Origin of the sequence: Acinetobacter sp. CIP 101966 (assembly GCF_000369725.1) — a bacterium.
Classification (GTDB): domain Bacteria; phylum Pseudomonadota; class Gammaproteobacteria; order Pseudomonadales; family Moraxellaceae; genus Acinetobacter; species Acinetobacter lwoffii_Q.
Genome location: NZ_KB850160.1, coordinates 1,154,514 through 1,212,184 on the forward strand (window position 1 = coordinate 1,154,514; position 57,671 = coordinate 1,212,184).

Annotated in this window: 51 protein-coding genes and 3 pseudogenes (2 of these 54 cut by a window edge); 13 read left to right on the forward strand and 41 right to left on the reverse strand. The window is 43.2% G+C overall.

Annotation, left to right across the window (positions count from 1 at the left end; all coding sequences use genetic code 11):
- Together F891_RS11680 and F891_RS11685 are read left to right on the forward strand one after the other, a co-directional pair.
- A protein-coding gene (locus F891_RS11680; RefSeq protein ID WP_005263566.1) for an efflux RND transporter permease subunit crosses the window boundary here: on the forward strand, positions 1-891 show its end. It extends 2,217 nt beyond the left edge of the window; 891 of the gene's 3,108 nt are visible here — the last part of the coding sequence; its start codon lies beyond the left edge, outside the window; its stop codon occupies positions 889-891.
- A 96-nt stretch (positions 892-987) separates the two neighbouring features.
- Positions 988-2,706: a proline--tRNA ligase gene (locus F891_RS11685; RefSeq protein WP_005263567.1), complete on the forward strand. Its 1,719-nt coding sequence runs from the start codon at positions 988-990 to the stop codon at positions 2,704-2,706.
- 53 nt (positions 2,707-2,759) lie between these two features.
- Here the strand turns inward: F891_RS11685 and F891_RS11690 are convergent, their stop codons facing one another.
- The 8 genes from F891_RS11690 to F891_RS11725 all read right to left on the reverse strand — a co-directional run bounded on the left by F891_RS11690 (position 2,760) and on the right by F891_RS11725 (position 13,243).
- Positions 2,760-4,043 carry a hypothetical protein gene (locus F891_RS11690; protein ID WP_005106243.1) on the reverse strand — a complete coding sequence of 428 codons (1,284 nt, stop codon included), beginning with the start codon at positions 4,041-4,043 and terminating at the stop codon, positions 2,760-2,762.
- 17 nt (positions 4,044-4,060) lie between these two features.
- Positions 4,061-6,346 carry a hypothetical protein gene (locus tag F891_RS11695; protein ID WP_005263568.1) on the reverse strand — a complete coding sequence of 762 codons (2,286 nt, stop codon included), beginning with the start codon at positions 6,344-6,346 and terminating at the stop codon, positions 4,061-4,063.
- Positions 6,347-6,379: 33 nt separating this feature from the next.
- Positions 6,380-7,102 carry a hypothetical protein gene (locus F891_RS11700; protein ID WP_004280723.1) on the reverse strand — a complete coding sequence of 241 codons (723 nt, stop codon included), beginning with the start codon at positions 7,100-7,102 and terminating at the stop codon, positions 6,380-6,382.
- Positions 7,103-7,114: 12 nt separating this feature from the next.
- Entirely contained in the window at positions 7,115-9,133 is a 2,019-nt protein-coding gene (locus tag F891_RS11705; RefSeq protein ID WP_005263570.1) for a hypothetical protein, read from the reverse strand.
- A 234-nt stretch (positions 9,134-9,367) separates the two neighbouring features.
- Positions 9,368-9,937 (reverse strand): dCTP deaminase, encoded by a 570-nt coding sequence (gene dcd / locus F891_RS11710; RefSeq protein WP_004280726.1) that lies wholly within the window; start codon positions 9,935-9,937, stop codon positions 9,368-9,370.
- A 123-nt stretch (positions 9,938-10,060) separates the two neighbouring features.
- Entirely contained in the window at positions 10,061-10,654 is a 594-nt protein-coding gene (locus F891_RS11715) for a LysE family translocator (protein ID WP_004732019.1), read from the reverse strand.
- A 257-nt stretch (positions 10,655-10,911) separates the two neighbouring features.
- Positions 10,912-12,171: an iron-sulfur cluster carrier protein ApbC gene (apbC, locus tag F891_RS11720; RefSeq protein WP_004645854.1), complete on the reverse strand. Its 1,260-nt coding sequence runs from the start codon at positions 12,169-12,171 to the stop codon at positions 10,912-10,914.
- Positions 12,172-12,445: 274 nt separating this feature from the next.
- Positions 12,446-13,243: a putative sodium/potassium/calcium exchanger gene (locus F891_RS11725; protein WP_005263571.1), complete on the reverse strand. Its 798-nt coding sequence runs from the start codon at positions 13,241-13,243 to the stop codon at positions 12,446-12,448.
- Between the two features lie 313 nt (positions 13,244-13,556).
- Between F891_RS11725 and metG the strand changes: the two genes are divergently transcribed.
- Positions 13,557-15,617: a methionine--tRNA ligase gene (metG, locus tag F891_RS11730; protein WP_005263572.1), complete on the forward strand. Its 2,061-nt coding sequence runs from the start codon at positions 13,557-13,559 to the stop codon at positions 15,615-15,617.
- A 46-nt stretch (positions 15,618-15,663) separates the two neighbouring features.
- Here metG and F891_RS11735 read toward each other — a convergent pair whose 3' ends face one another.
- Entirely contained in the window at positions 15,664-16,629 is a 966-nt protein-coding gene (locus tag F891_RS11735) for a type 2 periplasmic-binding domain-containing protein (RefSeq protein ID WP_004645859.1), read from the reverse strand.
- A 332-nt stretch (positions 16,630-16,961) separates the two neighbouring features.
- Positions 16,962-17,078, reverse strand: coding sequence for a hypothetical protein (locus F891_RS17860; RefSeq protein ID WP_086044934.1), 117 nt, complete (start codon positions 17,076-17,078; stop codon positions 16,962-16,964).
- A 268-nt stretch (positions 17,079-17,346) separates the two neighbouring features.
- Between F891_RS17860 and F891_RS11740 the strand changes: the two genes are divergently transcribed.
- Complete coding sequence (locus tag F891_RS11740) at positions 17,347-18,327, forward strand: MBL fold metallo-hydrolase (RefSeq protein WP_005263573.1); 981 nt, start codon at positions 17,347-17,349, stop codon at positions 18,325-18,327.
- A gap of 90 nt (positions 18,328-18,417) precedes the next feature.
- Here the strand turns inward: F891_RS11740 and F891_RS11745 are convergent, their stop codons facing one another.
- Positions 18,418-19,119, reverse strand: coding sequence for an IS1 family transposase (locus F891_RS11745; RefSeq protein ID WP_004282341.1), 702 nt, complete (start codon positions 19,117-19,119; stop codon positions 18,418-18,420).
- 452 nt (positions 19,120-19,571) lie between these two features.
- Between F891_RS11745 and F891_RS11750 the strand changes: the two genes are divergently transcribed.
- A complete protein-coding gene (locus F891_RS11750) occupies positions 19,572-20,759 on the forward strand; it encodes an ammonium transporter (protein WP_005263574.1) in 1,188 nt (395 codons plus the stop codon).
- Positions 20,760-20,829: 70 nt separating this feature from the next.
- Here F891_RS11750 and F891_RS11755 read toward each other — a convergent pair whose 3' ends face one another.
- Both F891_RS11755 and F891_RS11760 read right to left on the reverse strand, forming a co-directional pair.
- Positions 20,830-21,453: a LysE family translocator gene (locus F891_RS11755; protein ID WP_004280739.1), complete on the reverse strand. Its 624-nt coding sequence runs from the start codon at positions 21,451-21,453 to the stop codon at positions 20,830-20,832.
- Positions 21,454-21,556: 103 nt separating this feature from the next.
- Positions 21,557-21,739, reverse strand: coding sequence for an NF038215 family lipoprotein (locus F891_RS11760; protein ID WP_005104073.1), 183 nt, complete (start codon positions 21,737-21,739; stop codon positions 21,557-21,559).
- A 180-nt stretch (positions 21,740-21,919) separates the two neighbouring features.
- Here F891_RS11760 and F891_RS11765 point away from each other — a divergent pair, with 180 nt between their 5' ends.
- Positions 21,920-22,801, forward strand: coding sequence for a 1-aminocyclopropane-1-carboxylate deaminase/D-cysteine desulfhydrase (locus F891_RS11765; protein ID WP_005263576.1), 882 nt, complete (start codon positions 21,920-21,922; stop codon positions 22,799-22,801).
- Here the strand turns inward: F891_RS11765 and F891_RS11770 are convergent.
- A complete protein-coding gene (locus tag F891_RS11770; RefSeq protein WP_005263577.1) occupies positions 22,798-23,121 on the reverse strand; it encodes a DUF4870 family protein in 324 nt (107 codons plus the stop codon). The two genes, F891_RS11765 and F891_RS11770, sit on opposite strands and share 4 nt — an antisense overlap.
- A 187-nt stretch (positions 23,122-23,308) precedes the next feature.
- On the opposite strand from F891_RS11770, the gene F891_RS11775 reads away from it, so the two are divergent.
- Positions 23,309-24,508 carry a BaiN/RdsA family NAD(P)/FAD-dependent oxidoreductase gene (locus tag F891_RS11775; RefSeq protein WP_005263579.1) on the forward strand — a complete coding sequence of 400 codons (1,200 nt, stop codon included), beginning with the start codon at positions 23,309-23,311 and terminating at the stop codon, positions 24,506-24,508.
- 29 nt (positions 24,509-24,537) lie between these two features.
- Here the strand turns inward: F891_RS11775 and F891_RS18110 are convergent, their stop codons facing one another.
- From F891_RS18110 to eat, 7 genes and pseudogenes are all read right to left on the reverse strand, one after another.
- Positions 24,538-24,687: a hypothetical protein gene (locus F891_RS18110; RefSeq protein ID WP_005263580.1), complete on the reverse strand. Its 150-nt coding sequence runs from the start codon at positions 24,685-24,687 to the stop codon at positions 24,538-24,540.
- 128 nt (positions 24,688-24,815) lie between these two features.
- On the reverse strand, positions 24,816-24,983 hold the full coding sequence (locus tag F891_RS18115; protein ID WP_005263588.1) for a hypothetical protein: 168 nt from the start codon (positions 24,981-24,983) through the stop codon (positions 24,816-24,818).
- 68 nt (positions 24,984-25,051) lie between these two features.
- Positions 25,052-26,998, reverse strand: a complete 1,947-nt coding sequence (locus F891_RS11780) for a mechanosensitive ion channel (protein ID WP_005263589.1) — start codon at positions 26,996-26,998, stop codon at positions 25,052-25,054.
- Between the two features lie 201 nt (positions 26,999-27,199).
- Positions 27,200-27,532, reverse strand: coding sequence for a hypothetical protein (locus F891_RS11785; RefSeq protein ID WP_005263590.1), 333 nt, complete (start codon positions 27,530-27,532; stop codon positions 27,200-27,202).
- A gap of 138 nt (positions 27,533-27,670) precedes the next feature.
- On the reverse strand, positions 27,671-28,486 hold the full coding sequence (eutC, locus tag F891_RS11790) for an ethanolamine ammonia-lyase subunit EutC (RefSeq protein WP_005263591.1): 816 nt from the start codon (positions 28,484-28,486) through the stop codon (positions 27,671-27,673).
- Between the two features lie 9 nt (positions 28,487-28,495).
- Positions 28,496-29,881: pseudogene (locus tag F891_RS11795) on the reverse strand (ethanolamine ammonia-lyase subunit EutB).
- 25 nt (positions 29,882-29,906) lie between these two features.
- A pseudogene (eat, locus tag F891_RS11800) lies at positions 29,907-31,349 on the reverse strand (ethanolamine permease).
- Positions 31,350-31,498: 149 nt separating this feature from the next.
- Between eat and F891_RS11805 the strand changes: the two are divergent.
- Both F891_RS11805 and F891_RS11810 read left to right on the forward strand, forming a co-directional pair.
- Positions 31,499-31,921 carry a hypothetical protein gene (locus F891_RS11805; protein ID WP_004280758.1) on the forward strand — a complete coding sequence of 141 codons (423 nt, stop codon included), beginning with the start codon at positions 31,499-31,501 and terminating at the stop codon, positions 31,919-31,921.
- A 109-nt stretch (positions 31,922-32,030) separates the two neighbouring features.
- Positions 32,031-32,393, forward strand: a pseudogene (locus F891_RS11810) (transposase domain-containing protein); the annotation flags it as partial.
- Between the two features lie 174 nt (positions 32,394-32,567).
- Here the strand turns inward: F891_RS11810 and F891_RS11815 are convergent.
- A complete protein-coding gene (locus tag F891_RS11815; RefSeq protein ID WP_004280760.1) occupies positions 32,568-33,329 on the reverse strand; it encodes a ferredoxin--NADP reductase in 762 nt (253 codons plus the stop codon).
- A gap of 85 nt (positions 33,330-33,414) precedes the next feature.
- On the opposite strand from F891_RS11815, the gene gigC reads away from it, so the two are divergent.
- Positions 33,415-34,293, forward strand: coding sequence for a LysR family transcriptional regulator GigC (gene gigC / locus F891_RS11820; RefSeq protein WP_004280761.1), 879 nt, complete (start codon positions 33,415-33,417; stop codon positions 34,291-34,293).
- A 39-nt stretch (positions 34,294-34,332) separates the two neighbouring features.
- Here the strand turns inward: gigC and F891_RS11825 are convergent, their stop codons facing one another.
- From F891_RS11825 to F891_RS11835, 3 genes are all read right to left on the reverse strand, one after another.
- A complete protein-coding gene (locus F891_RS11825) occupies positions 34,333-35,055 on the reverse strand; it encodes a cold shock domain-containing protein (RefSeq protein ID WP_004280762.1) in 723 nt (240 codons plus the stop codon).
- A gap of 159 nt (positions 35,056-35,214) precedes the next feature.
- Entirely contained in the window at positions 35,215-35,574 is a 360-nt protein-coding gene (locus F891_RS11830) for a hypothetical protein (RefSeq protein WP_005263597.1), read from the reverse strand.
- 192 nt (positions 35,575-35,766) lie between these two features.
- A complete protein-coding gene (locus tag F891_RS11835; RefSeq protein ID WP_004280764.1) occupies positions 35,767-36,060 on the reverse strand; it encodes a cold shock domain-containing protein in 294 nt (97 codons plus the stop codon).
- A gap of 156 nt (positions 36,061-36,216) precedes the next feature.
- Here F891_RS11835 and F891_RS11840 point away from each other — a divergent pair, with 156 nt between their 5' ends.
- The gene (locus F891_RS11840; RefSeq protein WP_005261588.1) at positions 36,217-37,368 is read left to right on the forward strand and encodes an IS4-like element ISAbe18 family transposase; all 1,152 of its coding nucleotides are present in this window, start codon (positions 36,217-36,219) and stop codon (positions 37,366-37,368) included.
- A gap of 55 nt (positions 37,369-37,423) precedes the next feature.
- On the opposite strand, the gene upp is transcribed toward F891_RS11840, so the two are convergent.
- From upp to ndhC, 14 genes are all read right to left on the reverse strand, one after another.
- On the reverse strand, positions 37,424-38,059 hold the full coding sequence (upp, locus tag F891_RS11845; protein ID WP_004280765.1) for a uracil phosphoribosyltransferase: 636 nt from the start codon (positions 38,057-38,059) through the stop codon (positions 37,424-37,426).
- Between the two features lie 123 nt (positions 38,060-38,182).
- Positions 38,183-39,727, reverse strand: a complete 1,545-nt coding sequence (gene nuoN, locus F891_RS11850) for an NADH-quinone oxidoreductase subunit NuoN (protein ID WP_004645875.1) — start codon at positions 39,725-39,727, stop codon at positions 38,183-38,185.
- A gap of 3 nt (positions 39,728-39,730) precedes the next feature.
- Complete coding sequence (gene nuoM, locus F891_RS11855; RefSeq protein ID WP_004280767.1) at positions 39,731-41,344, reverse strand: NADH-quinone oxidoreductase subunit M; 1,614 nt, start codon at positions 41,342-41,344, stop codon at positions 39,731-39,733.
- Position 41,345: 1 nt separating this feature from the next.
- Entirely contained in the window at positions 41,346-43,241 is a 1,896-nt protein-coding gene (gene nuoL, locus F891_RS11860; protein ID WP_004280768.1) for an NADH-quinone oxidoreductase subunit L, read from the reverse strand.
- Positions 43,238-43,546: an NADH-quinone oxidoreductase subunit NuoK gene (nuoK, locus tag F891_RS11865; protein ID WP_004280769.1), complete on the reverse strand. Its 309-nt coding sequence runs from the start codon at positions 43,544-43,546 to the stop codon at positions 43,238-43,240. Before nuoK ends, nuoL begins: the two co-directional genes overlap by 4 nt.
- Complete coding sequence (nuoJ, locus tag F891_RS11870; RefSeq protein WP_171054322.1) at positions 43,546-44,064, reverse strand: NADH-quinone oxidoreductase subunit J; 519 nt, start codon at positions 44,062-44,064, stop codon at positions 43,546-43,548. Before nuoJ ends, nuoK begins: the two co-directional genes overlap by 1 nt.
- Complete coding sequence (gene nuoI, locus F891_RS11875) at positions 44,064-44,606, reverse strand: NADH-quinone oxidoreductase subunit NuoI (protein WP_004280771.1); 543 nt, start codon at positions 44,604-44,606, stop codon at positions 44,064-44,066. The genes nuoJ and nuoI overlap by 1 nt, the downstream gene beginning before the upstream one ends.
- Before the next feature lie 18 nt (positions 44,607-44,624).
- Positions 44,625-45,641: an NADH-quinone oxidoreductase subunit NuoH gene (nuoH, locus tag F891_RS11880; RefSeq protein WP_004280772.1), complete on the reverse strand. Its 1,017-nt coding sequence runs from the start codon at positions 45,639-45,641 to the stop codon at positions 44,625-44,627.
- Between the two features lie 3 nt (positions 45,642-45,644).
- Complete coding sequence (gene nuoG, locus F891_RS11885) at positions 45,645-48,323, reverse strand: NADH-quinone oxidoreductase subunit NuoG (RefSeq protein WP_004280773.1); 2,679 nt, start codon at positions 48,321-48,323, stop codon at positions 45,645-45,647.
- Between the two features lie 11 nt (positions 48,324-48,334).
- Entirely contained in the window at positions 48,335-49,666 is a 1,332-nt protein-coding gene (gene nuoF / locus F891_RS11890; RefSeq protein ID WP_004280774.1) for an NADH-quinone oxidoreductase subunit NuoF, read from the reverse strand.
- Entirely contained in the window at positions 49,663-50,172 is a 510-nt protein-coding gene (nuoE, locus tag F891_RS11895; protein ID WP_004280775.1) for an NADH-quinone oxidoreductase subunit NuoE, read from the reverse strand. The genes nuoF and nuoE overlap by 4 nt, the downstream gene beginning before the upstream one ends.
- Before the next feature lie 14 nt (positions 50,173-50,186).
- Positions 50,187-51,974: an NADH-quinone oxidoreductase subunit C/D gene (gene nuoC, locus F891_RS11900; RefSeq protein WP_004280776.1), complete on the reverse strand. Its 1,788-nt coding sequence runs from the start codon at positions 51,972-51,974 to the stop codon at positions 50,187-50,189.
- A 91-nt stretch (positions 51,975-52,065) separates the two neighbouring features.
- Positions 52,066-52,746, reverse strand: coding sequence for a NuoB/complex I 20 kDa subunit family protein (locus F891_RS11905; protein ID WP_004280778.1), 681 nt, complete (start codon positions 52,744-52,746; stop codon positions 52,066-52,068).
- A gap of 6 nt (positions 52,747-52,752) precedes the next feature.
- Complete coding sequence (gene ndhC, locus F891_RS11910; RefSeq protein ID WP_004280779.1) at positions 52,753-53,298, reverse strand: NADH-quinone oxidoreductase subunit A; 546 nt, start codon at positions 53,296-53,298, stop codon at positions 52,753-52,755.
- Positions 53,299-53,870: 572 nt separating this feature from the next.
- Between ndhC and F891_RS11915 the strand changes: the two genes are divergently transcribed.
- Positions 53,871-54,227, forward strand: a complete 357-nt coding sequence (locus F891_RS11915) for a hypothetical protein (protein WP_004280780.1) — start codon at positions 53,871-53,873, stop codon at positions 54,225-54,227.
- 66 nt (positions 54,228-54,293) lie between these two features.
- Here the strand turns inward: F891_RS11915 and bfmS are convergent, their stop codons facing one another.
- Both bfmS and bfmR read right to left on the reverse strand, forming a co-directional pair.
- Positions 54,294-55,964: a sensor histidine kinase BfmS gene (gene bfmS / locus F891_RS11920; RefSeq protein ID WP_004280781.1), complete on the reverse strand. Its 1,671-nt coding sequence runs from the start codon at positions 55,962-55,964 to the stop codon at positions 54,294-54,296.
- Positions 55,965-56,006: 42 nt separating this feature from the next.
- The gene (gene bfmR, locus F891_RS11925; RefSeq protein ID WP_004280782.1) at positions 56,007-56,723 is read right to left on the reverse strand and encodes a response regulator transcription factor BfmR; all 717 of its coding nucleotides are present in this window, start codon (positions 56,721-56,723) and stop codon (positions 56,007-56,009) included.
- Positions 56,724-57,290: 567 nt separating this feature from the next.
- On the opposite strand from bfmR, the gene F891_RS11930 reads away from it, so the two are divergent.
- Positions 57,291-57,671 carry the beginning of a ribonucleoside-diphosphate reductase subunit alpha gene (locus F891_RS11930; RefSeq protein ID WP_004280783.1) on the forward strand. 2,457 nt of this gene lie beyond the right edge of the window, so only the first 381 of its 2,838 coding nucleotides appear in the window; the start codon lies at positions 57,291-57,293; its stop codon lies beyond the right edge, outside the window.

Here is a 57,671-nt window from a genome sequence, read left to right on the forward strand (position 1 = left end):
GATGATGTCACGACCTGGCAGGATGAAAAAGGTGAAACCTATGATGTGAATCTGCGCCTGACCGAAGACCAGCGCAGCTTGCCTAGCGATTTACAGAATATGTATATCACCTCAAATAAAACCGATGCCAATAATCAACCAATTCTGGTTCCGCTTTCGAGCGTGGCCAAATTTGAAGAAAAACTCGGTGCCTCGCAGATTAATCGACGTGATCTGGCACGTGAAGTGCTAGTCGAGGCCAATACCTCAGGACGTCCTGCAGGCGACATTGGTACGGATATCAGCCGCTTGCAAGAAAATTTTGATATGCCACCGGGTTATAGTTTCGATACTCAAGGCTCCAATGCCGACATGGCAGAATCCGCAGGTTATGCCCTGACTGCGATTATCCTGTCGATTGTCTTTATCTATATTGTGCTCGGTTCGCAGTTCAACAGTTTTATCCATCCTGCGGCAATTATGGCCTCACTACCATTGTCGCTGATTGGCGTATTTCTAGCCTTGTTCCTGTTTAACTCAACCATGAACCTGTTCTCGATTATCGGCATTATCATGCTGATGGGACTGGTGACCAAGAATGCGATTCTGCTGATCGACTTCATCAAGAAGGCCATGGACCGCGGCGAAGACCGTTATGATGCGATTATTGCCGCTGGTAAAACCCGTTTGCGTCCTATTCTGATGACTACCAGCGCGATGGTCATGGGCATGGTGCCACTTTCCCTAGGGCTAGGTGAAGGTGGTGAACAAAGTGCACCGATGGCGCATGCGGTGATTGGTGGGGTAATTACCTCTACACTGCTGACCCTGGTGGTGGTGCCGGTGATCTTTACTTACCTGGATGACTTTAAGAATTTTATGCTGCGTCAGGCACGTAAAATCATGGCATAATTTAATGCAACACAATGAGGTGACATTCCCAAAAGCTCACCTCATTTTTTATTGTATAATCCCTGCTTTAACGCTTAATTTTTTAGGACAGTTTCCATGCGCGCGAGTCGCTTTTTATTTGCAACGTTAAGAGAAACCCCGAACGATGCTGAGGTTATTTCACATCAGCTCATGCTTCGTGCCGGTATGATTCGTAAGTTGGCTTCAGGTCTATACACCTGGTTGCCGATGGGCGTTCGCGTATTAAATAAAGTTGAAGCGATCGTTCGCGAAGAAATGGACAAAGTCGGTTCACTTCAAGTCTATATGCCGGTGACACAACCTGCGTCTTTGTGGGAAGAATCAGGTCGTTATGTACAATACGGTCCTGAGCTTTTACGCTTCAACGACCGCCATGGCAACCCATTTGTTCTCGGTCCGACGCATGAAGAAGTGATCACTGACCTTGCACGTAACGAATTAAAAAGCTACAAGCAATTGCCTGCAAACTTTTACCAAGTACAAACCAAATTCCGTGACGAAATTCGGCCACGTTTTGGCGTAATGCGTTCACGTGAATTCATTATGAAAGATGCCTACTCTTTCCATGCCAACCAAGAATCACTGCAACAAACCTACGACGACATGTATGCAGCCTACTGCAAAATCTTCACCCGTCTTGGTTTAGATTTCCGTCCGGTTCAAGCAGATACTGGTTCAATTGGTGGTTCAGGTTCTCATGAATTCCACGTTTTGGCTTCAAGCGGTGAAGATGATATCGCTTTCTCGACTGAATCTGACTATGCAGCCAATATTGAAATGGCAGAAGCAGTACTTGTCGGTGAGCGTGCGGCACCGACACAAGAACTCAAACGGGTAGATACGCCAAATCAGAAAACTATTGCTGATGTATCTGCTTTCTTAGATACAGATCCTGCTCATTCAGTGAAAGCGTTATTGGTTCAAGGGGTTGTAGCGAAAGAAGGTCAAGAGGCACCAGTCGTTGCATTATTCCTTCGTGGCGATCACGAACTGAATGAAATTAAAGCTGAAAAACATCCTTTAATTGCTGCACCTTTAACATTTGCTACTGAAGAACAACTTCAAGCCCTTGGCTTAACTGCTGGCTTTGTTGGTCCTCAAGGTCTGGTCGAAAAAGGTATCACCGTTATTGTTGATCGTGCAGCATCCGTATTGTCTGATTTTGTTGCGGGTGCAAATGCAGCAGATCAACACGCAACAGGTGTAAACTGGGAACGTGATGCGCAGTTCACTGAAGTTTATGACCTACGTAACGTGGTTGAAGGCGATCCATCTCCAGATGGTAAAGGTACGCTTCAAATCAAACGTGGTATCGAAGTGGGGCATATCTTCCAGTTGGGTCAAAAATACTCTGAAGCTTTAGGTTGTAAAGTCTTGGGTGAAGATGGCAAACCATTCACTGTAACAATGGGGTGTTATGGTATTGGTGTAACGCGTGTAGTAGCTTCTGCAATCGAGCAGAACTTTGATGAGAAAGGCATTATCTGGCCAACTGCCATTGCACCGTTTGAAGTTGCCATTGTGCCGATGAATGCACACAAATCTCCACGAACTATGGAAGCTGCGGAAGCACTCTATGCTGAATTACAAGCTGCAGGTTTTGACGTATTACTTGATGACCGTAACGAACGTCCGGGCGTGAAATTCTCTGATCTTGAGCTGACAGGTATTCCACACCGTATTGTAATTGGCGAAAAAGGCTTAGATGCAGGTACGTTTGAATATAAAGGCCGTCGTGATGCTGAATCTGTAAATATCTCGAAAGAAGAATTATTGGCAAAAATTGCTAAATAATTTTGCTTTCTTATAAAAAATCCCGCGTAATGCGGGATTTTTTATAACTAAACTTAGCAGAATTTGTGTCCACCAAAGCAGTTCGGTTTAAAGTTCTGGCCTTGTAAAGTTAAATTAGTAAGAGGGAAATCAAGTAGCGCAGGATTTTTAATTTCCTTTACATCAAGTGCACTTCCTAGCACACAACCAAAAACCAGACTTCCACAATCTCGCACATTAGTGGTTAAATCATGGTTAATTCCTGCAATAGTTTGCTTTAAAACAGCATCTGAAATTGGCACACTATATGAAGGTGAAATACTTCCTAAATCCACTTCATCTTCCATTGCCAGCCACCACCCTTGTTTTGCCGCGACTGCTGCACCAGGCCATAAAATGCTTTGGGATTGCAAGGAGAGTGAAGCTGGATTATTTAAATATAAAGCATGAATAAGTCCGAGATTTTGTTTAACGGTAATGTCTGTCTGTAGCCCGGTTAAGTAGCCTGTAATATCTTTATCTAATTTTAATGCTCCATCCAATAATTCTGCTTTTAATGGTCCTTTAAAATCAATACGACCTACTGTCCCTGTCCCTTTTAGTACAACTTCTTTCATTCTTGTTCCTGACACTATCGTAGCAGGAATAGTAAAAGGTGCTGTTGTAGAATTTAACTGGAAAGCATAATTGCTAGATGTGTAATGTAAATCCAGAGGTAATGGTTGACCTAATATAGTGCCTTTTACCGTGCCCTCAATATTCATTCCAGTTGCAGCATAATCCATGACACGAGGAGCCGTTGTTGCAACTCCTGATGAGGATTTTGTTTTCATATAACCACTGAAACTGTTAATACCATTTGGTGTAGCACTATTTTCTGTCCCCATTGTCAATAGACCCGAAATCTTTTCCGCACTTAAACGAAAACCTAAAACTTCACGTGTAGACGCCTGATTTGGATTTTTTATGGCAAATTGTACAAATGGATTAGTAATCAGAGCTGAGGTCGCGGCACGATCCGCACCATTTGTAGGATTACCACTTAAGGCTATATGATCAATATCAATATCACAGCCGGTTGCACCATTAACACCGCCACACCCGAGCTGTAGCTTTTTTATATTGGCATTAATTTCCATCTCGGCTTCCAAGCCTAATTTATAAAATGAGATATTACTCTGGTCATAAGTAGCTCCTAGATTATCCATCTGGTTAAATCCAGACTGAACCTCCATTGACAATAAAGCCTGCCCATTGACTTCTGAGAGCTCTTGGTCTTCCAATGAGGTTAATGCAGATACCTGGCCACTTAGGCCCATCATAGCTACCACTAGACTTTTTAATATTATTTTTTTCATTTTTCTCATCCTGATTTTTAGCGTGGTGTGATTCCCATCGTGCTACGAATGGTTCCACCAGTCAGTGCAATACTTGCCATGTTTTGCATATTGCCATTGGTCGCCATGGCAAAATTGGTTTTAAATGGTGTTGCAATATTATTTTCATAATTGAGTTTGACCTGATTATCCAAAGTCACTGTATCTGCACTGACACGAACTTTTGCTTTGACACCCAAATGACCTTCCATCCGGTTAAAGTTAATTGACGAAGTTTTTAATACCCCGGCTGAATCAATATCTTCATTGGCAATACTAAAATAGCTGCCCAGATTATCTTTATTTGCAGTTTCTTCTGCGGTAAGGGGTCTAAACTTAAAATTTGCATCAAATGACAGGAAGTTGGTATCTGGTGAATCGCTGGTCGGATCCACTCCTGGAATGATGAGGAGCTCGCCGTTTCCATCAAGTTTAAAAGCAATATTAGTCAGGACATCATCACGTTTAGAAAAATTATCATGAGGCACATAGCTCCCGCATTTAGCGATCGATGCATTGGTACAATTATATTTAGATCCTGGTAATTGACCAATCGCAAGCTCAGCTTTGGCTCCAATCAGCAGCTTATCAGCGCGAATATAAATACCTTCATCTTTATAACTAATAATCCCTTCTGACTTGATCAAAGCATCGATATTCCTAAAACCAGCATAATAGTTAACTGCCTCACCATGATCGCCATTCTTGCCATCAATCAATATAATCGAGGTTGTGCTTGGTAAACCGGTTTTCTTGTCAATTCCATAGCCTTCTGTAGATGCCATAATGTTATACGCAATTGCTTGCTTATTGTTTGTTCCATAAGTCGTTCCAGACAAGGCAACATTGGCATTTAAATTATAAATAGGAATACCGATTCCCCATGAACCACCATCGCCACCAATTTCCGCTAAAGAGTTATCGGATATGAAACGTGCTTTAGCAGCAATGGACTGAAAATCCATTCCACGTACGGCGATATAGGCAAAATCCTCTCCATTCGTGGTGGTACTGAGTGTCTGTTTAAGTACAGTGCTACTACTACCTAAAGTCTTTTGCATATTTTCATTGATTATGAAATCGAGACTTTTTGCAGTAATGGTATTTATATATATATTTCCAAAGTCGATATAAGCATTTTTACCGTGTAAAGCACCGGCAGCATTACGTGTAGTCAAGGGTCTGAGCTTGGAGAATTGCACAGCATGGCTTCCCTTACCGGTATGACCAATCTCAAGTGTTGTAGGTGCCATAGTTGCTGGATGCCCGGTACTATTAGTACCTGTAAAATCTGCAGACAAGCCTAGATTCAACCCACCTTCTCCGACCAGGCCACTGTAACCTGTTGCAGCTTTGTCCTGACGTTCTAGTACACCATTCACCTTGTTACTAACATCAAAAGTACCTATCTGGGTTTGATCGGCACTCATCGATAATCTTGCGTTAGTGACTGCACCCGAAGCCCCTAAACGCATAATATTTTTACGTTCATTATTTGGCGTGTTATAACGCAAGTCAATATTAACCCCTGGATTGGTCGGATTAACCCGGTCAGCCGTGATATCAGTAATATCTTCAGCACGCTTTAGATCCACATAATGATCTTGACTGCCATTTCGTGTGGTCAGTACCACGCCTTCATCCGGGTCAATGTACATATATCCTTGACCCGCGAAGTTAAAGTTAAAGTCATTCAAAATCAGACTATTTTCACCTAATTTATGACTAATCGTGGCATTTTTAAGTTGAAAATCGATACTAGCAATTGAATCTTTATTAAATAGACCTGCACTGGTTTGTAATAGCACACTAAGCGGTGTAGAGGTACTAATCCCTAATGCCCCCAAAGTTTGATTAGATTGAGTACCCGTAGTCCGAATACTATTCGCAGATTGACTACATGGATTGGTCGTACAGGCGATCTTTACCAATTTTAAATCTGCAGTGGCTTGAAACGGTGAAACACTTGCAGCTAGCCGAAGTCCTGCCCCTTGTGAAGTGGCACCTACATCTATTTCAAGTTGACTAATGATTGGTTTATTATCTTTTCCAATAATCTCAACATTATGTAGACCTAAACCCATTTTAGTGTTGGCAGTTGGATTTGGATCATACCAATTGGCTTGAGCAATACTGGCTTTAGAAATTTCATGAGTAATCACCATACCATCTTGTCCAGTGACTTCACTCAATTCCTGCTCTTCAATAGTTTCAAGTGCATAACCTTGTTGTATAAGACACATGCATACCGTTAGCAATTTCAACTTTATTGTTGTTTTTTTCATTTTTATATCCTTATGCTGTACTTGACGTTGTTACTAACAACGACTTTGTGCTCCACCTGTACAGTTATAACCAAATATTTTCAAATTGCCTGACGTATGCAGATTTCCATGAACGTTCAACCCCATAAATCCTTTTTCAGCACCTTTATCAAATGAAGGAACATCTTGGGGCGCGGTTGTATAAGTTCCATCGGCATTATAGGTACGCCCTGTATACGTACTATAAACACCTGTATTGGCATAACCTTCCAAGGCGCCAGCACCTGTACCCGTTTCAATGGAAACTGTATTAAAGCCTAAATTACGGATCTTTAAAGGCTGGTGATCATAAAAGGTAATTTGCATCGCCGTTTGTGGTTCATTACGATGATTAATGATGGTTGTTCCATCGATCGAAAACTTATCAATCTGAATCGTGCCTTGAATGCCTTTAAAGACTAACCACTTTTTATTTCCATTGGCATCGACATGGTTATTCGGCGCTATTGCCAGACGGCAAAATTGTTTTGTTGCTCCACAAGCGGTGGGATCTAGAACATAAAATACTTCTAGCGGGTTGCCACTTCCATCAAGCCGAGAAATTTTATCTTTACTTAAATCTGTCGCATAAACATGGTTTAAAGATAAAGTCCAGTTAAGATCAGCTCCACCCTGCCCCACTGTATTGGTTAGTGCTTGCTGATCAAGGGCTTCCAATCCGGCAAGACTGGCCATAGAAGTACATAATAATGCACAGAGTGTTACTAATTTGGACATTCTTATACTCCCTTAAAGACCAGTTGTTCTAATTTTCAGATGCTGAATCAGGACACCATCAATGACAGCAGATCCAAAATTCTTACTTACACCCTCAGTATTTTTAAATACGATTCCTGTTGAATTCACACCATCCTTGGCACGCAGCATATTTGTTCCTGAGATACGCTCTGTAGTCCCTATTGAGATACTACTGTGAGTCGCATTACGCCCTTGATAAAGTGCGGTGGTATCTGACACATTATTTTTAATCGGTGTACCACAACTATAGACATTACAGGTCGAACCCTTTAAATCTGTTGTACCCAATCCGCCCCCATAATTTTGATAAATTTGATTATAAATAGCAGGAATATTGGGAATACGTGTCACTTCTAAAATAATATTATTGCCTTCTGAACCGACAACGAAAGGCTGGTACATATTACCAAGCACCAAGTTAATATTTGGACTATAGAGATATAAGCCCTCAGAATCATGAAATATAGGAGCATCACTTCCATTCAAGGCCGGGGTCGGGACATTACCATCAAGTGCATCTGTTTTTGCTGCGGTACTTAGACGTATACCCTTACTGTTAAGATTGTTATCGCTACTGCTTAGAGTTTCTGGTCGATCATTGGTATTCAGACGAACAATACTCGCCATACCCAATGTTTGGCTGTAATTCTTATTGTCAGATTCTAAGGTTTGGAATAACCGAACTTGCGAGCCATTAAAACTCAGACCATTGGCAATAAATTGAGTTCTTAATCGATAATTTGTGTCAAGGCCTGAAGTTGGTCCACCTGTTATAGAATTTACAGCATTCGAGGAGTTAAGCTCACGTGCAAAGATATCACTCCAGAAGCCTAGCTTGATATTATTATCACTTTCGACCCCTGCAATTGGACTTAATGGGGCTTCCAAAGCGATATAGCCTACATCTTTAGCAGCGCCCTTAAACTGTGTGACGTTTTCAGTTCCTGCCCGGAATAACCAAGGATTATCTGCTGACCCCCAGCTAAAACCCTGATTACTGTATCGTGTGCTTAAAGAACCATCGCTTTTCGATAATGCCAGACCATAAATAAATACATCGGCTTTAGTTCTTAAAGTGCTCACAGAGCTTTTAGCAGCTTCAGTTTTAGCAGCCTGATCTGCTCTAGCAATGATTTCAGCCATAGCAGCACTATCTGCATCTTTCATCATTCCGGCTAGAGCAGCTTCCAATTTTTTGTTGTATTCTGCTTTAACTAGTTCAATAATTCTTGCATCTACAATTGCTCCAATAATATTCTGCCTATCAACCGCCGTACTCCATTCAGTATTTGGAATCTGCTGATTAGCATTTTGCCCATATAGAAATTGAATCATTTCAAGGGTATTTAAATTTGCATATTCATCAGACTTATTTGGTCGCAGTGGCGTTAATTCATATTCTGTTGTGCCATCATGCTTGATATCATAATCAATACCTGGTGAGGTATTACCTGCACCATTATAATAATCATCACGACGTTGGTCATAATAGGCTTTCATAAAGTCTGTATTATAATAATAATCAACTAATTCTTGCTTAAATGCGTCCCGGTTAGCTTGTGTGTCATAAGTATTCTTAATCGTATTATAGTTATCATTATAAAAATCAGTTTTTAAGGTATCAAAGGCTTGCTGATACTCAGTTGCATAATTCTGCGTTCTTTCAACATGAAAAGCATTATCATATGTAGATTTATAAACTTTGTCGTATACACGCTGCCCAAGTTGGTTGTAATTCTCACCCGTCGGGATAATACGAATAAAGCCTGTATCTGCTTGTCCGGGGTTTTCAATGCCTCTGGCATAACTAGAACTAGCAGAAAGATCTTTAGGACCTTGAAACACCATTTTAAAATCATCAAGTACCAGCGCAACACCCTCACCGGTGGTGTCAGAAAGAGAAGAATCTGATAATTCCTGCATCGCATGTGCAGAAGGCAACAGGCTGAAACCGATTGTCATCGCCAAATAACTTTTGCGAAATTTAAATATATCTTTTATCTGAGCCATCTCACTCTTTCCTTTTTATTCGATGCTCCGCACCTTATGCTTCGGCTTCCCAGCCGCCAATCTTTGATTTTTTATAATGCATCGCATCTTTTTTATGGTTATGCGGAATCCATTATGCTGATTTTTGATACAGATGCCAAAGCCAATTAGGCGAAAAATAGCAGTTTCCGATAAATGAAAATCTCAAAAAAATAAACGGGACATAAAGTCCCGTCATTCAATATTTTAAAACAATTAGGTCTTCGGCAAAGTAACGCCTGTCTGACCTTGATATTTACCACCACGATCTTTATATGAGGTTTCACAGACTTCATCAGATTCAAAAAACAGCATCTGCGCTACACCTTCACCTGCATAAATACGCGCAGGAAGATTGGTAGTATTTGAAAACTCTAAAGTGACGTGTCCTTCCCACTCTGGCTCAAGCGGAGTCACGTTAACAATGATGCCACAACGCGCATAAGTAGACTTGCCCAAGCACACGGTCAAGACATTACGTGGAATGCGGAAATATTCGATGGTACGCGCCAAAGCAAACGAGTTAGGCGGAATGATACAGACATCCGACTCGATATCAATAAAGCTGCGTTCATCAAAGTTCTTCGGATCGACAATTGCAGAATGCACATTGGTGAATACTTTAAATTCACGTGCACAACGCACGTCATAACCATAGCTGGATACGCCATACGAAATCAGCTTTTGACCATTTTCATCCAAACGTACCTGGTTTTCTGCATACGGTTCAATCATGCCGTGTTTTTCGCTCATTTCGCGAATCCAACGATCAGACTTAATTGCCATTGATATAATCCAAAAATCTTAAAAACAAGTTATTGCGACGTACTTTAACTGAAATTGACACTAATGAAAATAAGTGAAAGGCTTAGAGCTCAAGTTACCAAAAAACTGCTGATCGAGATCAGCTTATAAACTTAAAAGTGCAGAATAGCTTAAAGGAATGGAAAAGCTCATTAATACCAGCGAAGCCGTTTTCTGCAGGTTTTTCTGATTGAGCCAGCGACTGTTTTTTCTGGCCAGGATTGAACCCAGAAAAGTCCAGAAGAATGCAATCGGGATCAACAGAAGCAAGAAAACCAGCATATGAGTCACATAATGTTGGCCGCTTTTCCAGACAATGACAGGAAAGATCGCTGAGGCAAATAAAAGTGCTTTAGGATTAAGCAAGGTTGCCAAAAATAATTCTCGTGCGCGAATCGAGACATTTTCAAGATTTTCGCTTATTTCTGCAGTCCGCCATAATTTCACAGCGAGAAATAGAATATAGCCAGCACTAAAAAGTTTGAGAATGGTCGGTAAAAGCGGAAGATGAACGGAAATTTTTCCGATCAGAATGCCCCATAAGCTAATGGCAATCAGATAACCAAAGGCTTCCGCAGGAATTAAACGAAATGTTTTTTTAAATCCGACCTGAATGCCTGAAGATGCCAATAAGGTATTGGTTGGGCCTGGTGTTAAAAGAATGGTTGCCACTAAACCAATAAAAAACCATGAAATCATAGTTTGACCTCGCTCTAATCCGAGTAGCATAGAAGAATTCGGTCAGTGCTGCAAAAAAATAATTGTAAGAGAACATATGATCTAAAATTTAAATTTATTTATTTTAATTAATTCAAATGTTTATATAAGCTTTCAGGATAAACACCCGATAGTCATTTCAGTCAATTTCGATCATTTAAATCGAGCTAATTTTAAAAATAAGAAATAAGAAGCCCTAGCTTTTAGCTAAGGCTTAAATATCTGAATTGTCTGTAGAATTAAAAAATTCGACTATGGTCTTTCTCTGCTTTAGGTAACTGCGCTGCAATTTTCTCTGCAATCAGCATATAGCTTTCTGCAGCAGCATCTCCCGCGATCACTGACGGCGTTCCAGCATCGGCATTTTCACGAATTTTAGCATCCAAAGGTAAACGACCCAATAATGGGACTTGATATTGCTCAGACAGTTTATCGCCACCGCCTGTACCAAAAATCTGTTCCTCAAAACCACAATTTGAGCAGATATGGGTCGACATGTTTTCAATCACGCCCATGATCGGAATCTGCACGCGGTTAAACAATTCGATGCCTTTGGTCGCATCCAGCAATGCCACGTTTTGTGGTGTCGTCACAATCACTGCACCCGTCACCGGAATACGCTGCGCGAGAGTTAACTGGATATCACCTGTGCCAGGTGGCATATCAATCATCAGCACATCAAGGTCTGGCCATAGGGTCTGATTGAATAACTGCATTAATGCACCCGTGGCTTTTGGACCACGCCAGGCGACTGGAGTATTGTGATCTCCAGTTAAATGGCCAATTGATAATACCGCCATCCCATAGGCTTCGATAGGGACAAACTGCTCTGCTTCGATCATTGGCGTTTTGCCGGCATTGCCGAGCATAGTCGGAATACTTGGGCCGTAAATATCGGCATCTAGTACGCCTACGCGCAGGCCTAATTTCTGTAGAGCCAAAGCCAGATTTACAGTCGTGGTCGATTTACCTACGCCACCTTTACCAGATGACACCAGAATCACATTTTGAATCCTTGGGTGTTTTGGAACATCACGCTGTTGCGGCGCAGCTTTTTGAATAGGTGGATTATTTGGATCAGCTTCTTCTGTTTTTGCAGGCTGTGCCGACGCATCAACCACAGGGGGAAGATTGGGTTTTGCTTCCGCTTTAGGCTCGCTTGAACAGTTTTCACCTTCAGCATGGTTATGCCCGCAACCCCCTTCTTTCTTATGTCCAGTTTTCTGCTGAATCACATGCATATTCAGTTCTTGAATACCACATTTTTGCAAAGCTTCCGCCAGTTCATCATGAATCTGTTGCAGCTGCGCTTTTTCTTCTGGATAGGTATTCAAAGTGATTTGCAGAATCTCACCCTGTACATTGACCTGCGTAATACGATCTTTCAAGGCATTGCTGGAATTTGGCAAGATATAGTTTTGCAGTACGTTTTGCACAGCTTCTTCGTTCACCTCCTTGGAAGGCGAAAAAACCGATTTAAGCGAAGAAAGCCAAGACATAGGTTACTCCAAAAATGTAGATCGACATCTGAATCGCTTAGTTTAACGGGGTTTTAGGCGAAGGTTAAGCACTGTATTGGAGAAGATGAAAGAGATATCTTCAATTTCCAACCATTTTACTCGGTTTTGTGAAATATTTTATGGAATCTTGGTGAATAGAAATAATGAAAGAAAAGAGAGATGGACTATTTTGATGTAATAAATTTTTTTATTTATCTCGAGCGTGTTAAGCCACTTTAACCTTCTGTGATTAAAGTGGCTTAACGATCACAGACTATTTATGATTTTTATTGTTTTCAGATTTGTCCTGTTGATCCTTGGTATTTTTATCCTGATCTTGTTTCGATTCATCCTTTTTAGACTGAGAGTTGCTTTCTGAATCTGTATCTTTGGCATCTTGCTGCTGATCAGCATCACCTTCCTTTGATTGATTATCCTTCATTTTGTGCATCGTATCAGTTGCCATCTGTTTCAGTTCAGCGAACTTAACCGAGGCTTCACTGAATAAGTCTGTGATTTTCTGTCTGGTATCTTCAAACTTATGCATGGCTTCATCTTTTAAATTTGCCATACCTGCCTGCTGATCGGTCTGACCATCTTTAGCATTTTGTTTATCTGACTTGTTAGATGACTTATCTTGAGAGGTATGATCCGCTTTGGCTTTTTTCGCATCATCCGAACCTTGCTCAGCATTTTGCTGGTTGTCAGATTTGCCATGTTTCAGCTCATTCAGAAGCTTTTCACCTTTTTGCAATAGCTCTTCACCAATCGCTATCGCTTTGGCTTTTAAGTCATCCATCTTAAAGCTTTCAGTTTTTTTATCAGACTGGTTCTCTTGAGAACTGTCTTTTTGCGCTGATTGCTCAGCATTTTCATCTTTGCCGTTGTGCTGGGTATCAGACTTCTGATCAGCATGAATCTGGGCACTTTGCCCGTTCTTATGTTCCTGATTATGCTGTTTATCCAGCTCGTTTTGCTTTTGCTCTTTTGCAAGCTGATCATTCAATTCGCGTGCATGTTGTTCTTTATCTTGATTTTGCTTCGACGTATTGTTTTGGTTCTGCTGAGTCATGAGGTACCCTCCTTAGGCATATCATATAAACAATCAGCCATTTTTTTAGCACAAAGCATCACGCGAATCGGGCGAAGTAAGCAAACTGCAACAAAGCCTGTACAAGTTGTTGCTATTGTTTGCAGGATATAGCATGAGCTGAGTCAAATCTGTATTGAAAAGCTATATGCTAAAGATGATGCAGGCTTTTGTATTCGGGCTGTCCAAGTCCATCTATTCGCAGGGTTTCAGCAAAGCATTTCTTTGTAATCCCCTCGGCATCATGTAAAATTATGGCCCATTGCATAATGAATACGAATGAGAGAGTGAATCCGTGCGTAAAATTTTAGTCACCAATGCCCTTCCTTACGCCAATGGCCCGATTCATATGGGTCACTTACTTGGCTATATCCAAGCAGATATTTGGGTACGTGCCATGCGTGCGATGGGTCATGATGTGACTTATGTCTGTGCGGATGATGCTCACGGAACCGCGATCATGCTACGTGCCGAAGCGAATGGCATTTCACCTGAAGCGCAAATTGCCAATGTGCAAAAAGAACACATTCGTGACTTTGACGGTTTCGGTGTGCATTTCGATCATTATGATTCTACACATAGCGATACCAACCGTGCCCGTGCGTCAGAAATCTATGTGAAAAACCGTGATGCGGGCAATATTGCAGTTCGTCCGGTGACCCAGCTTTTTGATCCTGAAAAAGGCATGTTCCTGTCAGACCGTTTCATTAAAGGCACCTGTCCTAAATGTAAGGCGGAAGATCAGTACGGCGACTCATGTGAAGTCTGCGGTGCAACTTATAATGCGACAGAGTTGTTGAATCCGCATTCCACTTTAAGTGGCGCAACTCCAGTCGAAAAATCATCTGATCATTACTTCTTTAAATTGCCAAATTTTGGTGAATACCTGCAAAAATGGACTCGTGATGAAGGTCGCTTGCCGGTATCGATTGCCAACAAGCTGGACGAATGGTTTGAAAATGGCTTGAATGACTGGGACATCTCACGTGATGCGCCATACTTCGGTTTTGAAATTCCAGATGCGCCAAACAAATATTTCTATGTTTGGGTGGATGCGCCGATTGGTTATATGTCGAGCTTTGAAAACTACATCAAAACCAAACGTCCTGAATTGAATTTTGATGACTACTGGAAAAAAGATTCTGAAAATGAGGTGTATCACTTCATTGGTAAAGACATCGTGTATTTCCATGCCCTGTTCTGGCCGGCAATGCTTGAAGGTGCAAACTACCGCACGCCATCAGGCTTATTCGTGAATGGTTTCTTGACTGTCAATGGCCAAAAGATGTCAAAATCTCGCGGCACATTTATTAAAGCGGAAACCTATTTAGAGCATTTAAATCCTGAATATCTACGCTATTACTTCGCGTCGAAACTTTCTGACAAAGTTGAAGATTCTGACCTGAACCTTGATGATTTCGTTCAGAAAGTAAATTCAGATTTGGTCGGTAAAGTCGTGAATATTGCCAGCCGTTGTGCAAAATTCATTAACACCAAATTTGATAACAAGTTAAGCACGACATGTGCTGAACCTGAATTGGTACAAAGCTTTATTGATGCCGGTAGTTCAATTGCTCAAGCTTATGAAGCACGTGAATTCTCTGCGGCGATTCGTGAAATCATGGCACTGGCAGACAAAGCCAACCAGTACATCGATGAGAAAAAGCCTTGGGCACTGGCGAAGCAGGAAGGTCAGGAACAACAGGTTCATGATGTATGTTCTGTGGGAATCAACCTGTTCCGTCAATTGGCAGTGTATTTAGCGCCTGTATTGCCAACTTTGGCTCAACAGGTTCAAGATTTCTTGCAACTTGAAAGCTTCGATTTCGCTTCTCGCGAAACCATTCTAGTGGGTCATGAAATTGCATTGTTCCAACCATTGATGCAACGTGTAGATCCAAAAGCGGTTGCTGCCATGGTCGATGCATCTAAAGATTCTTTAGCTGCTCCTGCTGTTGAACCAGCTAAAGCTGAAAAGGAAAAAGAGAAGAAGGTCGAGAAGAAAGCTGAACCTAAAGTCGGTGAAGCTGAAATTATTGGCATCGAAGACTTTATGAAAGTTGACCTACGTGTTGCGGAAGTTCTTGAAGCAGCTACAGTTGAAGGTTCTGACAAACTGCTTCAACTCACTTTAAACGTTGGTGAAGCTGAGCCACGTAATGTATTTAGCGGTATTCGTGAGTTTTACCAACCTGAAGACTTAACAGGCAAATTGGTGGTGATGGTGGCGAACCTTGCGCCACGTAAGATGCGTTTTGGTATTTCGAACGGTATGGTGTTAGCTGCTGGTAATGGCGACGGCGTTTGGGTGATTTCACCTGAATCTGGTGCTAAACCGGGTGATAAAGTGTCTTAAGATTTAAGTCATAAATAAAAAATTCCCTCTTTAAAGAGGGAATTTTTTATTCTTCCATTATTTTTTCCCATTGATACTGACAGTATCCACATAAACCTTCACTCCATGTAACCTCCTCAGGGCTTAGAGCTGTTTCACACCGTGAACATACATGATGGGCTTTTTCTTCACAGTGTAAACAGAAACCTTCTTCCATTGAATAAGTAGCTTCGCAACACTCTGGGCAAACTGTATAAGGGTCTTCTCCACCATCTTTATAATGATGATATCCATAATTTCTATTTTGATCTTCAGACACAGCTGAATTGATAACTGTTGTATAAGACATAATATTTTGACAGGATAAACAAATGTAATCTGTCTCTTTAATATCTACGCCGGTCTCAACTGGTTTTATTAAATCAGATCCACAATTCAAACAAACTGAGTTATTAAGCAGCTCTTCTTGCTTAGCACTCATATATATATTTCTCCCTAACTGGACTGCACAATCTTGTTTTTCAGCAGTATAAACTTCCCGTACATCCAATAGTTTGTTCCAATATTCTGTTCCAAATAAATCAGATGGCTCTTTTTCTAAATAATTACGGGTAAACGCGTTAATAATATTAAAACTATGAGCAAGAATAGACTCAATAGTTTTAGGGTTTTCATTACTAAAATAATGTTCAATGTTATTTCTATATGCCTGAATTTTATCTAGTTGTTTCCAATCAACAATTATATCCAGACTTTTAAAACGATCCTGAATGCCTTGTACATCCACTGTTTTTTTCCCGTCCCCTACAAAAGTAATTTCTCCATTTATAAATTTTGGGGTAATTTTTTGCTTTATCAGGACTTCATCACTATCTTCATCACTTAACTCTGCCAGATGATATTTAAATAGAAGTAAAATGCCAGAAAATAAGTTTCTAGTACAAGAGGTTAATCTCTTAGGATTCTTAGCAATCAACTCATAGTCTTCAATCCCTAATTGAATAGAATCAATTGCATTTTTTAAAATACTCATTTTGCTTGTCCTACTTATCTCATTATGCATTACTAAATTCAGTCTAAGCATCTAATTTAGTGGAATTATTTGGTTAAGATAACACCAAATATTTTAATAGTGAAAAAATCATAAAGGCATGCTAAAAAGATTTATCCTTTTAAAACTTATAAGAAACCTATGAAAAATTTAAAACCACTTTTCCTAGCCCTAGCTCTAAGCACCACAGCCATCACAACTTAAGCAGCTGAACCCACCACCATCACCTAAAAACAAGTCGCTGGCTAATCCCCTCATAAAATCCAAATATAAAAAAGCCTCTATTTCTAGAGGCTTTTTTATTGCTGGGTCACTTAGCCTTGCAACACAAATTCCCAAATCACATAGCCCAGTCCAAAACCAAGTAGTGAATATAAGGTAATAATGAAAAATACAAAGCTGGCATTGTTTTTTCTTTTCCAAAAACTCATCGCGACACCCAAAGCTTGTTCGTAATACCCCATGTTAACGAGCTTTTCATAAAAAGTGAAATGTATCTAAGCATTTTATTTATAATAATATTTTCATTAAAAATAAATTCTTTACTTTCAAAAAATCAATATACAGATTCAGACTGATTTTTTAGTACAGATGCCAAATCAGCACTTCCATTTTAAAAAATGGTAAATATATTCATATTCTTTTTTGCTGGCATCCGTGCTAATACATAGAATTGACTTTAATTACATAAGAATAGCTATGAAATACTTCACTTCTTCTCTCGTCGTGTCATTGCTTGCTTTAGGTTCAATGGCGGGTATCTCTCAAACACATGCACAATCCGTTTCTAGCACCCAACAACAAAAACAGGTTCCCGGTTATTATCAACATAACTTCGGGGATTACCAAATTACTGCCCTGCTAGATGGCACCAATTATCTGTCCAAAGCCTTATTTAAAGATATTCCAGCAGCTCAAGCCGACCAGATATTGAAAAAATACTACGTCGATCAAGCTAAAGGCATCCAAACCTCCGTGAATGCCTTTCTGGTCAATACAGCCAAGGAAATGGTTCTGGTCGATAGTGGGACTTCAAGCTGTAATGGTCCACACCTAGGTTCAGTGTATTCCAATTTAAAGGCTTCAGGGCATAAACCTGAACAGGTCAATGCCATCCTGCTCACGCATTTACATCCAGACCATGTATGCGGTATAAGTAATAATAGTGTTGCCAATTTTCCCAATGCCAACATTTATGTGTCTCAAGCTGAACTGGATTTCTGGATAAATCCCACAACGGTAGAAAAATTACCAAAAGCCAAGCAGGCAGGTTTTTTGGGCACAGTCGATAAAATCAAGAAAGCCATTGCACCCTATCAGGCCAAGAATCAGCTCAAAACCTTTAAAACTGGCGATAAAATCCATGCTTTCGATGTTATCAGTTCGGCTGGACATACACCGGGGCATTTTGGTTTTAGCTTAAAATCTAAAGGTCAGCAGATGGTGTTTATTGGAGATATTGTGCACTCACATACGCTGCAGTTTGATCGCCCACAGACCGGCGTTGACTTTGATGTCGATCCGAAAAAGGCGATCGAAACCCGCTTAAAATATTTTGCTGAATATGCGAAAAATGGTCAGACGGTAGCAGCACCACATTTGCCATTTCCGGGGATTGGACATATTTATTCTAAAGACAATAAAAGCTATCAATGGATTCCGGTACATTTTAAAGATTAATTGAATACTTCAATAATTTTATCTAAGCATGAAACCCTAATTTTTTAGGGTTTCATTTATTTTGGTGGTGTTTCAAAAAGTATGCTGGCATTAAACGAATCCATTATTGATATAAAAGAACACTAAATCAAAGGCTTTGAAATGATTTTCAAGCTTTTTGGAGAAGTTGCAGCTTCTCCTAAAGCCTCGCCTGATTCGATGCCGTAATCGACAATTATTGCCTTCTATACCCACAGTGAAAAATTTACCAATCAACTGTTTGCATTCTTTAAAGGTCGTAACAAAGCTATCCCAATGGTCACTTGATATACATGTATAGCTTACACCTAACTGCTTCAATTTTAATTTAAGTCGTTTTGCAGTGGCTAAATCTCGGTTACCCCATACATAAGCAACAATTTCACCTGTTTCTCGATGATAGGCATAAATTAGCCATTGTTTATTTTGCTTATGACCAACAAAAGTCCAAAACTCATCTACTTCAAGGGTTTCATAATGACTTTGCTGTGCTCGAAGTTGATATTTTGATTGGCTAAGTGTCCGTAGAACTTTACCGATACTTACTCTTTCAATTTCTGCTATATCCCTGACACCACTGCCTCGCACCATGAGGTGTAATATTTTGGTTTTGATACCTGAGTGACAGCCTTGATAACTGAGAGCATGATCACCAATAAATTGACGTCTGCATATTTTACATTGGTAATTTTGCTTACCATCTACTTTTGTGCCATTTTTCTTTATACTGTCACTTAGGCAGGCTGGACACTTGATTTCTAGAGTTATTCGCATTTCTCTATTTTATCAAAATCCAACCTGCTTTTTTTCAGCATACTTTTTGAAACACCACCTTTATTTTAAATATCCTTCAGCCAGATTCCCTATGACTTGGTAAATTTAAAACTTGAATGACGCTTTGAAATTTAAAAGCAATAGTTTCGTTTATTTTTAAATTTTTTCTTAAAAATCTTTTACTTTTTACGTGCACCTTTAGCATGCTTTTTTAGCACCGTTTTTCTTACGATAAATATAAACACCTAAAAATATAATATAAATCTGAATTTTATGAACTCTCGCCATGTCTTAGTTTGGTGCAAAAAAATAGTAACGTGCTTTATATCGAGTCTTATCAATTTCAAGAAATTCTTCATCAAAATTTCCCTTGCTTAGCCCTCTTCTACAATCAATTTGCCTCTATATACTGATTTTCTTTTGTGATCCCGCGCACTAAATTGGAACGCACCATGCAAAATATAGACTTATTATTTCTTCTTCTCGGTGCAGTTCTAGTGCTTGCCATGCATGCTGGATTTGCTTTTTTAGAGCTTGGAACAGTTCGACATAAAAACCAGGTCAATGCCCTAAGTAAAATTCTAACCGACTTTGCCATCTCCGCCATCGCCTATTTTTTAGTGGGCTACTATATTGCCTACGGTCAGCACTTTTTCCATGATGCTGCAACCTTGTCTGCCGATCATGGCTACAATCTGATGCGCTGTTTTTTCCTGTTGACTTTTGCTGCAGCAATTCCAGCGATTATCTCTGGAGGGATTGCAGAGCGTGCCAAAATGCGTTCACAGGCTTTAGCGACATTATTTCTGGTTGCGCTGATCTATCCGTTTTTTGAGGGTATGATCTGGAATGGCAACCTTGGTTTTCAGGATTGGCTGACCCATGCATTTGGTGCAAGTTTTCATGATTTTGCCGGCTCAGTTGTCGTTCATGCTATGGGCGGCTGGATCGCACTGGCCGCAATAATCCTACTTGGTGCGCGTCATGGCCGTTACAAAAATGATGGCCGGATCACCGCGCATCCTCCTTCATCAATTCCTTTTTTGGCTTTGGGTTCATGGATTCTGATTGTGGGATGGTTCGGCTTCAATGTCATGAGCGCGCAGCGGCTGGATGCCATTTCTGGACTGGTCGCTATTAACTCTTTGATGGCCATGGTCGGTGGAACAATAGCAGCCAAAGTTGCGGGGAAAGATGACCCGGGCTTCCTGCATAATGGTCCCTTAGCAGGTCTGGTGGCGATTTGTGCAGGATCAGACGTCGTTCATCCCTTGGGTGCTTTTTTTATCGGGATCAGCGCCGGCATTATTTTTGTGAAACTCTTTACCTATACCCAAAATAAACTCAAAGTGGATGATGTATTGGGGGTTTGGCCTTTGCATGGCGTTTGTGGTGCTTTTGGCGGATTAGCTGTGGGTATCTTCGGTCAGCAATGGCTTGGAGGAATGGGAGGAGTGTCTTTAATTTCACAACTCATAGGTACAGTGCTGGCGATTGTCATTGCTTTGGCGGGTGGTTTTTTGGTGTATGGCCTGCTTAAGGTTTTGATGGGTATTCGCCTGACTGAGGAAGAAGAGTTCAATGGTGCAGACTTGTCGATTCATCGTATTTCTGCTAATTCAGAAGAAAATACTTTTTAATAGACATAAAAAAAGCCTCTACGACTAGGGGCTTTTTTTTATTTATAAGCAGAGCATCTAGATGAAGTAATTACTTCATACCAAAAATTAATTTTAAGCCAAGTACCGTCATAACTGCGCCTGCTGCGCGGTCAAACAAAGCCTTAAACTTCAAATAAACACGACGTGGCTTTTCCGCAGATAATGCAACTGCGACTAGTGAACACCAGCCTGCATCAATAAAGAAACATAAGACAGGCAAAACAAAATAAAAATACGTTGGAATTTCTTTGGGCAATAACGCGGTAAAAATACTGGCCAGCACAATCGCAATTTTGGGATTGGACAACTGTGTGATTAAACCAGTGGTAAAAGCACGGCGTAAAGACATCTGTTTGCTAATGGTTGTATCCGCTTCGATCGGATCTTTGGCATGTTTAATGATTTTAAACGCCAGCCAAAGTAAATATAAACCACCACAAATTTTTAAGGCCAGGTACGCTGAGGGTACAGCCAGTAAAAATGCCTGCAAACCGAGAACCGCCAGCAGACCAAAAATCGCTGCACCGAGACCAGTACCCAATGCAGTAAATAAACCATGTTTACGTGAAATGGCAATTGAATTTTTTGCCACATAAATAGAAGTTGGCCCGGGACTCATTGCGCCTAACATCAGGGCAAAAGCAATCGAACCTAAAATCCAGAATGATTCCACGAGATAACCTGACTTAAAAATTGAAGGGCTATTTTAAGCAAAAACCTGACAATTTGCTGTAAAAATTTCTGGATTTGTCATGAATTTCAACTATAGCAATTACTTAAGGTTTCAACTGATCCTGAGCACTCAAATGCTTGTCTAGCAGTTGATAATCCTGCTCATATACAGGTACGCCACCAATAATCATGGTACGGGTTTCTGTTTTAGGTTTATTCAACGCATCATCACAGCCCGACAGACTGAGCAGCATGCCGACCCACACAGCACAGGATAATATTTTCATTATTCTACCCTCCTCAGGGTTTCCTCTGTTTAGATTAGCATTGTTGTTTAAATAATCAGCGGAATATTTGTGACAATCTACAACCAATTCCATAGCTTTCAGCGAATAATGGCTTATTGAAAAACTTTGATTTTTAGCACTTCCGCTATAATGCCTCTATCATGAACTTTGCGAACTTTTATGTTTGAAACCATTGCCCAAAATATTCCAGATCAACAGATTAATTTTCACGATATTACTTTAATAATACGTCGTCTGGATCTGGTGCATCCACAAATCTCGGGCAACAAGTTTTTTAAACTGAAATATAATTTTCTTGAAGCCAAAAGACAGGGTTATCAGCATATTCTGAGTTTTGGAGGTGCTTATTCCAATCATATTGCTGCTACTGCATTTGCCGCACAGCAGTTTGGTTTTCAGAGTGTTGGAGTGATTCGGGGTGAAGAACTGGCTGATCGACCATTGAATCCAACATTAGCCACCGCCCAAGAATTCGGGATGCAGTTGCATTTCGTCAGTCGTGATGAATATCGGTGCAAGCAACAGCCTGAGTATTTGGCAAAACTCGCTCGACAATTTCCTGAACATTATGTGATTCCTGAAGGTGGAACCAATGCTTTGGCGATTCAAGGGTGTCAGGAAATATTAAAAGATAGCGATGCGCAATTTGATGTCATTTGTTGTGCAGTAGGCACTGGCGGCACCATCAGCGGATTGATCGAAGCCAGTCACGCGCATCAACAGATCTTAGGATTTTCTGCACTGAAAGGTTCATTTTTAAAGGATGAAGTCGCCCAACTGACGAAAAAAACCAACTGGAACATTCTCGATGATTATTGTTGTGGTGGTTATGCCAAAACCAGTGCAGCCTTAGTGCAGTTTATCCGGGATTTTGAGGCCGAATTTTCAATTCTACTAGAGCAGGTCTATACCGCCAAAATGCTGATGGGAATTTTTGATCTAATCGAGAAAAATTATTTTCCGGCTGGATCAAAACTGCTGGTCATTCATAGTGGTGGTCTGCAAGGCCGTCATATTCCCTTTGATTTTATAGCAAATTAAGCTTCAATCGGTTGATTGTTATTTAAGGCAATTGACCCTTTGACCAAGCGGTAGATATGCCAGATAAAGACCAGAAATACGATCAGGAAGCCAATCAAGATCACGGTTAATAAGCCACCGACGATATAGCCCAGCAAACTGATCCAGAAGGTTTTAATTTGCCAGTCGACATGACTTTCTAGCCAGGTACCGCGCATTTCATCACGCTTGATATAATTCATCACAATCGCAATAAATGGGGTCAGACCAAGAAAAAATCCTAAAATATAAAGAATATAAGTAATCAGATTATATTGTTTTAAATCTTCCGCGCTTGCCATTCGCTTTTCCTTGTTATTATGTTTTTAGTTTGTATAAAAACTATGCATGAGTTTTAGACAGCTTTCAAATATTTTATGTTTAAAATCCACTGCGAATCTGCAATCACGGAACTGATTTTTCTGGAATAGAGAAAGCTGAAATAAAATTGTCTATAATGCTTCCCTTTTCTTCTCCCTTGAGTGTGTGATGTCTTCCAAGCAATACGATGTTCTAGTCATAGGTGCCGGTGCCTCAGGTTTAATGACGGCGTATATGGCTGCGCAACGTGGGCGTAAAGTCGTGGTGGTGGAAAAAGCCAATAAGGTTGGCAAAAAAATCCTGATGTCTGGCGGTGGTAAATGTAATTTCACCAATCTGGAAGTCGAACCGAGCAATTACATTTCACACAATCCACATTTTGTGATTTCAGCTTTAACGCGTTATACCAACTGGGACTTTATCGGCTTGGTATGTGAATATGGCATTGCCTATGAAGAGCGCAAACATGGGCAGCTATTTACCTTAAATGGTGCAAAAGATATCTTGTCGATGCTGCTGGCAGAATGTGACAAAACTGGGCTGGTTGATATTAAAACCAGCTGTGAAGTGAAAGCAGTCAATCCAGTCGATAATCAAGGCTTTCAGGTGGCAACCTCACTGGGATATTTTGAAGTTGAATCTGTAGTCGTGGCATCCGGTGGTTTATCGATTCCTACGCTTGGCGGTTCAGGCATTGGCTATGAGATTGCAAAACAGTTTGGACATCACGTCTATCCAACCCGTGCCGGACTGGTTCCATTTACCTTCTCTGACGGATTTAAAGAAGTCACCACGCGCTTAAGCGGAAATGCCGTAGAAGCAACACTCTCGAATGAGCTTACCAGCTTTACCGAAGCCCTCTTATTTACCCATCGCGGTTTAAGTGGGCCGAGCTCCTTACAACTTTCCAACTACTGGAATGTCGGTCAAAGCTTTAAGGTCGATTTCTTACCGAGCGTAGACTTACTGGATTTCTTTAAAGCAAAAAAACAAAGCCAGCCCAAAGTCTTATTACGTACACTACTCAATGAATATTTACCGAAAAGTGTGGTGGCTGAATTACAAAGTCTGATTTGGACTGAAAGCGCTGAAACTGCCATTGGTAATATCAGCGATGATAAGCTGGAACAGATTGCGGCACGTCTGCATGGCTTTGAAGTGAAACCTTCAGGAACTGAAGGCTACCGTACAGCGGAGGTGACTTTGGGTGGTGTAGACACCACGGAAGTATCCTCAAAAACCATGGAAAGTAAAAAGCAGAAAGGCTTGTATTTTATTGGTGAAGTACTGGATGTTACCGGACATTTGGGCGGCTATAATTTCCAATGGGCATGGTCATCGGCACATGCCGCATCGGAATATATTTAATCAATAGATAATCTGGATTGCTACTTAACTCATTCCAGATAATCTGTTTTAAACAGGTTAAGATTGGCCGTATTTGTTAGACGGTCAATCGCCAGCTGCATTTTTTTAGCTTCTCGCAGACATAGCGGTAAGTCATCTGCTGAAGATGCCATGAATTTATGTTGCAGTGCTTTCCACATCGTGTTGATCTCCTTTTCTTTATATTTTTAATGCAAGAAAAATACCAAAATCATTTTAGTATTCATTTGAATATTCTATATTTTTTAAAAAGAAAATTCTATTTTTCGTACTCAGAAAAATTTTATTCTCAGTTAAATTCGTCTGTCTCTGGTATTTTCTTATCCAGCTCTCGCTCAGACTGCTCTTCCTGTGTGCTCTTCACAAAAATAAATCGATAGGCAGCGGTAAAAAAGCCAATCGTAATTCCTGCAATGACTAAAGGAGCCAGAACTTTGTTAGGTTTCTTGGTATTCATTCATTTTTCCTTATGACTGAACAAAATCGACCACATGAGCGTGGTCGATTTTGCTTAAAAATAAAAGGTTATTTCAGGTCATCTTTTTTCTGAGTTGAACGGTCAATATCGACATCTGGCTCTTTTTCTCCGGTTGAACCAAATGGATTATTGGCTGGTGGATGAGTCGGATCGACTTTTACTGAATCTGGTACGGCCTGATCCGCATCCGGATTGACAGGATCAATACCTAATGACTCATCATCCTGTGGTGCAGTGGTAAGGATTGCCGGGGTAGTATGGGATAAATCCGTACTCATAGGCGTGCTCTTGTCTGAATCCTGATTTGGCATGATGCCTGCTCCTGGAGTTGAGATTGAGGAATCACTAGTACCTGTAGCCGTTTGCGAACCGCTAAAGGACTGGCTCATTGAGCTATCGGTAGAACTCATACCCATCGCCGCACCTGTAGTGCCTGACATATCAGCTGCACTTGTACCTGTGGTCTTGCCACCTAATCCAGAAAATATGCTGTTCTCAGCTTGTTCTTTGACTGGATTGGGGTCTTTGGCCTCACGTTTGGCTTTATCAATCAAATCTGTGAGTACACGCTCCGCAGGTTGACGACCACCCAAACCAAATGCCAAGGCAAATGCCACTGCTACAGCACCCAAAGTTAGACCAAATGCCAAGTTAACGATCGAATCGGCAATACCCATGGCACGCAGACCCATTGCGACAACCAGACCCATGATCAAGACACGAACCAGATTGGCTAACCAGCGTGAGCTGTTATATTCACCACGTTGTACGATATTCGCAACAATATTCGCCAGCCAGAAACCGATTACCAGAATCACCGCACCGAGCAAAATGTTGGCACCGAAGTAGATGAACATTGCAATCAGTCCACTGATCTGTTCAAAGCCCAGACGATTCGCTGCTTCAGATACCGCAAATAACATGGTAAATAAAACGATCAGGAAACCGACTACACTGGAAAGTTTAGTCGTGCCTAAAAAGCGCTGGATATCCAGTTTGGCAGGAATTTCATCAACACCTGTACCGGCAACTACTTCAACCACCAGACGTGCCACCAGTTTAGACACCACATACGCCAGAATCAGAATCAATGCAGCAGCAATGATATTCGGAATGGCATTCATGATTTCATATAGCATGGCTGTAGCAGGCTGAGAAATTGCCTCAATACCCAATGCTTCAAATGCAATGATCAGTGCCGTAATGATCACCACGGCGAAGATGAATGAACCAATTACCTGAGAAACATTCGAGTTTTTAAAGATGCCTACTTTTTCAGCATGTTGCTGTACGTTCAGACTGTTTAATAGCCCTTCAACAATACCGCGCACAATTTTCGCCAGGATATAACCGACAAAAATGATGACTGCAGCAATGAAGATGTTTGGCAAGTAACTTACGACATCAGTCAGCATATTTTGAACTGGTAACAACAGACCGTTGAGACCCAGAATAGACAGCACGATTGGCAAGAACAGTAATAAAATTAACCAGTAAGCAATTTCACTGATGTTTTTACTAATCGGACTGACACCGACTTCAGCACTGAGTTTTTCATCCAGTTGCGTTCGGTCCAGCAGCTTTTGTAGCCCTATCTTCACCAGATTAGCCACAATCCAACCTATGAATCCGACTGCAATTGCACCTAGTAACTGCGGGATAAATAACAGGAATTGCTGGATCATATTACTGAATGGACCGCTGACACTGGTAAGATTAAGTACGTTCAGCGCACCAATCACGGCAATAATCAGAATAATCCAGAACACGACGCGGGCGATAATGCTCTCCACATTGGAGTGATGACCTGTCGCCGTATTTAAATGTGTATTGGTGCCCAGTTTTTGCAAGAGCTTTTTAACGCCTGCCGAAACCAGTAATGCAATGATCCAGCCAATTACTAATATGGCAATTGCACTAAGAATGGGATGGAACTGATCCCAATAGTACATGGCATCGAAGCCACCACGCGGGCTTCTCATATAATCATTCATGTTGTTCTACCCTCTTTGTTATTAAGCTATTTATCTGAAATCGGGGGCGTTTCCCTGAAACAATCAGCCCCCTCTTCTTCCGGATTCATATTAGATTTGATGTTTTCAGACTCAAGCCAGGTAGATGGCACTACCTTAAAACATCACCATCCATTGCAAAAAAGCCCCAGTGGTTCACTAGAGCTTTTCAGGTATTTTCAGTTATTGAGTCGCCTGTCCATCAGTCGCGGTTGCTGTTGCTTCTGTGCCATCACCCACGGTTGCTGTAGCTTCCGTTCCGTCATTCATGGTGGCGGTGCCTTGTGTAGGCTCACCGACTGGAGTTGAATTATTTGGGGTAGCAGGCTGTACATTCGGATTTGGATGTCCTGCAGGAGCATCATTCGCATCTGGATTCATGTCAGCAAACATATAGAACAGTAGTGCGAGTAAAAAAATACCGACCAAAATCAAGATATAAACAGGGATACGCTTTTTCTGCGTCACGTCTGTCTGATGATTTAAATGTGGTTTTTTATTGAAATCATCGACCATAACCATCCTCACTCTTTGTTATTCATAAGTAGATTTTTAGAATAACAAGCTGTGAATAGGGCTTCTGTGACAAAACATGGTGAGATGGTGACGGGATGTAAGTCACTAATCCATCAGAATTCTCTGCTGGATGCTGCTTTAAAATAGCCGTTTGGCCGGGCTATGCTGCATGTCGACTGGGGTTTGGTGTTCATCTTTCAACTGCACCCCTGAGAGCTGTAACTCACAGGATTTACGCATCAATGCCACCAGTCGCTGGATGGCAATTGGATAGGCCAAGCCCGCAGGACGGACATTGGAAATACAGTTACGCAAGGCATCATGACAGCCCTTAAAAGCATTATAAGTGTAGTAAATTCCCATACTGTCCGGTGAGCTCAAACCTGGCCGTTCGCCAATCAGCATGACCAGCATTTTTGCCTGTAAAATTTCTGCCACTTCATCGCCTAGTGCCACACGACTGCCACGGGCAATCATTAAGGGGGCAATCTGCCAACCTTGTTCTTTGTATGCCTCCAGCAACGCTGGAATAAAATGCAAGCTGTTTTCCTCAATGGCACGTGCCGACAGCCCATCTCCTACAATGATGACCACATCCCAATGTTGCTGATGTTCGGCCCGGTATTGCCGCAACATCATTTTGGATTGTTCTGAAAGCACACGCCCAAGATCGGGACGTTTAAGATAAAGGTCCTTTTCCACAGCCTGACTTTCAATATCCAGAATGGGTAGTCCTGTTTTACTCAAACCAGCTTTTAAAGATTCAACATCAAGTGGCTTCAGTACCGCATCTTTGGCTTGCGCATGTGCCAACTGAAATTCCAGACTTGGTCGAGTCGGCAAGCTGCCCCCAGTTCGGCCCAGGGCAATCCGCGCATCGGTAAAAGCTTTTAACTTCTGCCAAGGATTATCCTGTAATTGGGACTCAAATTTCACATCGGCAATCAGTTTCATAGTACTTCCTCAAGACAGGATTAGACGTGAAAATTGCTTCGGTAGCTCGGTCGGCCAATGCAGCTGATTGGACTGTTGTGCCAAAATGCCTTGCTGTTGTAGCCAGTGGTCAAATTCAGGAGCTGATTTTAATCCCAGTAATTGCCGGATGTAGAGCGCATCATGAAAGGAGGTCGTCTGATAGTTCAACATCACGTCATCTGAACCGGGAATACCCATAATAAAATTCAGTCCGGCATTGGCAAGCAAGGTCAGCAGTACATCCATATCATCTTGATCGGCATCGGCATGATTGGTGTAGCAAATATCACAGCCCATTGGTACACCGAGCAGCTTGCCACAGAAATGATCTTCCAGCCCGGCCCGGATAATCTGCTTGCCGTTATACAGATATTCCGGTCCGATAAAGCCGACCACGGTATTGACCAGCAAGGGATTAAACTTACGCGCCACGGCGTAAGCACGCGCTTCCAAAGTTTGCTGGTCTACGCCATGATGGCCATTGCTAGACAAGGCACTGCCCTGTCCGGTTTCAAAATACATGACATTTTGGCCCACGGTGCCGCGTTGCAGGCTTAAGGCAGATTCATAGCCTTCCTGCAGCAGCGCCAGATTGATACCGAAACCAGTATTGGCTGTTTAGGTTCCCGCAATGGACTGGAACATCAGATCAATCGGAACATTTTTATTTGCCAGCTGAATGCCAGAAGTAATATGGGTCAAAACACAAGATTGAGTCGGAATCTCATATTCCTGAATGACATGATCGAGCAGTTTGAGCAGCTCAGTCAAATTCTGCAGATTATCTGTGGCCGGATTAATCCCGATCACGGCATCACCATTGCCATACATTAGTCCATCCAGAATCGAAGCTGAAATGCCTATCAGATCATCAGTCGGGTGGTTCGGCTGCAAGCGGGTAGAAAGATGCCCTGCCAGCCCGATGGTATTTCTGAACCGAGTCACTACTCGGCATTTTTTTGCCACCAGAATCAGATCCTGATTGCGCATGATTTTACTAACCGCTGCGACCATTTCTGGAATCAGGCCCATTTTTAAGGCCGTAATCTTTTCTATGGTGGCATCTGCACTGAGCAGCCAGTTACGAAAATCCCCCACAGTAAAATGCGAGATCGGATAAAAGACATCAGCATCATGTTCATCCATAATCAGGCGGGTGATTTCATCCTCTTCATAAGGAACCACAGCTTCTTGCAAAAACTGCTGTAATGGTACTTCTGCCAGACACATTTGTGCAGCAACACGCTCGGTTGCATCAGTGGCCACAATCCCTGCCAGCTGATCGCCAGAACGTTCAGGCGTAGCCTTAGCCAACAGGGTTTTTAAATCCTCAAAGACATAATGCTGACTGGCCACATTAATCTGATACAACATAAGCAAGTTCTCCCTGCTAGATAATTTATTTCAATTCCTTTTCTGCTGCCTCGATACGGGCAAATTCTTCTTCCGGTGTCCCGGCCACCAGATGATGGCGGCTATACAGCAGAAAATAGAGAATCAGTGCAACGTAAATGGCAGCTGCCATTAACCAGACTTTTGGATCGACCAGAAAGCCTGCCACCACGGCAATCGCAGCAAGTACCAGCGCAATGGACGCAGTCACAATACCGCCCGGTGCCTGATAAGGACGTACCAGATTCGGCCGGGACAATTTCAGTTTGATATAAGACATCATCATCAAAACATAGGAAATGGTGGCACCAAAGACCGCCATCAGAATCAGCAGATCACCTTCACCTGAAAGGGACAGCAGGAAGCCAATAATCCCCGGAATAATGATGGCCAAATAAGGTGCATGATTGCTGTTGGTTAAGGACAATTTTTTCGGTAAATAACCGGCACGTGAGAGCGCAAAAATTTGACGGGAATAGGCATAGATAATCGAGAAGAAACTGGCAATCAGACCAGCGAGACCGACAAAATTCACGAAACTTGCCATCCAGGTATTGGCACCATAGACCGCCACCAAGGCATCCACCAGCGGTGCACCGGAATTTTTCAGCGTATCTGCACCTGCTGCGCCAGGACCGAGTAACAAAATACTTAGCGCAAAGAATGCCAGAATCAGCATGGAACCAATCAGGCCACGCGGCAAGGATTTAGCTGGCTCTTTGGCCTCCTCTGCTGCCAGCGGGACACCTTCAACTGCCAGAAAAAACCAGATCGCATAAGGCACTGCTGCCTAGATGCCCAGATAGCCCAATGGCAGGAAACTGCTTGCACCCGCCGCTTCCGTACTGACCGCAATATCAAACAGGTTTGCACTATTAAAATGAGGCAACATGCCAAAGATAAACACCATCAAGGCAACCGCAGCAATTGCGGTAATCACAAACATGATCTTGAGTGCTTCACCTGCACCTTTCAGATGCAAGCCCATAAAAACCAGATAGCTCACCAGATAAATGATCCAGCCGCCAATACCAAACAAGGCTTCGCAATAGGCACCAATGAAACAGGCAATTGCTGCCGGAGCAATGGCATATTCAATCAGGATGGCACTCCCGGTCAGATAGCCGCCAAAGGGACCAAAAGCAGTACGAGCAAAACTGTAACCCCCACCTGCAGTCGGCAGCATGGTCGACATTTCGGACATGGCCAGACACATACACAGATACATGAATGCCACCACAATGGTCGCAATAAACATGCCTCCCCACCCCCCCTGTGCCAAACCAAAATTCCAGCCAGCGAAGTCACCGGAAATCACATACGCGACCCCCAGACCGACGAGAAGCAGCCAACCTACGGCGCCTTTCTTGAGCTGGCGCAAGGCAAAATAATCTTCTTGTACTGCTGTTTCAGTCACACTGGTATCAATCACACTTTTTGACTCTGACATAGCAACCTCGTTGTTTTTATCGTTGTTCCCTGAAGATATGCATAAGCCATACCGGTTCCGCAGGCTTTAGTGAAGACAGTTGAGACGCTGCCTTTCAGCGATGAAATGCGTTATAATTATCCACCTTCTCATTTATACACCCGAGTTATATGGCGTATCGTCAACAAAGTGTATCGCTTGATCTTGATACTGACGTCACACATCAATGTACGCTGCACTACAGCCGTGATCAGCATCTGATTGGAATTATTGAATTTAGCAAGCCAAGCTTCCTGCTTCGCTGGCAGGATCTGGAATATTTCCGTCGTCGTACCGAAGAATTTTCCGTGATGCCTTTTCCGGACTGTGTGAATGCGATGATTATCGATATTCGAGATGTGACAGCATGGCTGGATAATGAAGTGCCGATTATTCCATGGCGTTTACTGGAAGAAGACTGTCCAGTGCGCCTGGTGGTGCCTGCAGACCGTATTGAGCACTATGCCGGATTTTTTGAACCGACCTGGCTCAGTCCCGATGTCGAAACCGCCATTCAGGAAATCCGTGAATCAATGGATATGTTTGTGCATTAAGCTTGAATCGAAAAAACCTCCGCAATGGGCAATGCTGTTTACTTAAGCATTTGAATCATTTTGGAATTCATTAGAGAATCCGATGTCAGGTTTGGCATCGGATTTTTTTATGGTATTTCAGCAGGATATTTTAGATCTTAACAATCTGTTTAAGCTCTCGAATCTGAGTACTTTTATTCACAATATCCCCGTTGAGTGGGTCAAGTCCACACTCAGGTTGAGCAGTCCCGCGACTATTCGCAGGCGGTGCTTGCCTGCGGATCAGGTACTTTGGCTGGTTCTTGGAATGGCGATTTTCCGTGATGTCCTCATCCATGAAGCAGCAAGAAGACTCAATATTTGCACTCAGTGGTTAGCCTCTTATGACTTGCTGACGCGCATTAGTCTAACCAATACACGTAAACATCTTGGTGCAGATTCTGTGGAGTGGCTATTTCACCAGACCGATCAGCACTGGGGACAAGAGCATTATCCGGCTGGGCTGTCGGAACTTAGACAGGGATAGGTAGTTTGTTTTAGAGAGGCCTACAAGGCTTCGGAGAGTCAAAATGTTAAAAAACCGTTATCCCTTAGATCACAATGCCGCTCCTGTTAAAGGAACCGCATTGCCTTCAAGCAGGGGGTTTTGCTCATAAATCCTTCAACCTTACCAGTAATTCTCGACCGCAATATTTCCTTCACCACGACGGTTCATGGTCAGGCCACGAGCTTTTAAGGCTTCTTTGGTATCATCGACCATATCCGGGTTACCACAAAGCATGACATGCGTCGTTTCCGGATTAAACGCGATACCTGCTGCCTTTTCCAGCTCACCATTGGCAATCAAAATCGGTAAACGGTCGTGTAAAGGTGCATCGGGTTCACGGGTAATAATCGGGATAAATTTAAAACCAGTATGTCCTTCGCCAAAGGTTTCAGCGATTTCCTGAATCCGGTCTACATAAGCGAGTTCTGCCCGGGTGCGTACACTATAAACCAGATTAATTTTTTCGTATTTGCTCCAGGTTTCAAAGTCTTGCAACATGCAAATAAACGGTGCCAGCCCCGTACCGGTACCCAGTAACCATAGATCTTTAGGCAAAGGCAATTGATAACGTGCCAGAGTCAGATAACCATAAGGAATTTTTTCCAGATGCAGCTCATCCCCGACTTTGAGGTGCTGTAAATTGGAGGTAAATTTACCTTCTGGAACGACAATCGAGAAAAACTCCAGAGTTTCATCAAAAGGAGAGGACACTACCGAATAGGCACGAACCACCAGTTCATCCCCCACTTGCAAACCAATACGCGCAAACTGCCCTGCGGTAAACTTAAAATGTGCCGGGCGTGTCATCGTAAAACTAAATAATGTATTGGTCCAACGGTGTACAGATAAAACTTTTTCTCGGGTAAATTTTTCAATTGACATGATTTCAACGTGGCATGAAAGACTGTGCTCATGGTAGCATGGCAACATAATTTATTAATATTTTTTAAATGTTAAGGCTCTACTCATGCGCATGACTTTACGCCAATTGGCTGTTTTTGTAGCAGTGGCACAAGAGGGTACCGTAACGAAGGCTAGCGATGCCGTCAAGCTTACACAAAGTGCGGCTAGTATGGCTTTAGCAGATCTGGAAGATGGTCTGGGTGCTCCACTATTTGACCGTCTAGGCAAACGTTTACAGCTGAATGACCTGGGGCGCTTTCTTCTCCCTCAAGCCCTGGAAATTTTAGGTCGTTGTGAATCTTTTGAACAAGTCGCTAAAGGTGAGCTTCAAAGTATCGATTTACGTTTAGGTGCAACCCTGACGATTTCAGATTACCTGATTCCTGACCTAATGGCCGATTTCTTGAAAATCAAGCCGCAAGCACATTTACAGCTTCAAGTCGGTAATACCCGTCAAATGATTGAAGCGGTGAATCAGTTCCAGCTGGATCTTGCCTTAATTGAAGGTTCATGTCATTTGCCACAGCTCCAATGTATCCATTGGCGTGATGATGAGCTGGCCGTGTGCTGTGCGCCAGACCATCCCCTTGCGCAATTGAACCGTGAACTAACCGCTGAAGATTTCAAATCTGTTGAATGGATTCTGCGTGAAGAAGGTTCAGGTACCCGTGAGGTGTTTGACAATGCCATCTTGAAAGATGTGCCAGATGCCAATATCCGTCTGACACTCGGTCATAATGAAGCAATTTTGAAAATTGTAGCGGGCGGAATCGGCATGTCCTGTATTTCCAAACTTGCGATTGAGCCTTTACGTGAAAAAGGTCAATTGGTAATTCTGGATACACCATTCTGGTCGCTGACTCGTCCTCTGTTCATGCTGGTACATCGCCAGAAATATCAGGGTCCAGGTCTGAGAGCCTTTATGAATTTTTGTGAAAGCTAAAATATTAAAAGCACCGTAAGGTGCTTTTTTTATGATTCATCAAAACTGACTTTCACAGGGTATCCCATCTCCGTCACCATCCATTTTAGTATTGGGACAGTTACGAATAAAAAATAATGCTTCCTCATAAGAACCCATCTGACTACAGTGTTCTCGACCATCGCATTTAAATTGAGACATAGATGGCGAAACCGTTTCTGAAGTTTTCGAATTAATGGGGTTATTTTGGCTTCTTAACTCAGTGCCGCGATTTTCGAGGTTCTTCCTACCTTGCTCAGATAATCCTTGCATAGCTAGATCACCTTGCGCTGCTCGCTGCTCAGCGACAATTCTTTGCTGCTCTACTATCAGTCCTTCAAGCTTTTGCTGTTTTTGAACTTGGTAGCTTTGGTATTTGTTATAAATAAGAACAGCAAGAATCACAATAATCACCAGTCCTGATATTGTGATTATTTTTGATGTAGTTGATAATTTTTTCTTTTCATAACGTGGAGAGGCTTTGGTTTCAATATCTTCATGTAGATCATTATTTTGTGCAACAGGCACTTCTTGCTTAATATCCAAGCGAACAATATGGTCCGCCTTAAACTTTCCATTATCTTCCACAATTAAAAACTTTAATTTTTCCCCAATTCTTGGCGGAACATTTTTATTGGGAAAGTCTTTGACATGAAAAAATAAATCTTTAGATTGCCCTTCGATCTGAATAAAACCAAAACCACGATCTTCGTTATAGGTTTTGATTTTCCCCTCTTGAAACATAATTCGCTCTTATCTCTAATATTTTTTATGATTGTAATCAAAAAGAGACTGAAAAGCTTTTGTCAAATTCTCTAAAGCAGAAACAAAAAACTAGAAGTTTTTTTATGACAGAAGAATAGATCCCAAGTTAAAATTAAAAAATTAAAATTTCCTTTTTATTTATACTTCGCCAAAAATCATAAAGCCAACAGCTGATACCAATGCTAGCCAAAGGGTCGGACTAAAGAAAAGTGAATTACGTACCGGAACAGGCACTGTAGGTGTCAAGGATTGCAAGGCGACGACTTCTGGCACAAATTCATCCTGCACTTTAATATCCAGACGTACTATGTTGTCTAATGCCATGCTGCCTTGTTGGGGAATGATTCTAAATTTAAGCCGCTCTCCAATTTGTGGCTCAATTTCAGGCGAAGGTAAATCCTGTAACTTGAAACTTAACTCTTGAGCTTCCCCTACCAACTCCAAAGTACCCATACCACGTTCGGAATCGTAAGTTTTAATTTTTCCATCCGTAAACATGACATTTCTCTCTATAGAATTCATTTAATTTGTATTCTAAGCCAAAGGAAATGTTCAGCAGTGTTGCTGTTTGGTGGATTTTTTATGTGTTGTCTGTCTCTTTGAATATATAAGCGGTGATGCTATAAAAAAAGAGGCTTGAAAGCCTCTTTTAGAATGTAACCAAACACGATTAAGTATGAAGATTATCTATTAACCACGGAAGTTGTTTAACAATGCCGATGTAATTGATTTATTGTGTGTTGCCACTTTGGTTTTTTTAGCTTTCTTTGAGTTGTCTTCGACACGTTCAATCTTAATCGCTTTGTACTTATCGCCATTTTCAACAACATTAAATTTCACACGTTCATTGCGTTTTGGCTCGCCTTCTGCCACAGGGAAGTCTGAAATATGGAAGAATACATCTCCCTCAGCACAGCCAATAAAACCGAAACCTTTGGCAGGGTCATACTGTTTGATTTTGCCCTGATACAATTCATCTTTCATGCTATTGTCCTATCCTGAAAATGCCCTGTCTACATTATATAAAAAAGAGGCTGTAGTAGCACTGCTGTCCCATAGTTTGCTTTAAATAAAAAAACCTGAGTCCTAACAGTTAAAATATGAGTGCAAACAAACACTTTAACGACTAGGATTCAGGTTTTGTCACATCAGAATACCGTATTTCATGAGCTAATTAAACCTGTTGTGCGACAGGATTTTGAACAACTTGCTAAAGTACACCATGTTGGACAGAAATTTAGAGCGGCTTCCCGGTGGGATCAGTTTATTGCCATATTGATGTCTCAATTCTCTTGTAGGCAAAGTCTGAGAGATATTCAATCCAATTTGGAGTGCCAACAGGAAAAGCTAAGTCATCTCGGAGCAAAGTCTATTCCCCGAAGCACGCTGGCACGAATCAATGAGCAGCAGCCTGCTGCCTTGTATCAACAGCTATTTTACAAGTTGCTTAAATACTATGAACACTCAAAAGTAGCTCATAAATTTCGCTTTAAGAATCCCTTGTATTCCTTGGATGCCAGTCATATTGACCTGTCGCTTTCCTTATGTGAATGGGCCAAAGTTCACAACTCAAAAGCCAGCATGAAACTCAGCATAGGATTGAATCACAGCAATGATATTCCTGAGTTTGTTGCAGTTGAAAATGGCAAAGAAAATGACATGGTACAAGGCCGTAAATTCCAGTTTCCTGCTGGCAGCATTGTAGTTTTTGATAAAGGCTATGTCGATTACCAATGGTATGCAAATCTGACTGCTCAAAACATTGGATTTGTCACACGTTTTAGGCCTAAATCTGTGTATCAGGTGATCCAGCAACATCCAGTGCTTGAATCCAAAGGTATTCTAAAAGATGAAACCATTCAGCTGAATAGCGCACATGCCCTAAAAAGAAAAGCCCCAGTGTTAAGAAGAATTGAATATAGAGATCAGCAAAGTGGCAAGCACTTTAGCTTTCTCAGCAATAACTTTCATTTAGCCGCCTCCACCATTGCGGCGATTTATAAAGATCGTTGGAAAGTTGAGCTGTTCTTTAAGGCGATTAAGCAGAATCTCAAATTAAAAGCGTTTCTAGGCCGCAGCAGGAACGCAATTCAGACACAAATCTGGATTGCGATGATCGCCTATTTATTGGTGAGTTTCGCTCAACATTTAGGAAAAACAGGTTGGACAGTTCAACGTTTACTCAGAATAATTCAAGTGAATTTGTTTGAAAGAAGAACTTTAAAAGCTTTATTTTCACCCGATAAAATACCCATAAAACAAGAGGAAGCTCAAATGAGCTTCCTCTTGTGAAAAATTGTGGGACAGCAATGGCTGTAGTAGCCCCTTTTTTCATCATATTCAAAAATTAGTCTTTTTGAACTGAACCAAAGATTTTATCGCCAGCATCGCCAAGACCTGGAACGATATAACCATTTTCATTTAAGCCATTATCGATAGAAGCAGTAAAAATCACAACATCCGGATGCGTAGCTTCTACACGCTTAATGCCTTCTGGAGCAGCAACCAGAACCATCACACGAATGTCTTTACAGCCGCTGGCTTTCAGTACATCAATTGCAGCCACTAAAGAAGAACCTGTGGCCAACATTGGATCAATGATCATCGCGATACGGTTTTGTACGTCTGGAACCAGTTTTTTATAATAGGTACGTGCTTCCAGAGTTTCTTCATCACGCTCTAAACCGAGTACCGATACTTTTGCACTTGGAATCAGGTTCAGGAAACCGTCGAGCATGCCAATACCGGCACGTAGAATTGGCACAACCGTGATTTTTTTACCCGCAATACGGTCAACTGTAACAGCACCATTCCAGCCATCAATATCATGTTCAACCATTGGCAGGTCTTTAGTTGCTTCATAAGTTAGAAGCATGGTCACTTCTTGAGCTAACTCACGGAAATTCTTGGTACTGATATCTGCACGACGGAGTAAACCAAGCTTATGTCGAATGAGTGGATGACGGATTTCATGGATTGCCACGGGAGAACACCTAAAAGGTTAAAGATAAATTTCCGCTATTATAAAGGCTTTTATTGATTTGTATAAATAAAAAAGCCCCCAATCATGGAGGCTTTTTTGTAATAACGTCAATCTTTGCAGATATTAGTTAAAACCACTTTGAACCAAAGTGAAAATGAACTGTTGCAATTCAGGTGACATGGCAAAGAATGCATATTTAGACACTGCAATCACCGGATCTGGGTAGACACCGATCACAAGTACCGCAAGCGCAGCAAGAAGTACCATGATACCACCGACTTTTTGACCCCAATGATTCACCGCATCTAGACGTGGTGTTTCAGGTGGTGTCATGTAAAGCACAACCATCACACGTAGGTAGTAGTACAAACCGATACCAGAACCCAAGATAACCATCGCAGTCAGGAACCAGGCTTCGCCTGCAACCGCAGTTTTAATTACCAGGAACTTACCGATAAAGCCGGCAGTTAAAGGAATACCTGCAAGAGACAGCATCATCACTGTCAATACAGCAGTTAATACTGGACGGCGCCAGAACAAACCACGGTATTCAGCCAGACTACCCGCTTCATCCGTATTGTTATACGGACTAGACATTAGCGTAACAACACCGAACGCACCGATCGTCGTTAATACATAGGTAATCACATAAACGTTTACACTTTCAAAAGTTGCAAAACCTTGAACTTGTAAGAAATCCGTATTACGTGAACTTACGATGGCAACCAGCAAATAACCAAAGTGTGCAATTGAAGAGTATGCCAAGATACGTTTCAAGTTCACCTGGCGAACCGCCAGCAAGTTACCAGCAAGGATAGACAGAACCGCAATAATCGAAATGATCGTTACGAAGCTGTCCGCCAGGATTAAACCTGAAGACAATGCATAACGAACAAACAGACCGATCATGGCTACTTTCGCAACAGTCGCAAGGAAAGTTGCGATTGGCGCTGGGGCACCCGCGTATACGTCTGGTGTCCATTTGTGGAATGGTGCCAGCGATAATTTAAATGCTACTGCAAATACAATTAATGCCAGACCAATCACGACAGCCGGTTGACTGAATACAGTAAACAGTTTACCCGGTTCCGCAACGAAACTTAAAGTACCTGTATATGCATAAATATATGCCATACCCATGAGCAGCATTGCAGACGCAGTTGCTGAAAGCACCAGATATTTCACACCCGCTTCAAGCGATTGAGAACGTTGATGTGTATATGCCAACAAGCCATATACAGGAATCGACATCAACTCAAGGCTGATAAAGAATGATGCATAGTGTGAGCTAGCCACCATTAGCATGGCACCCGCAACGGATGTCAGCATCAGGATATACAGCTCTTCACGGTTATCTTTATAGGTTTCGATATACGCGTGAGATAGCGTTGCACATGCAAGTGCAGCAATCAAAATCACAAACTGGTACAGCATCGTAAATGGATCTACGATGAACAGATTCATCACGTTGGCAGGTGCAAACACGCCCGCCAACAAAACGAAAATGATATAGAACGCAGCAAGGTTTAAGCCAATCACCGTGGTGGTAGCCACCAGGTTATGGTTACGCTTGATTGCGGTCAGCAACATCACGACGATCGCAGTTAACGACACGATCATCACAGGTGCTAGAGGCATAAGCTCAGAAAAAGACATTGTGAAGTTCATGGCTTATTGGATCTCCACATTTTCAAGTTGAGTCGTTACTTGATCAGCAACTTCAACCACTTCTTGAACTGGAATGTAGCTATTCGCTAACCACGCCATACTTGAGTTAGAAACGTCAAGGAAGCTTTGTGGATATAGACCAAGCCAAAGTAGACCAAACGCACAGATCAACAATAATGCGATTTCACGTGCATTTAGATCTTTTAACGGATTTGTATAGTGCTGCTGTTGCGCTTCATTTGGTACACCAAACAAGGCTTTGTGAATCAGGATCAAACCGTATAAACCCGCAAATACCAAGCTGATTGCCGCAAGAATGGTAAACGCCGGGAATTTCGCATAAGCACCCATCAGGATCAGGAACTCACCAATGAAGTTACCTAGACCTGGAATACCCACCAACGCCGCAACGAAGAACATCAGGAAGAATGCAAGATACGGGAACTGACCACGCATACCGCCCATCAAACGCATATCACGCGTATGCACACGCTCATATACCTGACCACACATAATGAACAGCGCAGCAGATGAAATACCATGTGCCAACATCATGATCATCAGACCTTGGAAGGTCAGGATGTTACCTGCGTAGATCGCAAGTAAAACGAAGCCCATGTGTGAAATAGAGGTATAAGCCAACAGGCGTTTCATGTCGGTTTGTTGGAAAGCACACCAAGCACCGTAGAAAATACCGATTAAACCAAGAATGATTGCGAAGTCTGCAAACTGTGCAGACGCTGCCGGGAAGAACGGAATCACGAAACGTAATAAACCGTACGCTGCAGTCTTAATCAAGATACCTGCAAGATCGACAGAGCCCGCTGTTGGTGCTTGTGCATGTGCATCTGGTAACCAGCCGTGTAATGGGAAAACTGGAAGTTTTACCGCAAAACCGATGAATAAACAGATCATGAATGCATAAGCCACCGCTGGCGCCTGAGCATCAAGCGTATTCGCCACACCTAATAGATAGTTGTAGTCGAAACGGATTTCGCCAGTCATGGTATAGCCCACAGTCACCAGACCAAGGATACCAATCAGCATCACCAAACCGGCAACCTGCGTGTAAATGAAGAACTTGTTAGCTGCATAAACACGTGACTTGCCTTCTGCCCCTTTATGACCCCAAAGGGCAATCAGGAAGTAGATCGGTACCAGCATCATCTCCCAGAAGAAGAAGAACAGGAACAGGTCAATCGCAAGGAAGACACCGATGACACCACCCAACGACCATAAAAGGTTCAAGTGGAAGAAACCAACGTTCTTTTGAATCTCGCCCCATGAACAGCCTACTGCCAGCACACCCAGGAGTGCAGTCAAGCCAACCATAAGAAGTGATAAACCATCCACTGCAAGGTGAATGTTAATGCCGAGGGTTTGAATCCAAGGCAATTTGAATTCGGCAGCCCACGAAGGTGTAGCACCGCCTAATTCATAGTTATAAGTACCAGTCTGCCAAAGGACGATGGTCAAGACCAAGGTCACCAGCATACCGATCAGCGCGATATAACGCGGCAAGTGTTGGTCGAGTTTATCGACCAACCAGCATATGAAACCTGCAATGAACGGAATGAGGATCAGAGCCGGCAAAATAATATTGTTTGGAGCTTCCATTTTATTTCCCCACGACCTGAATCACGATCAAGATCATCAGTAGGACAACGACACCGAGCCCCATACTAGATGCATATTCACGCAGTGAACCGGTTTGACGTGAACTTGTAAAGCTGTGACCACCTTTAACAAGTGCAGGAAGTACCAGCCATAGGCCATCAATTGGATCACGACCAAAGATCTTCGCGAACATTAAATATGGCTTCACGAAAATGATGTCATACAGCGTATCGAAACCTAATGCATTACGGCAGATATTGACCAAGCCAGCACCCACAGAAGTGGCTGCAAAACGTTTGACTGCATTGTAAGCAAAAGCGAACAACACAACACCCACTGCAAGACCTGTTAACGCAACAGCGATTGCGATGTATTCAGCACCATGTGCACCCGCTTCAAGCGCTTCAGGAATAATGAAGGCTGGAATTTGTGCAGCATCCAGAATACTCATCACTGGTGCTTTCAGAACGATCGCCAGACCTGTTGAAAGTACAGCAAGAATCGCCAGTGGCGCCCAGTAAGTTGCACCTTTGATTTCATGATAAGGCGTGTTTTCTTTGCCGAAGAATACAACCCAGATTAAGCGGAATGTATAAATAGACGTTAAGAATGCACCTGCAACACCCACCCAGTACAGCGTGTTATATACCGGTAAACCAGCAATATGACTTTGCGTCCAGACTGCAGCAAGAATCGCATCTTTTGAGAAGAAACCAATGGTCAGGAATGGAATCGCTGCCAATGCACCGCCACCAATCGCGAAACATGCAAACAGGAATTTGTTCTTGTAGAACAGACCACCCATCTTGAAGATGTTTTGTTCGTGATGGTAAGCCAGAATCACCGCACCTGACGACAAGAACAAGAGTGCCTTGAAGAATGCGTGAGTTAGCATATGGAACAGACCAGCCTGATACGCTTCAGCACCCACCGCCATAAACATATAACCCAGCTGACTCATGGTTGAGTAAGCCAGAATACGTTTGATATCGGTTTGAACCAGTGCAGCAAAACCAGCAACCAGTAAGGTCACCGCACCTGTGATCGAAATAAATACCATCACTTCTGGCGCAAGTTCAAAGACTGCGAACAGACGGCAGCACAGGTAAACACCCGCTGTTACCATCGTTGCAGCATGGATCAATGCAGAAACAGGTGTCGGACCTGCCATCGCATCGGCTAACCATGTTTGTAACGGGATCTGTGCAGATTTACCCGCCGCACCCAAGAACAATAACAATGCTGTCCAGATGGTCAGAGATGAACTTTGTGTCATTACAGTCGCTGCATTTTCAACGATGTACTGAATGTTCAAGGTACCGAATTGCTGGAAGATCAGGAACATGGCAATCAGCAAGAATACATCACCGATACGGGTCACGGTAAATGCCTTGATTGCCGCCAGACCATTTGCAGGGTTCTGGTAGTAATAACCGATCAACAGGTATGAACACAGACCTACGCCTTCCCAACCTAGGAATAACAACGCCAGGTTATCGCCCAATACCAGCAACAACATGCTAGCAACGAACAGGTTGAAGTAAGAGAAGAAACGTGCGAAGTCTTCTTCACCACGCATGTACCATGATGCAAAGATGTGAATCAAGAAACCCACACCTGTCACCATGCCCAGCATCAGTAAAGATAAACCATCCAGTTGCAAGCTGATGCCCGGAGCAAAACCACCAACACTGAACCAGGTCCAAAGGTGTTGTACTACTGCAGTTGAACCATTGTTAACAAAGTCCATACCCGCAATCAGTGCGAACAGTGCAGATAAACCGACTGCACCCACACCAATGATCGCTGCAACAGATTCCGGAAGCTTGTTACGCCCCGCCGCCAACAGGACAAAACCAATGAGCGGAAATAAAATTGTTAGATATAAATAACTCATCCGCGCATCTCACTAGCAGCATCCACATCCAGGTGATGGAAGCGATGATAGAACTGAAGGACGATCGCAAGACCAATACAAGCCTCTGCCGCAGCAAGCGTCAGGATCAGGATAAACATGATCTGACCATCTGGCTGTGCCCATGCACTGCCCGCCAGGACGAACGCTAAAGCAGCAGCGTTCATCATGATTTCAAGGCTCATTAAAATAAATAGTAGGTTGCGTCGCACCATTACACCGTAAAAACCCAGTGCAAAGAGAATAGATGCAACGATCAAACCATGCTCTAAAGGGATGTTGCCCATTATTCTTTTTCCTCTTCTGCATCTGGTTCACGTTTACCCAAATGGAATGCAGCTACCAAGGCAGCAAGCAATAACATCGCGGCAACTTCAACCAACAACAAGTATTGCGTAAAGAGTGCTTGACCCACTGCTTTCGGGCCCACCATTTCTGTACCCATTACCAGTGAAGCTTGTGTGTAATCAGAGTTTAATACCCATACCAGCACCAAACCGATCAGGAAGCTCATCAACGCCGGATAAGCCCAAGCCGATGAGGTCAACCATTTGCGTTCTTGTTCAACGGTCTGCTCACCCAGGTTCAGCATCATCACCACGAACACGAACAACACCATGATCGCGCCCGCATAAACGATCACTTCCAGCGCACCAGCGAATGGCGCACCGACGATCAGGAACATGCCTGCGACTGCAAGCAATGACACGATCAGGCTTAATAAAGCATGTACCGGATTCGCGTTAGTCACCACGCGAACCGTAGAGACAATGGCCACGAGGGCCATTAAATAAAATGGCCACATCATGGTAATAGACTCCGTACATCAACAGGTGCACTTTCACGCTGTGCTTGACCTTTGTCCTTGCCTGCAACTGCCATACCGGTTACACGGTAGAAGTTATAGTCAGGATATTTACCGGGACCAGAAATCAGCAGGTGTTCTTTTTCATAGACCAAGTCCTGACGAACATATTCGCCAAGCTCGAAGTCCGGGGTCATCTGAATCGCAGTGGTTGGACACGCTTCTTCACACATACCGCAGAAAATACAGCGTGAGAAGTTGATACGGAAAAATTCCGGATACCAGCGACCATCTTCACGTTCTGCTTTTTGTAGTGAAATACAGCCTACCGGACAGGCAACCGCACACAGGTTACATGCCACACAGCGTTCTTCGCCATCAGGGTCGCGTGTCAATACGATACGACCACGGAAGCGTGGTGGCACGATTTCTTCGGCCGGCACTTCCGGATATAAAATGGTGTCACGTTTACGTGTTGCGTGGCTGAACACCATCCACAACGAACGAACGATTGACCCGAATCCAGCTAGAAATTTAAACATTTTGTTCTCCCTGCTGTCTTAGGCCTGATTCATCAGAATCACAGCACCAGTTACCAAAAGGTTAACCAACGCCAATGGCAAGCAAATTTTCCAACCAAAGTTCATCACCTGGTCATAACGTGGACGCATTAATGAACCACGCGCCAGTACAAACATCATTACAAAGAATGCTGTTTTGATAATGAACCAGAATGCTGCTGGAAGGAACGGAATATCAAGGTTGAATGGCGCAAGCCAGCCACCGAAGAATAAAGTCACGATCAATGCAGAGATCAGTACCACGTTGACGTATTCCGCAACGAAGAACATCCCCCACTTCATACCGCCGTATTCGACATGGTAACCTTCTGCCAATTCTTGTTCTGCTTCTGGTTGGTCAAATGGGTGACGATGCGTTACCGCAACACCCGCAACCACAAAGATCAGGAAGCCAAGGAACTGAGGAATCACAAACCATACATCTTTTTGCGCTTCAACGATTTCACGCATGTTGAATGAACCGGCAATTGCCACCACACCCATCAATGAGATACCCAAGAACACTTCATAAGAAATGGTCTGAGCCGCAGAACGTAAACCGCCCAGTAAGGCATATTTGTTGTTTGATGACCAGCCACCGAACAGGACTGCATAAACTGCAATACCGGCCATTGCCATAAAGAACAACAGGCCGATGTTCATGTCTGCTACACCTAAATAAGGTGATACAGGAATAACCATGAACGACAGCACTGCAGTTGCCATCGCAACTGCAGGCGCCATACGGAACGTCAATTTGTCAGCAAACTTAGGTGTCCAGTCTTCCTTGAACATGATTTTCAGCATGTCGGCAACAATCTGGAACATACCGCCCGGACCAACACGGTTCGGACCGTAGCGGTCTTGCCACAAGCCGAGTAAACGACGTTCAATAAAAGACATCAACGCAGCGATCAGTACTACAACCAGCAAGATCACAATCGCTTGAATGACTGAATAGGCAATTGGCCAGTTTTCAGCCCACAGCGGCGTTTGACGGATTAATTCTTGTTCCATGAATTACACTCCTACCGCGACTGAAACAGGCTCTGCAAGAGATACCGTCGGTACCAGACCGATTGGGTAGCCAATATAACCTGTCGGTAAATATTCAATCACTTGAACTGGAAGAACGATTGACGTCTCACCTGCTTTCACCGTGATTGTCTGACCATCTTGAACATTCAGGCGCGCTGCATCCTGCTCACCCACTGCAAATACCGCTTCAGGAATACGTGTTTCCATCGCTGGTGTTTTTACCGTGAATTCACCTGAACCAAAGATATGGTGCATTGGTACCAGACGGAAGCTTTCAGCATTGACCAGAACAGGTGCCGGTGCAACGAATGTACGTGCCGGACGTTTTGCCAAACGGTCGAATAAACGAACGCCTGAATCACCACCTTTCAGTGAACCACCCACAGTTTCCTGGAACTTGTTCCAGGCTTGTGGCGAGTTCCAGCCTGCAGACCATGCAAATGGAACCAGTGGAGATGGGGTCTGGTCTCCGACATAACCTTCCATCGAGAACGTTAATGCAGAGTCTTGATCTGTAGGCTGTTTCGGCTCATGTACAGACAATGGCGAACGCATTGAAGTACGACCTGAGTAACGACGTGGTTCACGTGCCACTTTCAAGCCATGAACACGGAAGCCCGCATCAGGTGCGACATCCAGGATGCCTTCAAGCGCAGGAACGTTCTTCGCCACTGACTCGATTACGTCATCCAGTAAAGTCCAAGAAATCGCTTTGCCTTTTACGCCTGTTTCCAGAGCGTGTAACCAGCGCCAAGATTCTTTGATCGCCAATTCAGGATTGTAGTAGCTTGGGTCATACACTTGGTAGAAACGTTGTGCACGGCCTTCTTGCGATACAACCGTACCATCACCTTCCGCAAAGCTTGCGGCAGAAAGTACGATGTCGGCTTTTTTCACTGTTTCAGTTTCAGAATGATCCAGTACGATCACATCTTTACCTGCAAGTGCAGCATCAACCTGTGCAGCAGGAAGACGACGGTAAAGGTCGTTTTCAACCACAATCACAGTATCGTAATCTTGTGCAAATGCTTGCTCTAGGCTTTGACCACCCAAGATTGCCATACCCATCGAGTTCACTTCAGGAACCGTCAAGGTCAGACCTGCATTACCCAGATTCTGTGCAACTTGTGCAGCAGCTTCCATGATGGCAGGATCTTGCAAGCTTGTACCCGAGATAATCAGTGGTTTCTTCGCAGCTTTTAAAGTGTCCGCAATGGTTTGTGCAAATGCTTTGGCATCGTCATCTAAACCAAGAATCGTTTCACCCGCAACTGCTGCAGCAACTGCAAAACCTAAACGCGCGATGTCGTTTGGAGAAGCAACCACTTCGCCTTCAGCAACATCAGACAAACGGGTTTGTGTCGCAGCCAGGATGTAAATCGGAGATTTTGCATCTTGGGCAATACGTTGTACCGGCTCAGCTAACCATTCTTGCGTACGGCGCTCTGCCGCCATCTCTTTGCCTTTATTTTTCGCAGCCTGGCGAACAGATAAAGCCATACGTGGCGCAGTTTGTGTGAGGTCTTCACCCAAAATTAACACAGCATCGTAGCTTTCAATTTCACGCATGTTCGGGTTGTAAACACCCTCGGTTTGCATGATAGAAGCTGCCAACTCAACCAGATTCTTTTCTTTTTGAGATAGACCTGTTGAGAAGTTCTCTTGACCCACCAACTCACGAAGTGCGAAGTTTGATTCAAGTGATGCACGCGGTGAACCAATACCCAATACTTTTTTGCCCTGGATATTTGCAATGACCGTGTCTAGTGCTGCATCCACTGAAACAGTTTCAACAGTTGCACCTTGACGGAATTGTGGTTGACGCGGACGGTCCTCACGGTTCACATAACCTGTACCGAAACGGCCTTTGTCGCATAGGAAGTACTGGTTGACTTCACCGTTATAACGGTTTTCTACGCGGCGAAGTTCGCCATAACGCTCACCCGGAGAGATGTTACAACCTGAAGAACAGCCTTGGCATACGCTTGGCGCATACTGCATGTCCCATTTACGGTTGTAGCGAGCCGAATGAGTTTTGTCGGTGAATACACCTGTTGGACATACTTCAGTCAGGTTGCCCGAGAATTCAGACTCTAAAGTACCTGATTCAGGACGACCGAAGTACACACGTGATGCATTGGCATACACGCCGAAGTCCGTACCACCTGCGTAGTCTTTGTAATAACGCACACAACGGTAACACGCGATACAACGGTTCATTTCGTGAGAAATGAATGAGCCAAGCTCCTGGTTGTAATGGGTACGCTTCGTGAAACGGTAGCGACGACGGTCATGCTGCGTCATTACAGTCATATCTTGTAAATGACAGTGACCCCCTTCTTCACAGACTGGACAGTCGTGCGGATGGTTGGTCATCAAGAATTCAACAATCGAAGCACGGAAATCTTTGGCTTCTTTGTCTTCAATCGAGATGTAGGTATTGTCAGATGCTGGCGTCATACATGACATGACCAAACGGCCACGCGTATCTTCTGGATTCGCGTACTGGGTCACGGCACATTGACGGCAAGAACCGACAGAACCTAAGGATGGATGCCAACAAAAGTATGGGATATCAATGCCAAGACTCAAACATGCTTGTAGCAAGTTTTCCGAGCCGTTGACTTCATACGATTTGCCATCGACATGAATTGTAGCCATAGTCGAATTCCTTAAGCTTGTTCTACGTTGCTGGTTTGAGCGGCGGCATTCACAACCTTCGCTTCAAATTCGCCACGGAAATATTTGAGTGCGCCCATAAGCGGCTCCATTGCACCCGGTGCGTGGGCACAGAAAGTTTTACCAATCCAAAGCTTACGAGTCAGTTCTTGTAAGTGATCGATATCTTCTTTCTTACCTGTGCCATCTTCCAGTGCTTTCAGCGCTTTCACAGCCCAAGGTAAGCCATCACGGCAAGGCGTACAGAAACCACATGATTCGCGTGCAAAGAATTCTTCGAGGTTACGTGTCGCTGAAACCATACATTGGGTTTCATCTACCACCATCAACAAACAAGTCCCTAAACGCGAACCTGCTTTCATGATGCTTTCCGCATCCATAGGAAGATCAATATGCTCGGCAGCCAGGAAGTCAGTCGATGCACCACCCGGTAACCATGCTTTCAGTTTTAAGCCGTCACGCATACCACCCGCATGGTCTTCAATCACTTCACGTGCTGTCGTACCAAATGGAAGCTCCCATAGACCCGGGAATTTTACCTTACCTGATGCACCATAAATCTTGGTGCCTGGATCTTTCGACTTACCCGCAGACAAGTTGATATACCATTCAGGACCACGCAGCATGATGGCTGGTAAGTTGTTGTAGGTCTCTACGTTGTTGACAATCGTAGGACGACCCCAAGCACCTGCAACTTGCGGGAATGGCGGTTTAGTGCGCGGGTTGGCACGGCGACCTTCTAGCGAGTTAATCAATGCAGTTTCTTCACCGCAGATATAACGACCCGCACCGGTATGCACGTGTAACTCGAAGTTCCAGCCTGTACCAAGGATGTTATCCCCTAAGTAACCTTTGGCACGAACTTGCTCAAGTGCTTCATTTAAGTACTGAGCAGCTTCAATGTACTCGCCACGGATAAAGATATAACCGTGTGTTGCTTCAAGCGTATAGCCTGCAATCAGCATGCCTTCGATCAATTGATGCGGAAGATCTTCCATCAACAAACGGTCTTTAAAGGTACCTGGTTCCATCTCATCGGCATTACAAATCAGGTAACGTGGACCTGAGTTGTCGTTTGGCGCCATCAAAGACCATTTGATACCTGCCGGGAAGCCTGCACCACCACGACCTTTTACAGTCGCTGCCTTAACCACTTCCAATACATCTTTAGGCGACATGGTCAGTGCTTTTTTAAAGCCTGCATAACCTTCCAGCGCTTCGTAATCATCTGCATTACGTACGTTGGCTTGTTTGCTTAAACGCCATGTTAATGGATGCGTTTCCGGGTTACCGTCGCCATAAATTGGTTTTGGTTCAGTATTCATACATACTTCTCCAACAGCTGTTTCACCGAAGTCACTTCAACCAGACCGTGCGTGTCTTCATCAATCATTAAGGTTGGACCTTTGTCACAGTTGCCCAGACAGCAAATTGGCAGCAAAGTAAAACGACCATCTGCAGTCGTTTGACCAAACTGGATGCCTAATTCGCGCTGGAATGCTTCTGCCAAAGTTTCCGCACCCATCAGGAAACACGCAATCGAATCACATAATAAAATTACGTGACGACCGACCGGCTGACGATAAATACGGTTATAGAACGTTGCCACACCTTCAAGGTCTGCAACGCTCATGCTCAGCATTTGTGCGATGGCATTCATTTGCGCATCATCTACCCAGCCATTACGGCGTTGTACACACTTCAGCGCATCTAGACACGCTGCACGTGGGTATGGGTAGTGCCCCATGTGATGTTCGATATCGTGAATTTCGTCCGCAGTCAAAATTCCTTCAACATTCACACGTGGCTTTTTATCAGTCAAAATCATCATAATGCGTTTACCCCTTAGCGATCCACGTCAGCCATTACGACGTCAATGGTCGCTAAATAAATGATTAAGTCAGACATAAGGCTGCCGTTAATCACAGAAGGCATTTGCTGTAAATGCGTGAAGGTTGGTGTACGGATACGGGTACGGTAACTCATGGTTGACTTGTCTGAAGTCAAGTAGTAATTCGACGCGCCTTTCACCACTTCTGCCATCACAGATGCTTCACCCGCCGGCATTACAGGACCCCAAGATACGCTCAGGAAGTGCGTAATCAAGGTTTCAATATCTTGTAATGTTTTGTCTTTTGGTGGTGGAACAGCCAATGGATGGTCTGCTTTGTACGCACCAGACGGCATATTATCTAAACATTGTTTGATAATTTTCAGTGATTCTTCGATTTCACGGTAGTGAACGATGACGCGTGCATAGGCATCGCCTTCATACTCAACCGGTACTTCGAAGTCGTAATTTTCATAACCGCTATATGGGCGGTATTTACGTACGTCAAAGTCGATACCTGTAGCACGTAAACCTGTACCTGTTACACCCCAAGCCAATGCAGATTTTGCATCGTATTGCGCAACATTACGGGTACGACCCACAAACACCGAGTTTTTCAGCGCTGCAGTATGGTATTCCTTCAAACGTTTCGGCATCCAGTCCAGGATTTCACGGATCAGATGCTGCCAGTTGTTTGGAAGGTCGTGTGCAGTACCACCGATACGGAACCATGCCGGGTGCATACGGTAACCGGTGATCGCCTCAATCGCGTCATAGATTTTCTGACGATCGGCGAACATGTAGAAGACTGGCGTCATACCGCCGGCATCCTGAATCGCAGTACCAATGAACAGCAAGTGGTTATTGATACGGAACAGTTCAGACATCATCACGCGGATACATTGCGCACGGTCAGGTACAGTAATACCCGCCATTTGCTCTACGCCAAGCACGTAAGGCATGTTTTGCGCACAACCACCGAGGTAGTCGACACGGTCTGTATACGGAATGAATGAATGCCAGGTTTGACGTTCAGCCATCTTTTCCACACCGCGGTGGTGATAACCGATATCAGGCACACAGTCTTTCACTTCTTCACCGTCCAGCTGCAAGATCACACGGAACGCACCGTGCGCAGATGGATGGTTCGGACCCAAGTTCAGGAACATGAAGTCTTCATCGGCATTGCCGCGCTTCATACCCCAATCTTCAGGGACGAAGCGAAGATGTTCCTGTTCGTAGTCCTGTTTGGCTTTATCTTGCAAATATGGCGTATATTCAGTCGCACGTGCAGAATATTCTTTACGTAGCGGATGACCTTCCCAATAGGTTGGCAACAAGATACGACGGAGCATTGGATGCCCTTCGAAATTGATCCCGAACATATCGTAAGCTTCACGTTCGTACCAGTTGGCATTTGGCCAAATATTGGTTGCTGTTGGAAGATTCAAATCGCTTTCAGCTAAAGCAACTTTAATACGAATGTCAGTATTACGCTCGAGCGACAACAAGTGATAGAACACTGTGAAGTCAGACGCAGGTAAACCGTCGCGGTGCGTACGTAGACGCTCATCTACCGCTGACAAGTCGAACAACATCACGTAAGGACGTGACACTGTACGCAAGAACATTAAAACTTCTTGTACACGTGCGCGCTCAACCCAGACTGTCGGGAAATCCTCGAAAGTCGTTTGCACAAAGAAGTTCTCACCAAATTTGGTTTTGAGTTCTTCAATGATGGCAAATGCTGGGCGTGAATCAACAGACGTTGATTCTGGCATAGCAATGTCAGTTTCAGCCATTGGCTTGGCTTCCTATTTAATACAAATTCAGTCAACCTAAACGACAATTACACCCATAGCGGGTGCACAACAAAACAACCTGTCGTTTAAATTATTTAATTTCATCCATAGAGCGTAAGTTCTTCACAGCAACACGCTGGTCTTTCTTACGGTCACGTTCCGGCATCATCTTTGGCTTATACACTGGCTTAAGATCATCACCGATCACCGCAGAAAGCGGACGACGCTCTAGTTGAATCTGGTCTTGCAACAGCATTAATGCCTGAATCAAAGCTTCAGGACGTGGTGGGCAACCTGGAATATACACATCGACCGGGATGATTTTATCCACACCTTGTACGACTGAATAAATATCGTACATACCACCTGAGTTGGCACATGCACCCATTGAAATGACCCATTTTGGTTCAAGCATCTGTTCGTACAGACGCTGAATTACTGGCGCCATTTTTACGAAGCAAGTACCCGCTACAATCATTAAGTCCGCCTGACGCGGTGAAGCACGGATAACCTCGGCACCAAAACGTGACAAGTCATGCACGCCGGTCAAGGTCGTTGCATATTCTACGTAGCAGCAAGATGTACCAAAGTTAAATGGCCAAACTGAGTTTTTACGACCCCAGTTGACTGCTGTATGTACCACATCCTCTAAGCGAGTCATGAATACATTTTTATTCACTTCTTCTTCTAGCAACGGATCTTCTACAACAATACGTTCCTGAAGTGGATATTGGTCAGCATTCGGATTCGCACGGGTTAATGTATATTTCATCCCGTCTTACTCCTTATCAGATAATTGAGTTTGTGACTTTTTCACAAAACCAGATGATTGAGCCGGGATTTGACCCGTTGGATCCATCACCAATTCTTCAATCGAGTTGAAGCGCGTAATTTCTGCAAGATCCATATTTGGCGAACCAATCTTAGCTTTAATTCCTGCTGCCTTACGTCTGTCTGAAGGTGCCCAATTGAGTGCGCCTGTCGATAATTCGTAAATCAAACCAACAAGTAAAACTATGATAAAGATAGCTGCAGTTGCAAAACCAATCCAACCTACCTCACGAACAGAAACTGCCCATGCATATAGATAAAGTGCTTCTAAATCAAACACCACAAAGAAAATTGCAACTAAATAGAACTTTGCAGACAAGCGGATACGAGCTCCACCTGCGCTAACTACACCTGACTCAAACTGCTCCTGCTTGGCACGGCCCCATGATTTACCCCCGAGGAGTAATGGGACAGTCAGCATAAAGACGCATAAAAATGTAACGCCGATCACGAAGGCAATAATTGCCCATTCGTATGGAGTAATAGCACTCATGCGGGGATAACTCCTGGCAGGCCTATTTGTTAACAAAGAATGTATGTATTGGCCTTCAAATACACCAAACACAAAATTAATCCCGCCAATTGTACCTGATTTTGGATTTCACTTGCTAGTTTATAAGCCTTAGTCTTTGGGATGATTTTTTAGACATTTCAGCATTTAATTTGACTTTAATCATTCAGAATTCGTTTTAATCGTTTTCCTAAATTAAATTTTAATTATCTATTAATTTTTCTATAAAGAGCACTTCCAGAAAATAGGCTGATCGATGAGCTGCTTTTCTCGCCCACCCATTTAGATATAGTCTTTTTCACTATTGAATCCAAGTTAAATCGGATAAAAACTTATTTTAACAACTATTTTTCCTTTCAAACCATTTGATTTAACTTGATATTTAATATGATTTTTTATATTTAACTGTTGCTTTACCCCCTGCAGCTACTTGGTAATCTTGGATTGGCAATTGTGTCTTTTTGCAACATGCTCAACGGACTGATTCAGAATATGTTATTTCTATTTCTAAACCACATCATGACATTAATAAAGTAACAATAAGGAGTCCTTGCATGTCTCTACGCTTTTCCCATCGACCTAATTATTTTTTATTTGCCCAGTTACTGGTGCGACATATCCAAGATTATGTTCAGAAACACCCCAATATGAGTCAGGTCGCTTTTGACTTGCGCGATATTCATGCACTGTTTCAAGAAGATCATGCCTCCTCCAGCATTAATCTGGATGGCATTATGAATATCGCTGACGAATATAAAGTCGAAACGTTATCAGGCGACCAAAAACTGATTCAGCGTTATAACGTCGATGCGAAAAATACCAAACTGGTGATCGACTTTAACTCTGAAGCGCTACAAAGCTTAAAAGAGGGTAAATCACTCATTGAACCTGATGCGACCATTCAGGAATAAAATCTCTTCCAATAAAAAACGATGCTGATGCATCGTTTTTTTATGACCAAAATCATTTACACAATATCAAGCTAAATGATCACTCGCTTCCTCTGGCTTTTTTTCCAGCATTTTGCGCTTACTCTTCTTGACATAACGTTGTGCCGGCCAGGTCATGGTAAAACGCGCACCACCCAAGCTCGGACTTTGATCCACGTGAATCTTGCCACCAAACCAGTACGCAATCCGGCTGACAATGGATAAACCCAAACCATAACCACCCGAAGCACGGGTGCGGCTGTCATCCAGCCGGGCAAAGGCTTCAAAGACCCGGGCACGATCCACTTCCGGAATTCCCGGGCCATCATCTTCAACAGAGACATAGGCCTGACCATCCTGATCCAGACCACCACTGATCAGCACCTTATTGTCGCAATAACGCACCGCATTGCCGACCAGATTCTGAATTACGCGATGCAGATAACGGCGTTCTGCCTCAACCACCACATCAGGCATTGAATGTAGCTCAATGATTTTCTGGGTTTTTAATGCTTCAGTTTCCAGAGCTACCTGATTCAGCACTTCAAACAGATTGACCTTTTCAAACTCGATCGAAGGCATGCCCTGTTCTAGCTTGGCATAGGTCATGATCTCGTCAATCAGGGTATTCAGCGCCTCAATATCTTTATCAATCTGTTCGACCTGTTGCAGACGATAATCGTAATCATCTTCATCTGCCATCATTTCCACACCAAAACGAATCCGTGCTACTGGTGTACGCAGTTCATGCGACACCGCACGCATCAGTTCACGCTGGGCTTCAATCAGGCGCTGAATATGATCAGACATATTATTAAAGCTAGAGGCCAGCGTTGCCATTTCGTCACTTCCTTCTACAGGAAGACGCAATGACATATTACCGGTTTTCATTTTGTTTAAGGCATAGCTGACTTCACGCAACTTGCGCTGCATCGGCACCAGCAAACCATACACCCCCAGACTCAGCACAAACAGGCTCAATAAAGTAATACCGGTGGCCAACTGGAATGGCATCCAGTTAAACAATGGCACCGGCCCCATCACCAAGACTTGTGAGGTCGAACCTGGAATTGGCGAAATAATTGAAATGGTAGTGCCACGGATTGAGGCACTATCCCGATACAAAATGATGCTATGGTCCAGACGCAGACGTCCGATTTGCTCGGAGTCTAAAGGTAGATTCTGGACGTTTTCGATGGAAACCGGATAAGAAAAATAATCCTGAATACGAGCCAGGTATTCTTTTTCCTGACCTGGATAGTAGACCAGATAATCCAGGATAAAGACTGGTAAGGCCTTCATCTGGCGCTCAGTAATGCTGTCGGCCTTAATATAAAGGTAATGACCCGGGTCATCACGCAGCCCAACTACAATATAGGCAATACCCGATTCAGCGTCCCAACGCACCACCGCTTTTCGTTCGGCAATACGGCGCCCTTCAGCACGGGTAATGTCGACCTTGCTGGCTTCTACATAGTGAATGGGCAATTCCAGCAAATCGGAGGCATCAGAAACCCAATCCATTTTTTGCTGGAGATTTGGCTGGCGTGCAACCCCCTCACTGATGATATATGCCATACCATCAGTCAGGGATTCGCGATATTCTTGCGCACGCTGATAGTTGATAATCTGTACCAACAAATAGCCGAACACCGCCACCAAGACGACAAGGATGACGAGTCCTGCGTATATACGCAAAAATATACTGTGTTTAAACACCTATAATTTATCCTGCTTGTTCAAGCAACAAACCACATTTGCTTAAAGACCATTGGTCTCTTTAACAAAAAGATAACCCTTACTACGTACTGTTTTAATACGCTTCGGATTTTCTGGATCGTCACCGATTTTTGGACGGATACGAGAAATACGCACATCGATTGAACGGTCTTGGCCATCATATTCGATACCACGTAAACGCTCGAAAATATCTTCGCGAGAGAGAATACGGCCAGCATTCGATGCAAGCAACCATAACAGGTCATATTCTGCGCTGGTAAAATCAACCAGATCGCCATTTAAGGTCACTGAACGACCGCCGTTGTCGATGACCAGATCATCAAATTCGATGCGCTGTGCCACTTCATCTTCAGGTACCTTATCAGTACGGCGCAATAATGCACGAATACGTGCCAGCAATACACGCGGCTGAACAGGCTTAGCGACATAGTCATCTGCACCCATTTCCAGACCTAAAACCTGATCCATGTCTTCAGTACGCGCAGTCAACATCAAAATCGGCTGATGATAATGTGGACGCACTTCACGGCAAATGGTCAAGCCATCAGCACCTGGTAACATTACATCCAGCACCACCATATCTGGCTGCTCGGCAATAATCCGACGAATGGCACGGTTACCATCCGGCTCTACCCCCACCTCAAGTCCGTTACGAATGAGGTATTCTTGCGTTAAACGAGCAAGACGCTCGTCATCTTCAACAATTAAAATCTTGGGTAACTTTTCTTCTTGGCTCATGTATTGCCCCTTATTTGGTGGATCTACGCTATAGGCGTATCCTTTTGAAATCCAATAGATACGTTTTTAATATGCTTGCAATATACACACGTTTACATTGTAAACAAGATAGCGTTCACCAAACTGATACATCAAAATAGCATTTTGTAATATTTTATCGGGCACTTTTTGGACAATTATGCTTGAAACAGTGGCTTAGATCTGATTTTCGATTTACACAACTCTCACATGGACAAAATATGACTGCTTGATTCAGCAGTTTTTAGTTATCCACAGTGTTATCTATAAGCAGTTTCTTTGGACTTTGTTATGCTATGCCTTGCCTGATAAGGCTTATACAAAAATCAATAAAAATAGCGATATTTTTACAAGGATTAAAGCACAACTTAAGAAAAATATTTAGCTAAATGTCAATATTGATCTACCCTAAATTTTCCCGTATCTTGTGTTCAATTAATTTTAAAACCACTAGGTCTTGTGTTTATTCCTCAAACACTGTGGCACGAATTTTGCCCAGTTCAAACGGTCCATAAACATAAAAATAGATGACAATGGAGCTATGCTAACATGAGCGTAATCACTTCAACTCCTGGTCAACTTCAGGTGATTAAACGCACCGGTGATGTTGCCGCTTTTGATGCAGAAAAAATTTCTGTCGCAATTGGTAAAGCGTTTTTGGCGGTTGAAGGCCAACAAAGCGCTGACTCGAGCCGGATCCATGATCGTATCGAGCAACTGACGGAAATGGTATTAAATACCTTTAAACGTCGCTTACCTTCTGGCGGAACGATTCATATTGAAGAAATTCAAGACCAAGTTGAACTTGCGCTAATGCGTACGGGCGAACAGAAAGTTGCACGCTCTTATGTCATTTACCGTGAACAACGTTCTGAAGCACGTAAACAGTTAGGTGCACATCATCACCCGACCCTGCAAATTACCGATGCT

Coding starts and splice junctions, on each gene's coding strand:
- F891_RS11815 (WP_004280760.1), bottom strand. CDS start 33,329: ATGTCAATTGAAAAATTTACCCGAGAAAAAGTTTTATCTGTACACCGT.
- dcd (WP_004280726.1), bottom strand. CDS start 9,937: ATGGCAATTAAGTCTGATCGTTGGATTCGCGAAATGAGCGAAAAACAC.
- nuoI (WP_004280771.1), bottom strand. CDS start 44,606: ATGTTTAAATTTCTAGCTGGATTCGGGTCAATCGTTCGTTCGTTGTGG.
- nuoF (WP_004280774.1), bottom strand. CDS start 49,666: ATGAATACTGAACCAAAACCAATTTATGGCGACGGTAACCCGGAAACG.
- F891_RS11760 (WP_005104073.1), bottom strand. CDS start 21,739: ATGAAAATATTATCCTGTGCTGTGTGGGTCGGCATGCTGCTCAGTCTG.
- F891_RS11905 (WP_004280778.1), bottom strand. CDS start 52,746: ATGAAATATACATTAACCCGTGCGAATCCGAATGCTGACCAATATCCA.
- F891_RS11740 (WP_005263573.1), top strand. CDS start 17,347: ATGAAATACTTCACTTCTTCTCTCGTCGTGTCATTGCTTGCTTTAGGT.
- bfmR (WP_004280782.1), bottom strand. CDS start 56,723: ATGAGCCAAGAAGAAAAGTTACCCAAGATTTTAATTGTTGAAGATGAC.
- nuoE (WP_004280775.1), bottom strand. CDS start 50,172: ATGATGATTTTGACTGATAAAAAGCCACGTGTGAATGTTGAAGGAATT.
- eutC (WP_005263591.1), bottom strand. CDS start 28,486: ATGAAACTGATTGCCGATGTGAAATTTGAGTCCCAATTACAGGATAAT.
- F891_RS11765 (WP_005263576.1), top strand. CDS start 21,920: ATGTTTGAAACCATTGCCCAAAATATTCCAGATCAACAGATTAATTTT.
- nuoN (WP_004645875.1), bottom strand. CDS start 39,727: ATGAACTTCACAATGTCTTTTTCTGAGCTTATGCCTCTAGCACCTGTG.
- nuoJ (WP_171054322.1), bottom strand. CDS start 44,064: ATGTGGCCATTTTATTTAATGGCCCTCGTGGCCATTGTCTCTACGGTT.
- F891_RS11780 (WP_005263589.1), bottom strand. CDS start 26,998: ATGAATGATTATATGAGAAGCCCGCGTGGTGGCTTCGATGCCATGTAC.
- F891_RS11775 (WP_005263579.1), top strand. CDS start 23,309: ATGTCTTCCAAGCAATACGATGTTCTAGTCATAGGTGCCGGTGCCTCA.
- F891_RS11715 (WP_004732019.1), bottom strand. CDS start 10,654: ATGATTTCATGGTTTTTTATTGGTTTAGTGGCAACCATTCTTTTAACA.
- F891_RS11700 (WP_004280723.1), bottom strand. CDS start 7,102: ATGTCCAAATTAGTAACACTCTGTGCATTATTATGTACTTCTATGGCC.
- nuoH (WP_004280772.1), bottom strand. CDS start 45,641: ATGGAACAAGAATTAATCCGTCAAACGCCGCTGTGGGCTGAAAACTGG.
- nuoM (WP_004280767.1), bottom strand. CDS start 41,344: ATGGAAGCTCCAAACAATATTATTTTGCCGGCTCTGATCCTCATTCCG.
- F891_RS11705 (WP_005263570.1), bottom strand. CDS start 9,133: ATGGCTCAGATAAAAGATATATTTAAATTTCGCAAAAGTTATTTGGCG.
- apbC (WP_004645854.1), bottom strand. CDS start 12,171: ATGTCTTGGCTTTCTTCGCTTAAATCGGTTTTTTCGCCTTCCAAGGAG.
- F891_RS18115 (WP_005263588.1), bottom strand. CDS start 24,983: ATGAATACCAAGAAACCTAACAAAGTTCTGGCTCCTTTAGTCATTGCA.
- F891_RS11805 (WP_004280758.1), top strand. CDS start 31,499: ATGGCGTATCGTCAACAAAGTGTATCGCTTGATCTTGATACTGACGTC.
- F891_RS18110 (WP_005263580.1), bottom strand. CDS start 24,687: ATGTGGAAAGCACTGCAACATAAATTCATGGCATCTTCAGCAGATGAC.
- F891_RS11725 (WP_005263571.1), bottom strand. CDS start 13,243: ATGACTCAGCAGAACCAAAACAATACGTCGAAGCAAAATCAAGATAAA.
- nuoC (WP_004280776.1), bottom strand. CDS start 51,974: ATGGCTGAAACTGACATTGCTATGCCAGAATCAACGTCTGTTGATTCA.
- nuoL (WP_004280768.1), bottom strand. CDS start 43,241: ATGAGTTATTTATATCTAACAATTTTATTTCCGCTCATTGGTTTTGTC.
- gigC (WP_004280761.1), top strand. CDS start 33,415: ATGCGCATGACTTTACGCCAATTGGCTGTTTTTGTAGCAGTGGCACAA.
- nuoG (WP_004280773.1), bottom strand. CDS start 48,323: ATGGCTACAATTCATGTCGATGGCAAATCGTATGAAGTCAACGGCTCG.
- F891_RS11685 (WP_005263567.1), top strand. CDS start 988: ATGCGCGCGAGTCGCTTTTTATTTGCAACGTTAAGAGAAACCCCGAAC.
- F891_RS11695 (WP_005263568.1), bottom strand. CDS start 6,346: ATGAAAAAAACAACAATAAAGTTGAAATTGCTAACGGTATGCATGTGT.
- F891_RS11785 (WP_005263590.1), bottom strand. CDS start 27,532: ATGGTCGATGATTTCAATAAAAAACCACATTTAAATCATCAGACAGAC.
- F891_RS11735 (WP_004645859.1), bottom strand. CDS start 16,629: ATGAGTATTTTAAAAAATGCAATTGATTCTATTCAATTAGGGATTGAA.
- ndhC (WP_004280779.1), bottom strand. CDS start 53,298: ATGAGTGCTATTACTCCATACGAATGGGCAATTATTGCCTTCGTGATC.
- F891_RS11745 (WP_004282341.1), bottom strand. CDS start 19,119: ATGCGAATAACTCTAGAAATCAAGTGTCCAGCCTGCCTAAGTGACAGT.
- F891_RS11825 (WP_004280762.1), bottom strand. CDS start 35,055: ATGTTTCAAGAGGGGAAAATCAAAACCTATAACGAAGATCGTGGTTTT.
- F891_RS11830 (WP_005263597.1), bottom strand. CDS start 35,574: ATGTTTACGGATGGAAAAATTAAAACTTACGATTCCGAACGTGGTATG.
- F891_RS11835 (WP_004280764.1), bottom strand. CDS start 36,060: ATGAAAGATGAATTGTATCAGGGCAAAATCAAACAGTATGACCCTGCC.
- F891_RS11690 (WP_005106243.1), bottom strand. CDS start 4,043: ATGAAAAAAATAATATTAAAAAGTCTAGTGGTAGCTATGATGGGCCTA.
- F891_RS17860 (WP_086044934.1), bottom strand. CDS start 17,078: ATGAGTTTTTGGAAAAGAAAAAACAATGCCAGCTTTGTATTTTTCATT.
- nuoK (WP_004280769.1), bottom strand. CDS start 43,546: ATGGGCAACATCCCTTTAGAGCATGGTTTGATCGTTGCATCTATTCTC.
- F891_RS11770 (WP_005263577.1), bottom strand. CDS start 23,121: ATGGCAAGCGCGGAAGATTTAAAACAATATAATCTGATTACTTATATT.
- F891_RS11915 (WP_004280780.1), top strand. CDS start 53,871: ATGTCTCTACGCTTTTCCCATCGACCTAATTATTTTTTATTTGCCCAG.
- F891_RS11750 (WP_005263574.1), top strand. CDS start 19,572: ATGCAAAATATAGACTTATTATTTCTTCTTCTCGGTGCAGTTCTAGTG.